The sequence below is a fragment of the Hwangdonia seohaensis genome (assembly GCF_031932625.1).
In the GTDB taxonomy this organism is placed as follows: domain Bacteria; phylum Bacteroidota; class Bacteroidia; order Flavobacteriales; family Flavobacteriaceae; genus Hwangdonia; species Hwangdonia seohaensis.
This window is the reverse complement of the sequence record NZ_JAVSCK010000001.1, coordinates 115,343-173,013: the sequence shown is the minus strand read 5'-3', so window position 1 is coordinate 173,013 and position 57,671 is coordinate 115,343. Positions and strand designations below refer to the sequence as shown.

Below are 57,671 nucleotides of genomic sequence, written 5' to 3'. Positions count from 1 at the left end.
GAAAAAATGTTTTGATTATGGCAACATTTTGTAAGTACGACCAAGCATTAAAAAATGAATACGAATACGGAAAAACAGAGTACAATGCATTAAGAGCCAATATTCATGAAAATAAAAGAGCGCAATATGTCCAGCTCGTTAAGGAGTTCAATACTTTAAAAAAACACATATACCAAATTTTAATAAAATACCATCGTAAATAATATAAAACTGATGAAAAATTTTAGATTTTATTTCCTTTTAGGAGTCCTTACAACCACGGTTATGGTTGTATTGTTAACAATATTAAGTTCGCTTTAAAAAAACACTGGTTGGTTATTAGTGTTTAAGTTTTACATGTTAGTAAATAAGAAACCTTAGTAAAACTTAATATTTTGATGATTGTTGCAGGTTTCTTATATTTTAAGTAGTAAAGGCTCCACGTTTTCGTGGAGCCTTTTTAATTAAGAAAAACACAAAATATAAGCCTTTTGTTTGTAACATTATGGGTGTTAGCAAGTCTACTGAATAACGACTAACACAATAATTTTGTAAATTTGTTTTATAACAACTGCCATATCATGGATATTAATAAGAATGTTGAGTCGCCCTTTGAACTAAAAATTAGTTTTAATAAGCTGCTGCAGCATTACGAGGAATTAGCTGAAAATACAAATGCAAATTGTACAGCTAGAGCTAAACACGTTTTAAAAATAGCCAACGCGTTTCCCGAGTTAAAGGAAGGGTTTAGCGACGCTACGATATTAAAAAAAAGAGAGAAGGAAATTAGCGAAATCCTGCAAGATTCATTCAGCCCCATTTTAACTAAAAATGAAATAAAAACAGCTACCATACCATTTCATAATTTAATATTTAATGCTTCAGAGCGGTTTAAGGATATTATTAAAACAGCAGGCGAAGATTTTGAATTGGAAATTAAAAATATGCCCAAGGATGATACTTATATTGTTGCTTGTGCCATTATTTTAGATTTTTACTATGGCTATAATTTAAACTTTAAGCGTCCGTTTTATTACGAAATTCCAGATGCCAATGGCATTACGCGGTATTATAAAATTCTGTACAATGCCGATTTTACCGAAATAAAACCCAAAGAAAACGCGCCGAAAATCACCCAAAAAGATTACGACGAATTACTGGATAATTTTGAAAACATTGCCCTTTGGAAAGAGAAATTTCCACCAAACAGCTACACTTTTAAAGGTTTTATAATCTCAAATATTTTTGATGTTACCGACGATCAATCCATATCTAATGTCAAATCCAGTCTGATAGCCGATGATAAGAGAAAAGATGTCAATTTCATGGGAGGTTTCCAAGAAATTTTTAGATCCCTTTTCGGAATTAACGACATTAAAGTCGGGTTTTCGTTATACAACAAAGAAGACGGTGTTTTTCAGCGTGTTTACGGCGCGGGACTGAAAAGCTATCTGCTCGGAAATTACGAAAAGGAAAAATGTACCGATGCCTTGTGCAAGTGGTCTTATAATAGATTGCTCAATGAAAATAAATATTTTTCGGTATCCGATGTTGATAAAATGTTTAAAAAAGCCAAAGGGCGTGCACCGCACATTACAAGTTTGCACGAGCAGGGCATAAAAAGTGCTGTTTTTGCACCCATTGCTAACGATGATGGCTTAATGGGCATATTGGAAATTGTGTCAAACAAGCCGCAAACGCTTAACAGCATAAACGCCAATAAACTTGTTGATGTAATGCCATATATTGTAACGGCGGTTGAGCGTTCAAAGAATGATGAAGAAAACTTAATTGAGGCCATTATTCAAAAAGAATGTACCTCAATTCACCCAAGTGTACATTGGCGTTTTGCAAGCGAAGCTAGAGATTTCATAAAAGCCGAATTGAAGGGTGAGCAAGCTACTTTTAAAAAAATAGCATTCGAAAATATTTATCCGCTTTACGGGCAAATTGATATTAAAGGCTCATCTAACGCCAGAAACGAAGCCACAAAAGAAGATTTGACCATGCAGCTAAAAGCCGTAAAAAACATTTTCTTAAAAGCTTCAAAAATTGAAACATTGCCAATTTACGAGCAATATATATATCAAATAAATGATTATTTAAAAGAGTTGGGACATGATTTTAAGGTAGACAGTGAGCGGCAGATTTCAGATTTTTTCAACCAAGAAATCGATTCAGTTTTAAAACATCTGTTTTCCATTGAAGAATTAAAAGAACTAATTGAATCTTATTTTGATAGTATTGATGATAAGGTAAATGCTCTGTACAGCCATAGAAAAGGTTATGATGATTCCATTGCATTAATCAACAAGGAAATGGCATCGCTTTTAGATAAAAAACAGGAGGAAGCCCAAGCCATGTATCCGCATTATTTCGAGCGTTTTAAAACCGATGGTGTAGAGCATAACATGTATATTGGAGAGTCTATTACAAAAGAAAAAAACTTCAATCCTATTTATTTGTACAACTTGCGCCTATGGCAATTGCAGGTGATGTGCGAATTGGAAAATGCGTATTATCAAATGAAGCCCAGCCTACCAATAAGCTTAGATGTGGCATCCATGATTTTGGTGTTCAATCAACCGTTGTCTATTAGTTTTAGAATGGACGAAAAACAGTTTGATGTTGATGGCACTTATAATGCCCGCTACGAAATTGTAAAAAAACGCGTGGATAAAGCTTATATTAAAGGCACAACAGAAAGAATTACCCAAAAAGGAAAAATAAGTATTGTGTATTCGCATAAACAAGACGAAAATGAATACTTAAGATACGTTAAGTTTTTACAATCTAAAAACTATTTAGATACCGACGTGGAAATAGTTGAATTGGAAGATTTACAGGCCGTAACTGGTTTGAAAGCCATTAGGGTAAGTGTTTTGTACCATAAAAATGAAGAAGACAAATCGTTTTATACCTATGGCGATTTAATGAAAACCATTAAAGCTTAAACAATATAATCTGTTTCAAGTAAAGGCTTTGTGATGTTTTCTTGCTGTGTTTCAAAACCAATAATATCTTTTAATTTTTCTTTGGGTTTGTGGATTTTAAATGAAACAATAAAAGCGATTACCGATATAACCATTCCGAGCATAAAAATGGTATAGGTGGTTCTTAATATTCTGTATTTTCTGTCCAGCACTTTTCCAAGAAAATAAAGGTCTTTTGTTAACGAGCTGTAAACGTAGTCTTTATCTTTTAGCAATTCAGTTATGGCCCATTGGAATTCCTCTAATTTCATTTTATGAAAATTACCAAAAAACGTTAAGTTTACTCGTTTTTGCTCAACATCTTCTTTTGTAAACTCGCCACTTGTTACGTTGGGTCGGGTGGCGATTATAGATAAAATCATTGAAATAACACTCGATACAACAAAAATTAAGGTAGGATATATTAGGTAACTATTTGATGGGCTATCTAATTTTGAAATTAAATTGGAGAGTACCAATGAAATTATTATTGCGTTAACCGATAGTAAAATGTTAGCCTTGGTATCGGCAATATCACTTAACTTAATATGGTTTCTCAATGCTACCCTATAAAATGTTTGAATACCTCGTTCGGGGCTTTCGTTTTTATACTGCGCTTTGTATTTGGCTTTTAATTCTTCGGTATTTAGCTTTCTTTTTCTTTTCTTTTTGGTTTTAATAAGCTTAGAAAGATTTTTTTCCTTTCTGGGCTGCCAGTTTTTTAAGGCGTAATCGGTATAAAACTCGTGTTTTTTTGTAAGTACTTTTATGTTTTCGTTAACCCATTCGCTTGGAGAATAGGTAGCTATACCTTGAATTTCCAGTTCTTTTCTTAAAAACTCGCTAGCTTCATTAAAATATTTTTTACCAAAATGCGACGAATCGGCATCTCGCATTATTTTGCCAAGTTCGGTTTTAGGCGAATCCTTAAATTTTGTGGCCATAATACAGGCGGTAACGGCTTCAATAGTTTTATCGTCCGCACCTTGGTCTTTTAAAAAAGCAGTGGCTATTTTAACACTTTCTTCTTCGTGTCCTTCCCTGGCTTTTGTGTAACCGGTGTCGTGCAATAAAGCTGCCAATTCAAGTGTTTCGGCATCTTTTTTAGAGACGTCGGTGTTTTTAATAATCTCTCTGGTGCTTCGTAAAACACGTTCGGTATGGGTATAATTATGATAAATAAAAGACTGATCTAACTCGTTTTTAAACAAGTTAAATACAAAGTCTTCAGCATTTTTAATCAATTTAGACATAGATAGGTTTTAATAAAAACCAAAGTACTAAAAAAATAATTAAACAAGATATATGCGGTTTCTTTTTAGATGTAATTTAATGCCAAAAAAAACGACTATATTTAGATTGAAAAAGCACATTGTAGTAATAAAAAGAAATTAAAAAACAAAAGGAAACCTTATGATGATAACTTGGAAAGACGTTATTAACTTTTCCGTAAACGGGAACCCAACTCCAGATAAACGTGTTGAAAAAACAGAGGCCGAATGGCAAGCGCAATTAACCCCAGAGCAATTTAGGATTACAAGACAAAAAGGCACCGAGCGCCCGCATAGTGGAGCACTTTGTAGCATTCACGATGCTGGCAAATACAGTTGTGTGTGCTGCAATACGCCTTTGTTCGATTCTACAATTAAGTTTAGTTCGGGCACGGGTTGGCCCAGTTTTACACAACCCATTAAAGAAAATGCTATTAAGTACGAAAAAGATACGGCTTTTGGTATGGTGCGGGTAGAGGTAATGTGTAACACCTGCGATGCCCATTTAGGACACGTTTTCCCTGATGGTCCAGAACCTAGTGGGTTACGCTACTGTATCAATTCAGAATCGATGCAATTAGAAAAGGAGGCGATAAATGAATAATAAAAATTTACAAATAGCCACGGTTGGTGGTGGATGTTTTTGGTGTACCGAAGCTGTTTTCCAAGAAATAAAAGGTGTGGAAAATGTGGTGTCGGGTTATTCGGGTGGTAACGTTCCAGGGCATCCCACATACCGCGAAATTTGTTCGGGTTTAACGGGGCATGCCGAAGTGGTGCAAATTACCTTTGATGCCAATATAATTTCCTATAAAGATATATTGATAATTTTTATGACCACGCACGATCCCACCACATTAAACAGGCAAGGTGCAGATAGAGGTACGCAATATCGCTCCGTGATTTTTTATCATAATGAACAACAAAAAGAAGTTGCCGAAACGGTTGTTAAAGAGGTTGCCGTGTATTACGAAAACCCCATATTTACTGAAGTTTCACCCTTAGATTTGTTTTATGAAGCCGAGGCAGTACATCAATATTATTACCGAAATAACCAAACACAAGGCTATTGCAGTTTTGTAATTACTCCCAAATTGACAAAGCTTAGAAAGCTACATGCCGATAAATTGAAATAATTTCAACAACGTAGAAAGGATTACAACATGTCAAATAAACCAGAGCAGGCAAAAGTATTTAAAGCTCCCGAATTTCAAGTTGATAACTGGGTTGATGCCAACGGAAATAAAACCGAACCTATAAAACTTTCAGATTTTAAGGGCAAGTTTAAAATCGTATATTGTTTTCAACATTGGTGCCCCGGTTGCCATAGCAAAGGTTTACCGGATTTAAAAAAAATGGTTGAAGCCTTAAAGGAAAACAAGCATATTGTCTTTTTAGCCATTCAAACCGTTTTTGAAGGTCACGAAGCGAATACTTATCAAAAAATGCTTGAAACCCAAAAGCAATACAGCCTTAAAATCCCGTTTGGGCACGATGCCGGAGACGATGGTAAGTCGTACTCGAATATGATGAAAAACTATAAAACAGGAGGGACGCCTTGGTTTGTTTTTATTGACAAACACGATAATGTTGTGTATTCTGAGTTTCATTTAAACCCAGACGCAGCCATTCAATTTTTAAAGGAATTGAAATGATATGGCTTTAGAAATTAAACTTTACGGAGCTGATAGATGCCATAAAACACAGCATTATAAATCTTTTTTGGAATCGCGTGGTTTAGATTATAAATTTCTGGACGTTGAAGAAAACAAAGCCTATGCCGAAGCCTTGCGAAACCTTTATGAAAACAGAAGGCTTAATTTTCCAACAATAACCCTTGATGAAAAGAAATTGAGGAACCCAACGGATGCAGAGCTGGACAAATGGATAGAAAAACTAAAATAGGTTTAGGTGGTGGGTGTCATTGGTGTACCGAAGCTGTGTTTCAATCTTTAAAAGGTGTTGAAAAAGTAGAACAGGGTTATATCGCATCAATTGATGGAAATGACACGTTTTCAGAAGCCGTTATTGTCCATTTCAATCCTAAAGAAATTTCGTTAAAAGTTTTGATTCAAATTCATTTACATACCCATATGAGCACATCAAAACACAGTATGCGTTACAAGTATAGATCGGCAGTTTATACCTTTGTTAAATCGCAAGAAATAGAATCAAATGATATTATTGAAAGTTTTCAGAAGGATTTCGATGGTAAATTGATAACTGAGGTTTTACCATTTTCAAAGTTTAAAGCATCGCGAGAAGCCATTCAAAATTATTATCATAAAAACCCAAACAAGCCTTTTTGCGAAACGTTTATTAATCCAAAGCTGACGTTGTTATTAAAGCAGTTTTCAGCGTATACCAATCCAGATAAATTAAAACATGTAACTCAAAATGAAACGGACAAAGCTCAATATTCAGAATAAAAAGGGTCATAAATTACAAGCGTATTTGGAATTGCCAGCAAACCAAAAACCAAGCTATTACGCCATTTTTGCACACTGTTTTACGTGTAACAGTAATTTTAATGCTGTAAAAAACATAAGTAGAGCGCTAACAAACCATGGGTTTGGCATGGTGCGTTTTGATTTTACGGGCTTAGGAAGAAGTGAGGGTGAGTTTGCCGAAAGTTATTTTTCGGCAAATGTTGACGATTTAATTGCCGTAAGCGATTATTTAAAAGAAAATTTTAAAGCACCGAGCTTGTTGGTGGGCCATTCGCTTGGTGGAGCTGCCGTTATTGTAGCAGCTTCAAAACTTGAAAACGTTAAGGCCGTAGCAACTATTGGTGCACCGGCAACCGTTGGTCATGTTACACATTTATTTTCGCATGGCATTGATGAGGTCGAGGAAAAGGGCGAAGTAGAGGTGAATATCGGCGGCAGGCCATTTAAAATCAATCAGGAATTTGTGGCTGATTTTAGCAAAACAGATCTGCCGGAAATCACTAAAAAATTAAGAAAACCGCTGCTCGTTATGCACGCGCCTTTTGATGGTATTGTGGGAATTGAAAATGCCGAAAAACTATATCACAATGCTCATCATCCAAAAAGCTTTGTGAGTTTGGATCAGGCCGACCATTTGTTGTCTAAAAGTAGGGATAGCGACTATGTTGGAAAGCTTATTGGCTGTTGGGTACAACGCTATTTTGAGCCTAAGGATAATGTGATGTTAGATACTTCAGGAGAACAGTTGGTGGCGCATTTAAATTTGAAAGAAGATAAGTTTACCACCAAAATACAAACCCAAAAACACAGTTTTATAGCTGATGAACCTATTAGTTTTGGAGGCGACGATTTTGGACCTTCACCATACGATTATTTAAGTGCAGGTTTAGCCGCTTGTACCGTAATGACGCTTAAACTTTATGCCGAACGCAAAAAATGGGATTTGCAAGAAGTGTATGCCTATATAACCTATTCGAAAAAACACAGCGATGATTTGATGTTGGATATTGAAAAACCAACTAGGATGGACTTTATAAATAAAAAGCTAAAGCTTGTTGGCAACTTAAATAATGAGCAAAAAGAACGGCTTAAGGAAATAGCATCGAGATGCCCTGTCCATAAAACATTAGCCAACAAAGTGCTATTCGATACCATTATTATTAAAGAAGATTAAGAATTATTATCTTTAAAAATGAATAAAAACAAATAAATGAAGTTTAAATATAAAGTCACCACCATTTTAATACTAACCTTATTTATTAGCGCATGTGCAACTCACAAAGCACAATATGCTAATGAAGAGGTTAATCAAAATCAATTCCCCAACAAAGAAATAGATAGAACCTTTTACTTAATTGGCGATGCCGGTTGGTCGCCTTATGGAGAGCTTTCAAAAGGATTAAAGGCTTATAAAAGTCACATCGAGAACAAAGACACAAAAGGGGATTACACGCTTTTTCTTGGCGATAATATTTATCCGTCTGGTTTGCCTTCAAAAAACCATAAGGGTCGAAAAAAGGCTGAAAACGGTTTAAACGCACAACTAGAAGCTGTTGCTGGTTTTAAGGGCGAAGTGGTCTTTATTCCCGGAAATCACGATTGGTATTCCAACGGATTAAAAGGATTAAAGCGCCAAGAAAAATATATAGAAGATGCCTTAGGAAAAGATACTTTTTTACCAGAAAATGGTTGTCCGCTTGAAAGCATTGATGTTAGCGAAACCATACAGTTAATAATTGTTGATACACAATGGTATTTGGAAAACTGGAACCACAACCCCACAATAAATGATGAATGCGAAATTAAAACCAGAGAGCGATTGTTTGAAGAAGTTGAGGGCGAACTAAAAAAAGCACAGAACAAAACGGTTGTATTCGCTATGCATCACCCCATGTACACCAATGGCATTCACGGTGGGCACTACGCCGCATCAAAGCATATGTATCCAACTCAAAAAAAGATACCACTTCCTGTTATTTCATCTTTATTGGCACAGGTAAGAACACAAGGTGGCGTGTCTATCCAAGACCGCTATAACGAGCGCTACCACAAACTCATGAGCAGATTGGAGACCATGACCTTAGATGCGGATAATGTTGTTTTTGTGTCTGGGCATGAGCATACCATGCAATACATAGAAAACGAAGCGATAAAACAGATCGTTTCCGGCTCTGGCTCAAAAGAGTCGGCTGCAGCTTTGGGTAAAAACGGTTTGTTTTCGTACGGGAAACAAGGTTTTGCCAAATTTGTGGTTTTTAAAGATGGAAGCGGTTGGGTTAGAATTTATGGCGAAGAAAACGGACAAGCAAAATTACTGTTTCAAAAGGAAGCGATACAGGCGAAACAAGGTTTTGATGTGTCCAGCCTTCCAGAAAGCTTTCCGCAAGAAGTTGAAGTGTCTATTTACTCCAAAGAAGAAACCGATAAAACAGGTTTTTTTGAATCGGTATGGGGCGACCATTACAGAGATATTTACAGCACAAAAATTAAAGCTAAAGTGGCGACTTTAGATACGCTTTATGGTGGTTTGGAAGTGGTTAGAAAAGGCGGTGGCCACCAAACACGTTCCCTTCGTTTAAAAACAAAAGATGGCAGAGAGCTTAACATGAGAGCGCTCCGTAAAAGTGCAACACAATATTTGCAAACCGTACTTTTTAAAGATACTTACATTCAAGATGAGTTTGATAAAACCGAAGTTGAAGAGCTTATTTTAGACTTTTACACGGCGGCACATCCGTATGCCTTCGCAGTGGTTCCAGACTTGTCTAATGCGGCTAAAATTTATCATCCCAATCCAAAATTATTTTTTATTCCAAAGCACAAAGCATTGGGTGATTACAACAATGAGTACGGCGGTGAATTATATATGATTGAAGAACGTCCCGAAGATAATTATTCGGGTGAGAGAAACTTTGGTTACGCCGATGATATTGAAAGCACCCACGATATTATAGAAAAAGTACGTAAAGATGAAAAATACAAAATAGACGAAAATGCCTTTGTAAGAGCGCGCCTTTTTGATATGCTCATCGGTGATTGGGACCGGCACCAAGACCAATGGCGTTGGGCACAGTTTGATATGGAAAACGGCGATAAATATTATAGGCCAATTCCTAGAGACAGAGATCAAGTGTTTTCGAATTTTGATGGTGCTTTACTTGATGTGATGAAATTTATTTCGGGATCAACAAAACAGCTTCAAGTGTATGATGAAGAGCTAAAAGACATTGAATGGATGAATAGCGCCGGCATTAAATTGGACCGCGTGCTTATTCAAAAAGCGGATAAAGAAAAATGGCTAGAGCAAGCTAAATTTTTACAAGAACATATAACTGATGAGATTATCGATGTTGCCTTTTCTAAAGTGCCGGAAAGGGTTCAAGATGAAACACTCAATGATATAAAACAAAAGTTAAAAGGAAGGCGAGCTAACTTACAAGACATAGCCACACGCTATTATAACCACTTAAACGGGTTGGTAATTTTAACGGGAACCGATAAGGACGATTATATTGAAGTTACGCGCATAGGTTATAACAAAACCCATGTTAAAATTTCAAGAATTAAAGACGGCGAAAAAGCAGATGTTTTGGTCGATAAAACCTTTGATAGAGCCATTACCAAAGAAATTTGGATTTACGGATTGGATGATAAAGATATTTTTGAAGTTACTGGAAAAGCAAATAACTTAATATACACAAGGCTAATTGGCGGACAGGAAAACGATACCTATATAATAAAAAACGGTCGACGGATTAAAGTTTACGACCATAAATCAAAACCTAATACCGTAGTTGAACAGAAAGGTGGCGAAATTAAATTTACAGATGTATATAATTTGAATCTTTTTGATTTTAATAAAAACATAACCAAATCCAGTGTAATAACACCAGCTATAGGTTTTAATCCAGACGACGGCTTTCAATTGGGTGTATCTTTTGTGAAAACAGTAAAAGGTTTTCAGCGTAATCCGTTTTCGCAACAACATCGTTTTAAAGGTGGTTATTTTTTTGCTACCGAAGGATTTGCCCTGCAATACGATGTCGAGTATGCAAATATTTTTCAGGATTGGAATTTACACGTAGCAGGTAAGTTTACAACAGAAAATTTTACAAATAACTTTTTTGGCTACGGAAACGAAACCACAAATAATAACGACGATTTAGATTTTAACAGGGTTAAAACCAGTATCATCGGCGCTAAAATAGGAATTGTTAAAAAAGGGAGTTTTGGTAGTGATTATGGCTTTAGAGCCCTTTTTGAAGCTATTGAAATTGACGAAACACCAAATCGTTTCATCTCTAATTTTGCTCCAATTATAAATACCGATTTTTATAAAAGACGCTTTTTTGGAGGTTTAGAAGCTGAGTATAAATATAAAAGTTTTGATAATGCCATTAACCCCACGCGAGGCATGACCTTTTTGTTGAACATAGGTGGAAAAACAGAATTTAAAGACACCAAAAACACCTATGGTTATATAAATTCCAATCTTGGGTTTTATAACGCACTTTCAAAAAACAGGAAATTGGTGCTTAAAACAGATGTGAGAACCCAAATTAGAATTGGTGATGAGTTGGTGTTTTATCAAGCTTCAAACATTGGTGGTAATAATGGTTTGAGAGGTTTTAGGACGGAACGTTTTACGGGTAAAAATTCGTTGGTTGGCAATGCCGATTTAAGGTATAGTTTCCCTTCTTTCAAAACCAGTGTTTTGCCTTTGCAAATAGGAGTGTTTGGTGGCGCCGATGTGGGTAGGGTGTGGTTAAAAAACGAAGACTCAGATAAATGGCATAACGATTACGGTGGCGGATTTTGGGTAACCGCGGCAGAAAGCCTATCGGGTACTTTTAACTTTTTTAATAGCAGCGAAGGGTTTAGGTTTTCGTTTGGGTTTGGTTTAAATTTTTAAACATGAAAAACTATTTAAACAATGCCATAAACTATTTCATAAAGCTTGAAAGTAAAATTGCATTTTATCCAACATTAATGAGCCTTGGAGGTTTGTTTTTTGCGTTTATTATGTATTATTTTGAAAGCCTCGGTATTTCATCATATTTGGTTGAGCACGCCCCACTGTTGGTTGTTAATGACACTGATACTGCAAGGAGCCTCTTAACTACGTTTGTTGCGGGTTTAATATCTATAATGGTATTCAGTTTTTCACTGGTTATGATCTTGCTTAACCAAGCCTCAAGTAATTTTTCCCCAAGAGTGCTTCCCGGTTTAATTTCTAACCGAAGACACCAAGTTATATTGGGTATTTATATTTCGTCTTTATTATACAGTATTTTTACATTAGTAGCTATCGAGCCTAACGGAAATGAGTATCAGCTTCCGGGATTTTCGGTTTTGCTGGCCATTGTTTTTATGACGGTTTGTTTGGGGGCTTTCATCTATTTTATTCATTCCATTTCGCAAGCCATTCAAGTTAATAATATTATAGATAAAATTTTTTCAACAGCTATTACGCGTTTAGAGGTATTAATTGATGCTGAAGAAGAATACAAAACGGATTTCCCAGATACATCAAACTGGCATGTTTTAAAATCTTTTAAATCCGGATATTTTCAAGATTTGAGTTCAAATAACTTAATTGATATTGCCAAGGCAAACCATTGTAAAATAGAAGTGATTCCCGTTAAAGGTACCTATATATTAAAAGGTGCCCCAATTGTAAAATACAATGTAGATTTAGATGAAGATTTTGTTAAGCAGATTGAGGCTTCATTTCTTTATTCCAAAAGCGAACTTATAGAAGATAATTATGTACTCGCCTTTAAGCAAATTACCGAAATTGCCTTAAAAGCTATGTCGCCAGGAATTAATGACCCCGGGACAGCTATTAATGCCATCGATTATTTAACGGATTTGTTTCTGCTGAGGATGCATAAAAACGACAGGGGCTGCTATATTGAGGATAGCCAACCCATTATTAAAGTTGGAACAGTAACTTTTAGCGAATTACTGTATAGCGTTATGGCTGCTTTACGTACTTATTGCAAGCATGATATAATTATTGTTGCAAAACTATTTAATATGCTTAAATACTTATTAATAAATAACACAAAATACAGCGAACATTATAAAGAAGCAGTTTTAAAGGAAGTAGAAAACCTTTATCAAGATACTTTAAAAAATCATTCAAACAGCACGGATTTAAATCGAATTGAGTTAATGTACAATGAATTTCTTACCTATAACTCAAATACATAAATATTACCACCTTCAATCCCGGTTCGTTCGTCATTGATCAAAACCGATTTAGAATCGACAAAACAAACACCTTCTTTTTGGGAATCGTGTTTAAATTCTAGCGATTCTAACCTGCCATCAAAAAAATTATCCGAAGTAAAATTGGTTAATTTCCAAAGCTTATCATGGTTTAACAATACTACTGTTTTGCCATCATCACTTATATCTGCTCCTGTAATTTTAGTTTGCTTTCCTTTAAGTTTAAATTCAGTAATTAAGGTTGCAACGTGCGTACCAATTTGGTTAGGGACTTTAATTAAAACGCCTTTGCCTTCGGTTTTACTAAACATGTAAAAATAGTTGTTGTGCAGAAAAAAAGCTTCAAAATCTGCGGAGTCTACTTTTTTGGGCAAGGTGAAATTAATAATGTCTGCGGTACTTTCCTTTTTAAGTTTTTTCGGGTTCGAAATTTTGTAAATAGTAAACGTATCTCTTTTTTTGTTGTTGTTTCCAAAATCTCCAATATAAATATTGCCTTGTTTATCCGAGGTTAAATCTTCCCAATCTTCGTTTTTTGCGTTTGTTATGGTAATACTCCTATCAATATTACCTTCGTTATTCAATCGGTATAAAATATTTGGGTTTCCGGCGTCTTCAATGGTCCATAAAACATTTTCGTTTTTTACTAATTCAAGGGCCGAGGCTTCTTCCAATTGGGCATCTATATTGGCAACAACTTCTATGTTGCCCGTGTTGCAAGAGTAAAGTAAAAAGCCTAAAATTATTAGTTTTATATAAAAAGATGTTGTTGTCATTTAGTAAGTTTTTTTTTAGTCTTTTAAAGGCTTTAGTTCAATGTATTTATAATTAATATGCCCAATATGCTCGTAACTATCTTTGCCGGATTTTAACTCATTCCAAAAGGTTTCTTTTTGAATATCTTGATTTTTATATTGGTCCAACACCGCTTCAGAAATCATTAAATATTCGTCACTTTCAATACTGTTTTTAAGCAATCTATGGGCAATTATAATATCCTCGCCTATTAGTTTTATGTTGCTTCCAACTTGAGTTTTACCAATGTCTAGGCCATAATGCAGTACAATTTTTAAGCCTAATATTTTTGGAATAATATGGCTTTCGAGCTTATGGCTGTTCTCGGCCATGAGTAAATCTATTTGATGGTAAAAATCGGTGTAAAAAAGTTTACATTGTTCAATGAGCGATTTAAAAGACGGCAAATTACCTGTTCGATAAAACAAAACAGCATCACCTTCAATTTCAGATACTTTAAAACCAATCTCGTTAGAATAGATGATTTTATTAAGCAACGAAGGAATTATTTTACTGCTCATCTCAAAATCAACCTCACTCATAAACTGCGTAAAACCACTAATATCGGGAATACAAATAAGTGTGGGTTCTTTTTCCATAGCATCAAAGTTAGCTAAATAATTAAAAAATAATAATTAGAGTAGATAATAATATTAATTTCGCGTTTAAATATGAAACAATTTAACGTTATAATTATTGGCGGTGGCGCTGCGGGTTTTTTTGCCGGTATAAATATTGCTGAACAGAATCCAAATTTAAAAGTTGCTATTTTAGAGCGCGGAAAAGAGGGGTTGCAAAAGGTTAAAATTTCTGGTGGCGGACGTTGTAATGTAACGCATGCTGAATTTATTCCAAATGAATTGGTGCATTATTACCCAAGGGGCGAAAAGGAATTGCTCGGGCCTTTTCATAAATTTATGACAGGCGATACCATGGCATGGTTTGAAAAACGGGGCGTTAATTTAAAAATTGAAGAGGACGGAAGAATATTTCCGGTTACCGATTCGTCGCAAACCATTATTGATTGTTTTTTAAACGAAGCTAAAAAAAATAAGGTTGAGGTGTTGTATAATCATTCCGTTAAGTCAATTAAAAAAACAGAAAACGATTGGCAATTAGACACGAATCAAGGTTCGTTTTTTACTGAAAAATTATTGATAGCCACAGGAAGCAATCCTAAAATCTGGAAATTATTGGAAGGTTTGAATCATACTATTTCCAAACCCGTACCTTCATTATTTACATTTAACATTAAAGATAGTCGCATCAAGGATATCCCCGGTGTGGTAGCCCAAAAAGTAGCAATAAAAGTGCTAGCATCTCGTTTAGAATCCGAAGGGCCACTGCTTATTACCCATGTTGGCATGAGTGCTCCTGCCATTTTAAAGCTATCGGCTTATGGCGCTTTAGAATTGGCAAAATGCGACTATAAATTCTCGATTGAAGTTAATTTTATTAAACGCTCTTTTGAAAATTGTTTGGTAAATTTAAAGGCGTTAAAACAAACATTAAACAAAAAAACCGTGTTTAAGTTTTCACAATTCGATTTGCCAAAACGCTTGTGGAAGCAATTGGTTTTGGCAGCAGATATTTCTGAAACTACAACCTGGGCAGATTTGAATAAAAATCAATTGGAAGCTTTGGCTTTACAGTTAACAAAAGCTATTTTTAAGGTAGACGGAAAAAGTACTTTTAAAGAAGAGTTTGTAACCGCAGGTGGTGTCAATTTAAAGGAAATCAATTTTAAAACCTTTGAAAGCAAGCTTCATAAAAACCTCTATTTTGCTGGCGAGGTTTTAAATATTGATGCTGTAACGGGTGGCTTTAACTTTCAAAATGCGTGGACGGGAGCGTTTATTGCCGCAAAATCTATTTCAAAATAAATGAATACATATATTGCATTATTTAAAGGCATTAATGTTGGCGGGCACAAAAAAGTACCCATGGTAGATTTGCGCCAATTGCTAACCAAATCCGGTTTTAAAAATGTGCAAACCTACATTCAAAGTGGGAACGTAATATTTCAATCTTCAAAAGATAATACAGCTGAAATTGAGGACATCATACAAAATGCAACAACATCTTACTTCGGATTTGAAGTTTCAGTTTTAGTTAAAACCAGAACCCATATAAAACGTATTTTCGATGCTTGTCCGTTTTCAGAAGAAAAAAAGCAAGCAAGCTACTTTGCCATGTTATACGATAAACCAGATGAAGCTTTGGTAACATTGGCATCAGAAAAAATTTATGAAGGCGAAGAATATTATATTTTAAATGATTGTATTTATTTCTTTTGTGAAAAAGGATACGGACAAGCTAAATTCAACCTGAATTATTTCGAACGAAAACTTAAAACCACCGCAACAGCAAGAAACTATAATACAATGGTAAAGTTATTATCTTTGTCAGCAGAAATTTAGAAGATGACAGAACAAATTTTTATTCCAAAAGCATATAAAAACACAATAGAAAAAGGGAGTTACACGTGGTCGTCGCCAAGTAATATCGCTTTGGTAAAATATTGGGGGAAAAAGGAGCATCAGATTCCTGAAAATCCATCGATTAGTTTTACCCTAAATGAATGTAAAACGATTACTAAATTGAGTTTTTCTAAAAAAGAAGATAACACCGGGTTTTCTTTTGAGGTGTTTTTGGATAACGAAAAGAAAGACGATTTTAAACCGAAAATCGAAACGTTTTTTAAGCGCATTGAAAGTTATTTACCTTTTTTAAAAACCTATCATTTTAAAATAGAAACCTCAAACACATTTCCCCATAGCTCGGGTATTGCATCATCGGCATCTGGCATGAGCGCTTTGGCTTTGTGCTTAATGAGTATTGAAAAAGCTTTAAACCCTGACATTACAAATGAAGATTTCATTCAAAAAACATCATTTTTAGCACGTTTGGGTTCGGGTAGCGCTTGCCGTAGTTTGGAAGGCGATTTGGTGGTTTGGGGAAAACATGACGAGATTGATAGAAGTTCCGATTTATTTGGTGTAAAATATCCTTTCGAAGTGCATCAAAATTTCAAAAATTATAACGATACCATTTTGCTTGTCGATAAAGGCGAAAAACAGGTGAGCAGTACCGTTGGGCATAATTTAATGCATAATCATCCGTTTGCTAAAGAGCGATTTAAACAGGCGCACAGCAATCTTTCTACTTTAATAAATGTGTTTAAAACAGGGGATTTAAAAGCGTTTATCGAGATTGTTGAAAGTGAAGCTTTAACACTGCACGCGATGATGATGACCAGTATGCCGCATTTTATTTTGATGAAGCCGAACACCTTGGAAATCATCAATAAAATTTGGAATTTCAGGCACAAAACGGGCTCAAATGTTTGTTTCACGTTGGATGCGGGCGCCAATGTACATGTTTTATATCCTGAGAATGAAACCGAAATTGTATTAGAATTCATTAAGAATGAATTAGTTGCGTTTTGTCAAAAAGGCGAGTATATTAACGATAAAATTGGATTTGGAGCTAAACTGTTGTAATTTTGCTAAACCAAGTCAAAAATTGTTTATGAAAGGACCACTCTTTTACTCAAAAATATTACTCTTCGGAGAGTACGGAATCATTAAGGATTCCAAGGGTTTATCTATTCCATATAATTTTTATAACGGTGCTTTAAAGATGGACGAAAATCCTTCTGATCAAGCAATAAAATCCAATAAAAGCTTAAAGGGTTTTGTTGATTATTTGAGCACTATTGACGCGAAACTGGTAACTTTTGATATTGAGACCTTGAAAAAACATGTTGAAGAAGGCATGTATTTCGATTCTTCAATTCCGCAGGGTTACGGTGTGGGAAGTAGTGGTGCTTTGGTCGCTGCCATTTACGATAAATATGCCCATGATAAAATTACGGTTTTAGAGAATTTAATCAGAGAAAAATTGCTTAAATTAAAATCGATTTTCTCGGCAATGGAATCGTTTTTCCACGGAAAATCTTCTGGTTTAGATCCTTTAAACAGTTATTTAAGTATTCCTATTTTAATCAATTCCAAAGACCATATTGAAGCCACTGGCATTCCATCACAAAAAACCGAAGGTAAAAATGCCGTGTTTTTATTGGATAGCGGTATTATTGGTGAAACGGCCCCAATGGTTAGTATTTTTATGGAAAACATGAAACAAGAAGGCTTCAGGAAAATGATTAAGGACCAGTTTGTTAAGCACACCGATGCTTGTGTTGATGATTTCTTGAAAGGTGATATTAAATCGTTGTTTAACAATACCAAACAATTATCAAAAGTGGTATTAAATCATTTTAAGCCTATGATACCTAAGCAGTTTCATGAGCTTTGGAAAAAAGGTATCGAAACCAACGAGTACTACTTAAAACTTTGTGGCTCTGGCGGCGGTGGTTATATTTTAGGATTTACCGAGAATATTGATGTTGCCAAACAGTCTTTAAAAGATTATAAGTTAGAGGTGGTTTATAACTTCTAAATTCCAATGTTATTATTCTGAATTTGTTTTCAGAATCCCTTCAAATTTTTCCAAATGTTATCCAGAAGACAGAAACATATTTTGCTTAAATTCTTCAGTATGTTTTCTGTAGTCCGCGGTTACAATATTTTGGTCATCGTTATTGCGCAGTACTTGGCGGCCGTTTATATTCTTGCACACGATAAACCACTTAAAACAGTGCTTTTTGATGTTAATTTACTCATGCTGGTTTTTGCTTCGGCAGCTACCATTGCTGGCGGGTATATTATTAATAATTTTTACGACTCGGAAAAGGATTTGATTAATCGTCCGCAAAAATCAAAATTAGACCGATTAATCAGTCAAAACACAAAACTGTCATTCTATTTCGTGTTGAATTTTATGGCAGTTATTATGGCAAGCTACGTGTCGTTTAAACCCGTTATCTTCTTTTCGGTTTACATATTTGGTATCTGGTTTTATTCACATAAACTAAAAAAACTACCGTTTATTGGCAATTTAACATCGGCAGTTTTAACCATTACGCCGTTTTTTGCCATTTTTATGTATTACAAAAATTTTGAAACCGTCATTTTTGTACACGCCATGTTTTTGTTTTTAATCATATCCATGCGAGAACTCACAAAAGACCTGGAAAATATTAAAGGCGATTTACTTTTAAATTACAAAACCATACCCATAGCTTATGGCGAAAAAGCATCAAAAATTATGCTAACGGTTTTAGCCATTTTAACCTTGATTCCTATATATTTATTGGTAAATCACTTTGAAATTGGTTATATGTACATCTACTTTTATTTATGTATTGCACTGCTCTTTGGATTTTTGTTGTTGCTCTGGAAATCTAAAACAAAAACACACTATTTAATACTTCACAATATTTTAAAATTCATCATTTTGGCAGGTGTTTTTAGTATTGTTTTAATTAATGTTGATTTGGTGTTGACCAGAATTTAACAATATTTTTAAACTTAAATCGCCAATCGTAATTTTAGCTATATCTTTGCAGCAAAATTAAAGTGATGAGTAAGCAACAAGGCGGACAAAGAAAAGGAAAAACAAAAGTTGAAGGCACTAAAAAGAACTTCAGAAAAGGTGATGGTAAAGGCCATGCGTTTTTTAAGAAAGCAGAGCCTAAACCTAAAAAACCTTCAAATCCTAATGAGATTCGTTTAAATAAATACGTTGCCAATTCCGGAATGTGTTCACGTCGTGAAGCCGATGTGCATATTGCCACAGGTTTGGTTTCCGTAAATGGAAAAATAATTACCGAAATGGGTTATAAGGTTAAAGTTGGTGACGAAGTGCGTTACGATGGTGCCCGTATAAACCCAGAGAAAAAGGCTTATGTTTTACTAAATAAACCCAAAGGATTTGCGACCACTACCAGCGAAGGCAAAGGGCGCACCGTTATGGATTTGGTTGCCAATGCAACTAGTTCGCGCATTAAGCCCATTGGGCGTTTGGGCAGAAACTCCAAAGGGTTGTTATTGTTTACAAACGACGATGTTATTGTAGATAAATTTACAAACTCCAAAAACGGGGTGGCGCGTTTGTTTCACATTGAATTAGATAAAAACTTGAAATTTGAAGACCTAAAAAAAATTCAGGAAGGTTTTAAGGTTCAAGGAAAACTGATCGCTGTTGAAGAGATTAGCTATATTGATGGTGCATCAAAAAAAGAAATTGGCTTAAAAATTAAAAACACGGGCAACACCATTATCCGTACTATTTTCGATTATTTAAAGTATGATATTATTAGTTTGGATTGTGTCGCCATTGGGCATTTAACTAAAAAAGATATTCCGCGCGGACATTGGAAACACTTAACCGAGCAAGAATTGAATACTTTGAAGATGCTTTAAGCCATTTTAAACGCCCCAACATGCCACAAAACACCCGATGGGTCGTGCACAAAGTATTCCTTTCCCCAATCGTTGTATTGGATTTCTGAAATTCTTACACCATTGTATTTTTCTTCCAGATTTATTTTTTTTAGATTGGATACATGCGCTTCTACGTTTACAATTTCCAAGAAAACCATGGTATTGTCAATCCAATCTTTTACATAGGCATCTTGTAGATAAAATCCAAAATTTTCCGATTTGAAGTTAGACAGCTTTTCTGAGATTTTAATTTCTTCAAACCCAAAATCTTTGTAAAATTGTCTGGAAATATTATAGTTTTTTGCGCCAATAAAAGGCCTGATTGATTTGATATGTGTTTTCATTACGGATAATTTAGCGTTTTTTTAAAATTAAATAAACTGCAATGCTATTGCAAATCTGTCTCTACAACGGTTTTTGCTTCTTTTTTAAACTGCGAGTTAATCTTAAACTGTAGCAGTAAAACCATGCTCACAAAAGCCACAACAATGATTAATAATAAAATCCTTATTTCTGGCATTATAGATGCTAAATCGCCTCCGTAAAAGGCAATTCTTCTGAAACCACTTAAAAATTGCGTAACGGGAATAAATTGTGCCACATTGGTAATTAAATTGGGTATGGCTTCTGTTGGCCATGTAAATCCACTTAAAATAAATGCAGGTGTAGAAATTACCATTAATAACTCTGTGGCTTTTAATTGGTTTGGAATGGCAATAGAAAACAGCATGCCAACAAACATGGAAGCCAACGTTAAAAGAATGGTTAATACCAACATTGGGAAATTAAAAATATCTGCAGTAATATTAAAATAAACAAAAAGCAGGCTGATAAAAAGCCACATAAAAGGAAGCATTAATAAAAACGGGGTCGCTTTTAAAAAAATATGATATAAGGACGACTTGCTTTTTTGAATAAGTTGTGCAAAATAACCGTCTTCAAAATCTCTTGAAAACACTAATGCCATGGCCAAAAATATAACCTGTTGCATAATGGCAGCGAGTATTCCGGGTAACATAAAATTAACATAGTTACCAGAAGAATTATAGAGTTTGTTAAAGTTGATTTTAAAACTTTCGTAAGATGCCATAGCTTGCACAGGGTGAAGTCCTTGTTTTTTCAGTCCTTCTATTTCCATACCAGCGTTTAGCGTCATCAAAACCAAATTGATATTATTACTTGCCGTATTGGCATTTAAAATATTCGCCATATTTAAGTCCACTCGAATTTCAGGATGCTTTTTCTGTAAAATATGCTTTTCAAAATCGGTGGGTATTGTTATAACCGCAGCGTATTGTTCCGTTGGCATTTCAGCGCGTATGTTACCATCAGTTGCTCTAACATCTGCAACAAATAAACCTTCGTTATCTTCAAGCGCATCAATGATTTTGTCGGATGCCGGACTGCGATCTTCATCAATAATGACAATGGGAAGATCTACAACCTTTCCTTGTTGGTACACATAGCCAAATAAAATACCGTAACCTATTGGTGCTCCAAAAAAGATGGCGAGTAAAACGCCATTTGAAAAAATACGCTTAAATTCTACCTGGAGTAAGCTTATAAAATTTTTCATTATTTGATAAGTATTGTAGCGTTGATAAAAAACTTTTGTTTTGATACGTCTGTTGTTGGTACCACTTTTAGCTCATAAATAGATTCTGATAATTGATACAGCGGTGCCGTACTTGTAATATCTGCATATTGCGCCAATTGTTTTATGGCTACAACTTTAGACTTGGTTTCTTCTTCGGTATAAGGGTTGATAAGCGTGAGCTCTTTGCCCACTTCAAAATCATAAATCCTTGATTCCGGAATGGTAAATCTAAAATAAACACTATCGGTTTTATAGCCATTGAACAAGGTAAAACCCGGAGTAAGCAATTCGCCTTCCTCCAAGCTAATGGTTTCAACAGACATGTCTGCCGGCGCCATTAAATACTGTTCTTTGGACGCCGAAAGCACTTCTTCTTTGGCTCCGAGTGCTCGGTCTAATTGCCCTTTGGCCTGTTCTATTTGTTCTGCTCTGGCCCCTTTTTTCACTTCGTCGCGCTTCGCTTCCAAACCATCTACCTGCGCTTTGGCCATCTGGAGTTTCATTTTTACTTCATCAAATTGTTGTTGACTAATTAAGGAATCCTGAAACATGTTTTGCAATCTGTTATAAGATTCTTGGGCAAATTGCAATTGGGCTTTTCCCGCGTTTAATTGGCCTTCAATTTGATTTAATTGTTCGGTTGTAGCACCATTATAAGCCATGTTTAATTGACCTTTAGCTGAAACAATAGCGCCCTCGGCCTGCATCATTTTTGCATGAACTTCGGGAATATCCATGGCCGCAAGGGTATCGCCTTTTTTTACGACTTGGCCTTCTTTTACGTAAATTTTTCCAATCCTTCCAGGAACTTTACCGCTAACCGAAATGGTTTCAAATTTAACTTTTCCTCTGTTGTTGGTTAATTGTTCGTTTTTACAAGAATGCAAAGCGAATAGGGTAATGCAACCTAATATGATGTTTTTATATGTTTTCATTTCGTAATGTGTTTTTTAAGTTAGTAAGTCAGTATGCCTTTGGCATGAAGCAGATTTGCAACTGCACGTCTTTCGTTATAGTAGGATTCCTGTAATTTAAAATTGGCTTTTTCCACGTCGTTTAGGGCATCTAGCAATTCCGTGATTGATGCCAGATTGTTTTTGTATTGCTTATTAACCATATCGTAGGTATCGTTAGCAAGCTCTATTTCTTTTTGAACGATATTGGTGTTTTGTTGAGATGCTTGATAAGCCAACTCCGATTTTATAATGCTCAAGCCAATCATTTCTTGGGCTTCGTTTATTTTTTCTTGGTATTTCAGGCTTTCCAATGCTGTTTTTTTACTTTTCAGCCTAGAAGTATTTCCGTCAAAAACACGCCATTGTACGCCAACTCCAATAAACCACTTAGGGTCTAGCAGCGATAAATCATCTTCAATAAATTCATAATGTCCCTTAACAGCAACCTTAGGGATAAAATTGCTTTTTTCCATTTTGGCTTGATAATGTGTTGCTTTTTCGGCTTCTTCCAAAGCTTTAACCTCGTTGCGTTTTTCGGTATTTGAATTTGAAACAACCGAAAATGATTCCAACTGCGGATTGAGCATTCTTAAGTTTTCTTTGGTTTCGCCAGTAAGTTGATGAAGCACTTCAATTAATAAGATGTTATTATGATCAAATTCCAGTTTTTTTGCTTCTAATTGTTGTTGGGCAAGCTCAATTTTTTTGCGACTTATGGGCGTTGCCAAACCATTTTCAATCGCCTTTTTAACATAAAAAGCTTGTTCGTTCAAGTAGTTTTCGGTGTTGGTAAGTACTTTTTTTGATGCTTTTACCAAGGCGAGTTTGTCATAGGCCTCAATAATTTGCAAAGCCACTTTATCTTTTTCTGCCATGCCTACAAAATTTAAAGAGGTCTCTTTATGTTTGCTCGCTTTTAAGGCATTGCTAGCTTCCAATCCGCTAAATAATACCCAATCCAAATCCACCGATGTTTTCAAGATGTTTTTATCTTGAAGATTAGGTGCGTCTTGCAACGGAATATGGTCTGGAAAAGGGGAGTTAAAAGGCAAACCCACAGCGTCCTTAATAATGAGTTTTTGAGTCTCAATTAATAAGGTTTGTGTGGCATCATCAAAAGTAATATCGTCATTTAATCGAGCATAACTTCCATTAAAGGTAATCTTGGGCAAGAAAACAGACTTAGCCAATTGCTGGTCTACTTTAGCTTGTTCGGAGTCTAATCGATTGGTGTTGATTTGATGGTTTTTTTCAAGTCCTTTATGAATCAAGTCTTTTAATACAGGGTCTAATTCTTGCGCGAAAGTTATAGGCGGAGCTATGGCTAAAAGCGCAATCATCAAGACTTTTATTGCGGTTTTGTTTCTGTTCATTGTAAATAAATTTATAAATACAATGTAAAGATAAGCATGTATGGGTTTTTTTCTTTTGACTTAAATCAAATAGTGTAAGTTGTTGAAATTAAGATGGTTTGATAGGTGACACTAATTAAGTTCCCGAGCCGTTTTTTCTAATTCTGCTTAAAGTTTCTTGGGTCATTCCCAGATAGGAAGCAATATGACCTAGCGGAACACGATAGGCAATATCTGGAAATTCACTAAGCATATAGTCGTAACGTTCTCTGGCGGTTTGAAACTGAATGGCATTGAGTTTATTAACGACCCTAGTTAGCATTTCGGTGCTTGCCATTCTGCCCATTTTTTCCATTTTTGGGTATTTATAGAATAGCGCATCTAAGTCACTTTTAGAAATGCGGTATAAAACAGAATCTTCTAAAACCTCTAAATAATACAAACTCGGACTTTGTTGAAAAAAGCTATCAACACTAGTCATAAATTTACCCACGCCAAAAAACCATTGTGTAATTTCCTTTCCGCCTTCATTAAGGTAGTAGCTTCTGCCCATGCCGTGTTCAACAAAATATAAAGCATTACAAATTTGGCCTTGACGAACAAGAATTTGATTTTTCGAAACAGATTCTTTCTTAAAATGAGCAAGAATGTCCTGCAACTCGGTTTGGGTAAACGGAACCAATGATACTAAAAAGTCGGATATGCTCATAAATATGTTCTGCTCAAAATAAGGTTAAGTACCAAATTTACTGATTTCCTTCGCAATATCAAGCCTTAAAAAACGCTAAAAAGAGAGCGATAAAAATTTCAAAAAAAAAATTTTGTAATTCAAAAAAAAGTATTTCATTTGCATCGCATTTAGCTGAACAAATTGAACCCTGTTTCTATGTTCGGGCTTTTGAAAATTAGGAAGTCATATTCAAAAGCAGCTTATAGGATGAGCGACCGAATTTTAAAGCTAACTTCCGTTTTACCTATCTATGCTAGCCAGCATAACTACGGCTTTGTTCCTACTACTGAGCGAAAAATACAAGTTTGATTTATTCTTAAAAATTTGTTATTACAGCGATAATTGCGCTGTTTCATAAATAATTACTATATTTTTATTAAAATTATGTTATCATTTTCAAGATATGTTTTATCATAGGATAAAATATTTTTCTAGAACGTTGTAACAGACCGTTAAAAACTAAAAAATGAATACTAAATATATTGATTTAATCAATCAAACTTTTGATTTTCCACAAGAAGAATTTACACTAGAAAACAATAAATTAAACTTCCATGATATTAATCTCATGGAATTGGTCGAGCAATACGGTGCACCCTTAAAATTTACCTATTCGCCACAAATATCCAACAATATTCAACGTGCCAAAAAATGGTTTTCAGATGCCATTGAAAAGCACGATTATAAAGGTAATTACAACTATTGCTATTGTACTAAAAGCTCACATTTTAAACATGTGTTAAACGAGGCTTTAAAAAATGATATTCATATTGAAACCTCTTCGGCTTTCGATATTGATATTGTTGAAAACCTTAAAGAAGAAGGCAAAATAACCAATGAAACCTTTATTATTAGTAATGGGTTTAAGCGTGCGCAATACATAACCAATATTGCAAGGTTAATTAACAGCGGACATAAAAATTGCATCCCGATTATTGATAATTACGAAGAAATCAATTTGCTTTCGCAAGAGATAAACGGGAAGTTTAATGTGGGTATCCGTATCGCTTCGGAGGAAGAACCAAAGTTCGAGTTCTACACCTCACGTTTGGGCATTGGCTATAAAAACATTGTGCCTTTTTACAAAAATCAAATTCAGAACAATAAGAAAGTAGAACTTAAAATGCTTCACTTTTTTATTAATACCGGCATTCGCGATAACGCGTATTATTGGAACGAGCTTTTAAAATGTTTAAAGGTTTATACGAGTTTGAAAAAGATTTGCCCAAGTTTGGATAGCTTGAATATTGGCGGTGGGTTTCCTATAAAAAACTCGTTGGCATTCGAATTTGATTACGAGTATTTGGTAGACGAAATCGTTAATCAAATTAAGCTAACCTGTGAAGAAGAAGGCGTAGATGTGCCCAATATTTTTACGGAATTTGGTAGCTTTACCGTGGGTGAAAGTGGCGGAGCGATTTACGAAATACTGTACCAAAAACAACAAAACGATCGTGAAAAATGGAATATGATCAACTCATCGTTCATCACAACGCTTCCTGATACTTGGGCTATTAATAAACGCTTTATTATGTTGCCAATAAACCGTTGGGAGCAAAGTTACGAGCGTGTTTTGTTGGGTGGCTTAACCTGCGATAGCGACGATTATTACAACAGTGAGCAGCACATGAATGCTATTTATTTACCAAAATACAACAAGGAAAAACCCTTGTACATTGGCTTTTTCAATACAGGGGCCTATCAAGAAACCATAGGCGGATTTGGTGGTTTACAGCATTGTTTAATCCCTTCCCCAAAGCATATTTTAATTAACAAAGATGCCGAAGGAAATATAACCACAGAACTATTTTCCGAACAACAAAAAAGTGAAGACTTACTTAAAATTTTGGGTTACGATAAAAAACCTGATACAAACACAACACAAACAATAAAAAATACAGAAGCTGATTTACCATTAGCAGTTAAATAAAACAATGAAAACAAAAACTTACGCTGGAATTCCAGAAGAATTCGCAAAATTAGAAAGCGCAAAAATTGTATTAATCCCTGTGCCTTATGATGGCACAAGTACATGGCAAAAAGGCGCAGACAAAGGGCCCGAGGCTTTTTTAAATGCTTCGGAAAACATGGAGCTTTACGACATTGAAACCGATACCGAAGTGTACAAACAAGGTGTGCACTTGGTTGAGCCTGTAACTGAAAACAGTTCGCCGGAAACTATGGTAGAAGTTGTGCATCAAACGGTGAAAAAGTATATTAAAAAGAACAAGTTTGTAACTATTTTTGGTGGCGAGCACTCCATTTCAATTGGTACCATTCGTGCGTTCAATGAGATGTATCCCAGCTTAACTGTACTCCATATTGATGCGCATGCCGATTTACGCAAATCGTACGACGGCTCTAAATGCAATCATGCTTGTGCCGTTTACGAAGCGAGCCAAAGCACCAACCTCATTCAAGTTGGTATTCGTTCTATGGATGCCATTGAAAAAACAGTGATGGACGAAGATAAAACCTATTTTGCGCACGACATGGCTGTTGATGATTCGTGGATGGATTCTGCAATCGATCAAATGACAGATAACGTTTTCATTACTTTCGATTTAGATGCTTTCGACCCTTCAATACTACCAAGTACGGGAACGCCCGAACCCGGTGGATTGTTGTGGTACGAAACCTTAGAATTTTTAAAGCAAGTTTTCGAAGAAAAAAATGTGGTAGGCTTTGATATAGTTGAACTATGCCCGAATGAAAAAGATAAATCCTCTGATTTCTTAGCAGCAAAATTATACTATAAAATGCTGAGCTATAAGTTTAAAAATGATGAAGCTGAGGATGAGTACGACAATGCATTTGATAGTGACCAAGTAAACAAAAACAATTCAAAATACAACGATAACGATGACTACTAAAGGACCAATTTCTCAATTTATTGAAACCCATTATTTACATTTTAATGCGGCAGCTTTAGTTGATGCAGCAAAAGGCTACGAGGCCCAATTAGATTCTGGCGCCAAAATGCTGGTGTCGTTGGCAGGCGCTATGAGCACCGCAGAGCTTGGTAAAAGTTTTGCAGAAATGATTCGTCAGGATAAAGTGCAAATCATTTCTTGTACAGGCGCAAATCTTGAGGAAGACATCATGAATTTAGTAGCGCACTCGCATTACAAACGCGTGCCTAACTATCGCGATTTAACGCCTCAAGACGAATGGGATTTGCTGGAAAAAGGATTAAATCGGGTAACCGATACATGTATTCCAGAACACGAAGCATTCCGTCGTTTGCAAAAACACATCCATAAAATATGGAAGGATGCCGAAGCCAAAGGCGAACGCTATTTGCCACATGAGTACATGTACAAAATGTTGCTGTCTGGGGTTTTAGAGCAATACTACGAGATTGATGTAAAAGATTCGTGGATGTACGCTGCTGCGGAAAAAAACCTACCAATTGTATGCCCGGGATGGGAAGATAGTACCATGGGGAATATTTTTGCAAGCTACGTACTTAAAGGCGAATTAAAAGCCAGCACCATGAAATCCGGTATTGAATACATGACCTTTTTAGCCGATTGGTACACCGAAAATTCAAAGAATGGCATTGGTTTCTTTCAAATAGGTGGCGGGATTGCAGGCGATTTTCCAATCTGTGTTGTGCCCATGTTATATCAAGATATGGAGCGCCCTGAAACACCGTTCTGGAGTTATTTTTGTCAGATTAGCGATTCAACAACAAGTTATGGTTCGTACTCCGGTGCTGTCCCAAATGAGAAAATCACTTGGGGAAAATTGGATATCGATACGCCTAAATTCATTATTGAAAGCGATGCCACTATAGTTGCGCCATTAATTTTTGCTTATCTTTTAGGACAATAATGGAAACAAATAAAATTGATAATATTGAACTAAAGTACCTTACTGTTGATGATTTTCAAGAGCTAAAGGAAGCTACATTGGAATCTTACGGAGGCATACTTAATTCGTATTGGAAAAGACATCATATTGAAGACTTAACCTCACTGTTTCCCGAAGGTCAGGTCGTTATTAAAATAGATGGCGATATTGCGGGTTGTGCCTTGTCGCTTATTGTAGATTATAACAGTATTGATAACGAGCATACTTATGAGGATATTATCGGCGGAAAATCATTTAAAAACCACGATCCAAATGGCGATGTATTGTATGGAATAGATGTGTTTATAAAGCCACAATATAGAGGTTTACGCTTGGGGCGACGGTTGTACGATTACAGAAAGGAAGTTTGCGAAAACCTGAATTTAAAAGGTATTGTTTTTGGTGGTAGAATGCCTAATTATTACAAACACAAACAGCTTACACCCAAACAATACATTGAAAAAGTTAAGCGTAAGGAAATTCACGACCCCGTTTTAAACTTTCAGATTTCGAACGATTTCCATCCCGTTCGTATTTTAAAAGGCTATTTGGAGGGCGACACCGCATCCAACGAATATGCCGTTTTAATGGAGTGGGACAATATCTACTATACCAAGCCAAATAAAAAGGCGAGTACCGTTAAAACCATTGTTAGGTTAGGGCTTATTCAATGGCAAATGCGACCGTACAAAGGTCTGGACGATTTAATGCAACAGGTTGAGTATTTTATTGATAGCGTTGCTGCCTATAAATCGGATTTTGCCGTGTTTCCGGAGTTTTTCAATGCGCCTTTAATGGCGGAGTTCAATCATATGAAAGAATCGGATGCTATCAGGGAACTGGCAGGATTCACCGAAACGATAATCGATAAATTAAAGCAACTGTCTATTTCGTATAACATCAATATTATTTCTGGCAGCATGCCCGAAGTTGTAGACGATAAATTATATAATGTTGGCTATTTATGCCGAAGAGACGGCAGTACGGAGCGCTACGAAAAAATACATGTAACACCAGACGAAGCTAAGGTTTGGGGCATGCAAAAAGGAAATAAACTGAAAACATTTCAAACAGATGCCGGTAAAATAGGCATATTGATTTGTTACGATTCCGAGTTTCCGGAGTTATCGCGTTTGTTGGCCGATGAAGGTATGGAAATTCTGTTTGTTCCGTTTTTAACCGATACCCAAAATGGCTATTCCCGTGTGCGCTTATGTTCTCAAGCGCGTGCCATTGAAAACGAATGTTATGTGGCCATTTCAGGAAGCGTTGGTAATTTGCCCAACGTAAATAATATGGACATTCAATATGCGCAATCTGCTGTATTTACGCCTTGCGATTTTTCGTTTCCCAGCAGCGGAATTAAAGCTGAAGCCACTACAAATACAGAAATGATTTTGGTCGCCGATGTCGATTTAAGCTTATTGAAAGAACTGCATTCTTTTGGAGCTGTAAAAAATTTAAAAGATAGAAGAAAAGATTTTTACGACGTTATTAGAATTAAATAATCTAGTATCTTTATTTTTATAAAAACACATGATATGAAAAATAGAAATGATAATTTAAAACGGGTAATCGTCGATTTTAAAAAGCTAACACCAGAAATTTTAGCTTTATTGGTTGAAAAGTATCCCGATGGTTACGACGACGACCAAATAGTAACTTTTAGAAATGCTCAAAACGAATTGATTGAAGCGGTTGAGGTAATCACTGCAGATACCAAATATTTAGTAAAAGTAAGCGCTAAATTAGAGGTAACCATGGAGAATTACGACGAAGACGATTACGAAGACTTTGATGATAATGATCCGGAAGCGGTGCAAGACCCAGATTTGGTTGATGAAGATTCTGAGGATTTCGATTAAAAGCCTAATAAACCTATCGTTATATTTTGTAAATTACTCTAAAATAACTAGTTAAAATATAAGCTTATGGAAACGTCATTTCACATGTCATTACCATGTTTAAGTGTAAAAGAAACCAGAAACTTTTACATCAATACCATTGGTGGTTCTTTAGGAAGAATGACAGAAAACTGGGTAGATATTAATTTATTTGGTCATCAACTTACATTTATTAAAGCTGAAAAATTTAACTTCAATAATCCAAATTATGTGTTCGAAGGTAAAATTTTACCGTCTTTTCATTTTGGGGTTATTATAGATGTTGCGTCTTGGGGAAAAATTTATGCGAAATTAAATGAACAAAACTTGGAAGTAGTTACACAAACTACATTTTTAAAAGATAAAATAGGAGAGCATCTATCGTTTTTTATCAAAGATCCTAACGATTATATGTTGGAGTTTAAAAGCTTTAAAAACGCCAAACAAATGTTTGAATCCTAGATGCCATTGTTAACTTATCAGATAACAAAAAGTATTAACACAATTCAAGTAAGCAGTAAAACCGGTACGGATTGTTCATTTAATTTTTTGCTGAAAATGTAGATAAATTTATTTTGAGATTTAATCTGAACCCAAAAATAAAACGTATATAACATATTGACTACTAGTAGTTTTAAGGGTTAAAATTATTATAAGCAATTCGGACTTGTGGTAGGGTGTTTTCCGATAAATTTTTCAATTTAATCTTAAATCTTTACAACAATGAAAACAAATGTTTTATTAAAGTTAATAGGATTTTCACTATCCGTTTTTACGCTTGCAAGCTTTACCGTTTCTCCAAACTCAAATGATAATTCAGCTACATTAACCATTCAAGACGAAATGGTTGTAAATGCGGTTTATGATGGACACGAAGAATACGGCTATAATTTTATAGCAAAAAACAAAGACGGCGAAGAGTACACCATAACCTTTCAAGAGATAAAAGAAGAATTGTTAAGTGAATTCGACCTAAAATCTGAAATATTAATAGGTAAAAGTTTTAGCATCACCTATCAAACGAGAATAGAAGCCACTATAGACGATGATGGTTTTGAAGACGAAGAGGAAATCAATACCATAATCAATCTTAAAAAACTATAATATCTTAATAAAACATGTTGTTTATCGATGTTTATCTAAACAAGGTGTTAATATTTACGCACTTGTAAACCACCAGGTTTATAAGTGCGTATATGCTAGTAAGATTAAATAACATCTTGAGCAAGAGTTATAATTATTAATTTTGGGGCTTAGCCTCTATACCAAATCTATTATAAACATTTAAAACTTTTAATTATGAAAAATTATCTTTTAGTGCTAGTAAGCATTTTTACATTAAGTTTTACCACAGTCATTAATGCACAAGACGAAATAGCTGCAACAGCTGTTTTTAACGGGTTTAATGGTGAAATTTATTCGTTTACTACAATTGCCAAAGAAAATGGAAAAGCCAAAACCATAGAATTTAGCGATGTAAGCGCTGAGATTTTAGAGCAATTTGATTTAAAGTCTGATTCCATAAAAGGAGAACACTTTTTTATTGCCTATGTGGTTGAAACAGAAGCAACTACTAACGAGGATGGTGAAGAAGAAGATGTTGAGTTTTATGTTTTAAAAACAATTAAAGAAGCAGCTTATTAATATAAGTTATCAACTAAAAGGAGGCTTAAAAAAGCCTCCTTTTTTTATTTATAAATACTTCCCAAATAAAAACACCGTAAACTATGGTGTACTCTAAAGCGATAATCCACAAGTTTTCAGATTTATCGGCTTTGTCAACATTTAGATAGGCTAAATAACTGAGAATAATTACAAAACTCCACACCAACGGGAATTTATATTTGGTAAAAACCGAAAGTATCAACAGCGTTGCAATGTACCACGGATGCACCGTTGTGGCCGTAAAATAATAAAACGACAGCACCAATAACATCGCAGTTATCAATTGAATTGTGTTTTTATTCCTTCTAAAAAAAGTGATGGTTAAAACAAAAACTATAACTATAATCGGCGTTATTTTCCCAATAACAGCTATTTCGTTATAACCCCTAAACGTGTACCCAATGGCTCTGGAGATGTAATACAAACTCGCATTAAACTCAAAATTATTAAACCAAAGGGCAACTGTTTTTGCGTAGTTAATTATAAATTCCGAACTGTAAAAAGGAAGGAATAAAACGACTATTGTAATACATACAATGGCATAAAATGAAATTAACTTTGTCACGCTTAGCACAGTCGAAGCGTCTCGTTTTGTAAACCATTGCCAAAATAAAGGCGGAAATATTAAAGGAATCAATTTAACTGAAACCGATAGGCCCAAAACAACGGCTGCCCATTGCCATTTGCCCACGTGCAATAAATATAAACTCCAAATTAAAAAGAAAATCATAACCCCTTCAAAATGAAGATTGCCCGTTAATTCGATAATAATAAACGGATTGAGGATATACCAAAATATATGATAAGTAGGCAAATTTAATTTTTCGAGTAATTTTTTTCCAAAAAACAATGTTCCAAAATCGGCAGCAATTATCAATAGGCGCATTACAATGACCGAACCTAAAATGTTTTTTCCCGAAAAAATCCCAGCAATAGCAAAACAGAGTTGGTTAATGGGCGGATAATTGGTAAAGTGACCCGCGTTTAAAACACCCATGCCATTGTATAATTCTTGGGCTTGTGCCACCGGAAACTCGTTGTTGCCAATAAAAGATTCAACCGTAAATAAATACGGATTAAAACCTTCCAATAGCATTCTGCCGTCCCAAATAAAACGATAAAAATCCTGAGATAAATTGGGAATAGCAAAAATAAAAACGGCTCTAAAACCAAATGCTAACCATGTTAAAAACTTAATATGTGCCTTTAAAAGCTGTACCAATTTGTAAAACAAAAAGAAGAGCGCCACGTAAAGCATCACTAGTTTTATGTAATCGGTACGAACCAAATCGTAAGCAAAAGCCGTATATAATAACAGACTTGAAAACGCAAGAAGTATTGGTGTTTTGTAAAGTTTAAAAAAAGCGGTATTAAAAAACATAGAGTAAATATAGACTATTTGTTTGTCTGTATTAAATCAATTAAACGGCTATTTCAGTTTAAAATATATGAAAACAAAAACGTTATGAACTAAATATAACCTACTTATATTATGAAAACTTCAACTTTTTATTGGGCAGCCTTTTATATGGCTCTAACTTTTCTTTATTCGTGTTCAAATTCTAATGATACCATTGATGATACCAAACCAACAGGTAATATAAGCGACATTGAAAACATTCAAATGTTTCCTTCAAACCATCCTTTAAATAAAGATATTTCAAATAGTCCGGTTGATGTAAATTCAGATTTAATAATCAATAATATTGGAGTCAATAAAGGCATTTATCCGGATTTTGGAAGTGGCGAATACCAGGGTTCACCCATCGGAATTCCCTATGTTAGCGTTAACGGAAACCAGCCCAAAGTGCCAATCACATTTAGAGGTAATAGCTACGATGGGAATTATGGCGATGAGAGCGACCAAGGGCCTTTTCCCATACCACTAAACGCACCCATTGAAGGCAATGGTGTGGGCGATAGCCATGTCATTTCTGTTGATGTGGAGAACGGCATGCTATACGAGTTGTACAACGCCACCCAAGCTGGCAGCGGTTTTGAAGCTTCTTCTGCAGCCGTTTTTAATTTGAATACCGTAACATTTAGACCCGACGGATGGACCTCTGCCGATGCAGCTGGTTTACCTATTCTTCCTTTGTTGGTGCGGTATCCAGAGATTGAAAAGGGCGAAATAGACCATCCCATTCGTTTTACAATAAACCGCAGTAAAATTTACGAAGGTTATGTGCATCCCGCAAGGCACCTTGTTTCTGGGAATACGGGCGATGAGTTATTGCTTTTCGGTGGAAGATTACGTTTAAAAGCAGATTACGATATCAGCGGTTTTTCAGAGACCAATAAAATTATCCTTACCGCCATGAAAAAATACGGATTGATGCTTGCCGATGTGGGCTCGGACATGTTTATAACCGGCGCACCACATGAAAAATGGGACAATGATGATTTAAAGGAATTGTTAAAAGTTACATTGGATAACTTTGAGGTTATTGAGCTTGGAACGATTACTTTAGATGATTAAATGGCTTAAGTTCAACATTGGATTTTAAATTGAATATATTGGATCAATTGACTTGATTTTATGAAAGGGTTTGGTTAAATTCGTTCAAATCGAATAGAATCTCAATGTTAATAGTTAAAACTTCGTTATGAAAAACAGAAAATCAATCCTGATTATTTGTTTCGTTTCATTCATTCTTTTTCTTGTCAGTTGTGAAAACCCACAGCCCAAAAAACAACCTAACATACTTCTAATTTGTATTGACGATTTAAGACCGGAATTAAAAAGCTTTGGTGCAGATTACATAATTTCTCCTAATATCGATAAACTGGCAGCGCAAGGTGTTTCTTTTCAAAGGCATTATGTTAATGCCCCAAGTTGTGGGCCATCGCGTTTTACCTTATTAACCGGTTTGTACGGCCCGCCAAACAACAATGCTCTTTTTTTAAGAGCGAAACAAATAGCTGAAGGAAAAACAACTAATCCAAGTATGCCCGAGTGGTTTAAAAAACATGGGTATACAACGGTTTCGGTTGGTAAAGTATCGCATCACCCGGGAGGAAGAGGCGGTGTTAATTGGAATGACAGCTCTATTATTGAGATGCCAAATGCTTGGGATAAACATTTCATGCCCGTTGCAAAGTGGCAGCATCCACGAGGGGCCATGCATGGATTGGCAGATGGCGAAATTCGAGAAAAACCCAGTGAAATGGATGTTTTTCAATCTGCTGAAGGCGATGACAATAGTTACCCTGATGGAGCCATTGCCAATGCTACTTTAAAGGAATTAAAAACCTTGGCATTAGATAATAAAAAGCCGTTTTTTCTAGCCGTTGGTTTTATTAAACCACATTTGCCTTTTGGTGCCCCCAAGAATTATTATGATAAATATGAAAATGTTGATTTTCCTAAAATAAAACATCCTGAAAAACCTGAAGGACGCACCACGTGGCATGATTCAAACGAATTTAAGCAGTATTATAGATGGGGAAAAGACCCCAATGATGATGCAGATTTTGCAAACGAAATCCGTCGCCATTACGCTGCTTGCATTACTTACGCCGATGCTCAAGTTGGAAAGGTGCTCGATGCATTAAAGCAGTCCGGAGCTGATAAAAACACCATAGTTGTGCTTTGGGGCGACCATGGCTGGCATTTAGGCGAACAAGCCATTTGGGGAAAACACAGTTTGTTTGATGAGTCGCTACATGCACCATTAATTATTCACGACCCAAGAGTGAAACAAGCAGGTTTTAAAACCAACGCTATGGTTGAAACTTTGGATGTTTTTCCAACTTTATGCGATTTAGCAGCCATTGAAACACCTGGATTTACTCAAGGTGTTTCGTTAAAAAATATTATAAATAAACAAGATGCTATTGGGCATTATGCTTTGGCTTATAAAGTGGGTGCTACAACTTTAAGAACCGACACGCTTCGTTTAGTATTACACCATGATGGTTTTGTAGAATTGTATGATTATAGAATTGCTGAAAATGAAACTAAAAATGTAGCCGAGGCGTACCCTGAATTGGTAGATAAGTTAAAAATGGAACTTAAAGCTAAATTGGAGTAATGCTTTGCGTTAGGGATTGAAGTGGAAATCCTTTTTGTAAGGCACGAGCAAAAAGATTGTAATGTAAAGCCCGACCCCGCTTCGAGAGCCTCAGCGAACAAGTGTGGTAACGCCCAAATAAAACTAAAAAAGCGCACTGTAAAAATGCGCTTTTAATAATCCCAAAAATTTTATAATGACGACTAACTCAAATAATTAAATAATTGTGGATTGACCTAAATGTATGTTTTTAAAGTTTAAATTGGTTTCTTCTGGGTTGTTTATAAAATCCTCAATAAAATCGCCCACTTTTGTGGTGCTTATGTTATCGTATTTCATATTCAAATCGGGGGTTGTAATATGAAGTTTTAACGATTTGTGAACCGCTTTCCGAACCAAGGCGGCTTCTTTGTCCAAACCAAAATGGTCGAGCAACATGGCCGCAGATAAAATGGAAGCTATGGGATTTGCCACCCCTTTATTGGCAAATTTGCCGTAAGCTCCGTGAATGGGTTCGAACATGGCATGTTTTTCGTTTATTGAAGCCGAGGCCAGTAAACCAATGGTGCCAACGATTACGCTGGCTTCTTCGGATAAAATATCGCCGAACATGTTTTCGGTTAAAATCACATCAAATTGCCTTGGGTTTATAATGAGTTCCATGGCAGCATTATCGATGTACAGGAAATTTAATTTAACATCGGGATATTGGGTTGCCATTTCCTGAACCACTTTACGCCATAAGCGAGAGGTTGCCAATGCATTGGCTTTATCGACCAAAGTGAGTTTGCCTTTTCTGGTTTGTGCCGCTTTAAAGGCCATGTGCGCAATGCGCTCGATTTCAAAACGCGAGTATTCGCAAATATCTGAAGCCGAATCGTTGGTTAGTTTTTTTTCGCCAAAATAAAGGCCACCCGTAAGCTCGCGATATATTAAAATATTGGTATCGCGTATTTGCTTAATTTTTAAGGAGGATTTATTCAGCAAATCTTCGTAGGCAATAACGGGTCTGATATTGGCATATAAATCGAGCGATTTTCTGAGTCCTAAAAGTCCGTGTTCCGGCCTTACTTCGGCATCCGGATCCATATCGTATTTGGCACTACCAATGGCACCAAATAAAATAGCATCTGCTTTTTTGCAAATGCTAACGGTTTCTTCTGGCAGGGCACTGCCGGTTTTCTCAATTGCCGCAGCGCCAACAAGAGCCTTGTTAAATGTGAATATATGGCCAAATTCCATAGCGATAGCCTTTAAAACCTTAACGGCTTGTGCTGTTACTTCTGGTCCTATACCATCGCCCGGTAAAACGGCAATATTTAATTTCATCTAATTTGTTTTAAGCTGAAATAATTTCTCTGTAAACTTTACTTTTTTCAATAATTTGATGAATATCGTTGTCATCAACCTCCTTCTTTTTGTCGGCAAAATCCAAAAAGCTAGTATAAATTTCGTCTAATTGAAGCTTCGTTAATTCGTAGCCAATATTTTTTGCGCGATATGCCAAGGCCGCTCTTCCGCTACGTGCAGTTAACACAATGGCCGATTCGGTTACACCAACATCCTTTGGGTCTATGATTTCGTAGGTTTCACGGTTTTTAATCACACCGTCTTGATGAATCCCCGAGCTATGAGCAAAGGCATTGGCACCAACAATTGCTTTGTTGGGTTGCGTATAAATACCCATACTATCAGACACCAGCTGGCTGATGCCGTAAAGCATTTCGGTTTGGATTCTTGTATCTAAATTTAAATAAGGGTGCTGTTTTAAAATCATAACAACCTCTTCTAAAGCGGTGTTTCCTGCGCGCTCTCCAATACCGTTAATGGTACATTCTATTTGGCGTGCGCCGTTAATAACACCTTCAATGGAATTGGCTGTAGCCAACCCTAAATCGTTATGGCAATGGCACGACAAAATTGCTCTATCGATACCTTTTACATTTTCTTTTAGGTACTTAATTTTTGCACCGTATTCGTGAGGTAAACAGTACCCCGTGGTATCTGGGATATTTAAAACCGTTGCGCCGGCTTTTATTACAGCTTCGCAAACACGGGCCAGATATTCGTTATCGGTTCTACCGGCATCTTCGGCATAAAACTCAACATCTTCAACGAAAGTTTTTGCATAACTAACGGCTTTTACGGCACGTTCGATAATATCTTCTTGAGTCGATTTAAATTTGTGTTTTATATGAGAATCCGAGGTGCCAATACCCGTATGAATTCGTGGTGTTTTCGCGTATTTTAAGGCCTCGGCAGCTACTTTTATATCGTTTTCAACAGATCGCGTCAGTCCACAAACTGTAGCGTGTTTTACAATTTTAGATATTTCTTCAACCGATTTAAAATCGCCTGGACTCGATACCGGAAAACCGGCTTCAATAATATCAACACCTAAATTATCAAGCTGTTCGGCTATAATTAATTTCTGCTCTGTATTTAATTTACAACCAGGGACCTGCTCGCCATCGCGAAGCGTTGTATCAAAAATTTGGACGTTATTATCAGACATTTAGTATAATATATTTTCGTATTGTTATACGAATGTATATTTTGGTTTCTTAAATGGAGAATTCAACCTGTGTTTTTTACGATGTTTAACTTGATTTTATGATTGTTAAAACATTGATAATAAGCTAATTAAGTGTGTTTTGGTAACTATGACAAAAGAGCAAAAAGATAATTTGTTTGTACTGGTAAAGTCGCTGTCTAAATCTGAAAAAAGACAGTTTAAACTTTATGTGGGAAGATTAGGGGTGAATGAGGATTCAAAATTTTTGATGCTATTTAATATTCTAGATAAGCTTTCGGTTTACGATGAAGCCGTTATTTTAAAGAAAGGCATCGTTAAAAAACAGCAGTTGTCAAACTTAAAAGCGCATTTGTATAAACAAATTCTTATTAGCCTAAGGTTGAATCCGTCGCATCAAAATATTAGAATCCAAATCCGTGAACAACTCGATTTTGCAACTATTTTATACCACAAAGGACTTTATAAACAAAGTCTGAAAATTTTAGATAAAGCCAAAACCTTGGCCATAAATAACGAAGAAAAAAATATTGCTTATGAAATTGTTGAACTCGAAAAAATAATTGAATCGCAATACATTACACGAAGCTTAAGCAATAGGGCAGACGAGCTAACGGTGCAAGCCAAGGCGCTTAGTTTGCAAAATGTTTTGGCCAGTAAATTGTCTAATTTATCATTGCAGTTATACGGGTTGTTTTTAAAAACGGGCTATATAAAAAATGATGCCGAACACAAGCGCATAACCAAATATTTTAACGACAGACTGCCAAAATACGACATCAATAAATTAGGATTTAGAGAAAAATTATGGCTCTATAAAGCGTATTTGTGGTACAGTTTCTTAACCTTGGATTTTTTGGCCTGTTATAAATATGCCTCGAAATGGGTGCAACTTTTTTATGAAAATAAAAATATGATCGTACTCAATCCGGTCTTTTTTTTAAGAGGAAATCATTACTTGTTGGAAGCTTTATTTTATTTGAGGCATTATGAAAAATTTAAAACAACCTTACTTAAGTTAGAGGAAATCACTAAGGAAAAATGGTTTCCATTGGATGATAATAACGAGAGTTTAGCCTTTCTGTACATTTATAACAACAGGTTTAATTTGCATTTTATTGAAGGCAGTTTTACAGAAGGCTTGCCTTTAATCGACGAGGTTTTAGAGCAGTTGAAAAAGTACAAAAATCGCATAGACGAGCACCACGTTATGGTGTTTTATTATAAAATAGCGAGCATGTATTTTGGTGCCGGCGAAAACAAAAAATGCATCCAGTTTTTAGAGAAAATCATCAGTAATAAATCGTTGCAAATGCGTGAGGATTTACTCTGTTTTTCAAGGATTTTAAATTTGGTAGCCCACTACGAAGCCGGAATGGATTACAATTTAGATGTGTTGATAAGAAGCACCTATAAGTTTTTAATTAAGATGGAAGATTTATACGAAGTGCAAAAAGAATTCATCAAGTTTTTAAGAGGTTTGGGCGATATTTATCCGCAAGATGTGAAAGCCGAATTTATTAAGCTGCACAAAAAATTGAAGCAGTTTGAAGACGACCCCTATCAAAGTAGGGCATTTTTATATTTGGATATCATTTCGTGGCTGGAATCGAAAATTGAAAACAAACCGGTTGGTTTGATAATCAGTAATAAATTTGAAGCTCAAATTTTAAAAAATCAATAATTTTCAAAAAAAAAGAGCAAAAAATTTGGTTTATAACTTTTTCTAACTGAATATTTGTGTTCACAAAGTTCAATAACTTATTGAAATGTTATCAAGAAAGGCGGAGGGATTAGACCCGATGAAGCCTTAGCAACCCTTTATATTTAAAGAAGGTGCTAAATTCTACCCCTGTTCTGAACGCGTTTCAGGATCTTAAGGATAGATAACCAAAAAATTACGTCCAGTAATTTTAATAATTTCTTTTTAACATTTTTCTATTAAGTATACCATTTATGGTGCATTTTGACTTTTGATTTAATCAATTTATTAACTCAAAAAAACTAGAAAAATGAGTACTCAAAAATTAGCAACAAACGCCTTACATGCCGGACACGATGTAACTACAAATGCAGGAACCAGAGCGGTGCCCATTTATCAAACCACATCGTATGTTTTTAATAGTTCAGACCATGCGGCAAATCTGTTTTCGTTAAAAGAATTAGGGTTTATTTACACCCGTTTAAACAACCCTACAAATCAAATATTGCAAGAGCGTTTAGCGGCTGTTGAAGGTGGCGTTGGTGCCGTAGTGTTTGCATCGGGAGCGTCGGCCATTTCAACAGGTTTGTTAACCTTGTTAAAAGCTGGCGACCATATTGTAGCCTCTAATAGTTTATACGGCGGTACCTATAATTTGTTAAATGTAACACTGCCTCGATTGGGTATTACCACAACTTTTGTAGACCCTTCAAACCCTGAAAATTTTGCAAATGCAGTTAAAGAAAACACCAGAGCCTTTTTTGCGGAATCTTTAGGAAACCCGAAATTGGATGTGTTGGATTTAGAAGCTATTTCGGTACACTCAAAAGCAGCTGGCGTACCTTTTATTGTAGATAACACAGTGGCAACACCGGTATTGTTAAACCCGTTAAAACACGGTGCGGATATTGTAATTCACTCATTAACAAAATATATTGGCGGCCAAGGAACCTCAATCGGGGGTGCCATTATTGATGGCGGAACCTTTAATTGGGCAAACGGAAAATTTCCTGAATTTACAGAGCCTTCTGCTGGTTACCACGGCTTAAAATATTACGAAACTTTGGGTGCAGCATCTTATGTTTTTAAATTAATTTTAGAAGGTTTAAGGGATTTTGGTGGCGCTTTAAGTCCTACAAATGCCTTTAACATCATTCAAGGTTTAGAAACTTTGCCGGTTCGAATTAAACAACACAGCGAAAATGCGCTAGAATTGGCAAAATGGTTAGAGGCACAAGACGAAGTGGCATGGGTAAATTACCCAGGATTAGCCTCTAGTAAATATAAAAAACTGGCCGATAAATATTTACCAAAAGGCCAAAGCAGTATTGTAACCTTTGGGCATAAAGGTGGTTTTGATGCCGCTAAAAAAATAGCCGATAATACCAAGTTATTTTCCATTGTCGCTAATATTGGCGATACCAAATCACTAATTATTCACCCTGCAAGCACAACGCATCAACAATTGGATGAGGCTGAACAAGCATCAGCAGGTGTATCGGCAGATTTAATTAGGTTGTCGGTTGGTATTGAGGATATCGACGATTTAAAAAATGATTTAAAAGCGGCCTTTAAAACCATTTAATTAAAACAAATTCAGACTGTCAAGTTTCAAAAACCTGACAGTCTTGATAAGGAAAACACAAGTATTGAAACATCCATTACAACATATCACCATTAAAAATTTTATTACTGAAAGCAAGGCGATAAACCCTGAAATAAAGTTAAGTTATCAAGTATTCGGTAAGCCTTTAGGTTCGGCACCGGTGGTTTTGGTTAATCATGCTTTAACTGGAAACAGTAATGTGGCAGGACCTGATGGCTGGTGGGTAGATTTAATTGGCGATGATAAAGTTATCGACACCAAACTTTATACTATTTTGGCCTTTAATATTCCAGGTAACGGTTTTGATGGATTTGTTATTGAAAACTACAAGGATTTTGTAGCCAGGGATATTGCTAACTTATTTTTATTGGGACTGGAAACCTTAAAAGTTGATAAGTTATTTGCCGTAATTGGTGGTTCTTTAGGTGGTGGCATTGCATGGGAAATGGCGGCCATAAAACCAGACGTAACACAGCATTTAATTCCCGTGGCAACCGACTGGAAATCTACCGATTGGTTAATCGCTAATTGCCAAATTCAGGAGCAGTTTTTGTTAAATTCTAAAAACCCGGTACACGATGCCCGAATGCATGCCATGTTGTGTTATCGCACACCGGAGTCTTTTAAAGAACGGTTTCAACGCTCAAAAAATGACGATTTAGAGATTTTTAACGTGGAAAGTTGGTTGCTGCATCACGGTAATAAATTGCAGGAACGCTTTCAGCTTTCAGCTTATAAATTAATGAATCAGCTGCTAAAAACCATCGATGTTACAAAAAACAGAAAAAACGATTTTAATGTTTTAGAAAATATTAAGGGCAATATTCATATTATCGGCGTCGATTCCGATTTGTTTTTTACCGCTGAAGAAAACAGGCAAACCCATAAGCAGTTGGCGGTTACAAACCCCAATGTTACCTACAGCGAAATTAACTCGGTACATGGGCACGATGCGTTTTTAATAGAATACGAGCAGTTGGAAAAAATAATAGAAGGCATTTTTGTGCCAAATTCTAAAAAGAAAAAAATGAAAGTATTAAAGTTTGGAGGAAAATCTTTAGCAAACGGAGACGGGTTACAAAAGGTGCTTTCCATTATTGAAAATAAAGTAAATGATGGCGAGAAAATAGCCGTTGTGGTTTCGGCAAGAGGCAATGCCACGGATGATTTGGAAGCTATTTTAAATAAAACCTCGAAAGGTGAAGATTATAAGGAATTGTTACAAACCTTTAAAGCGTACCAAAAAGAGCCTTTAAAAACCATTGATTTTTCTGAAGAATTTTCAATCCTCGACAAGTTATTTGAAGGTGTAGGTTTATTGCGCGATTACAGCCAAAAAACCAAAGACGAGATTTTGGCCCAGGGTGAATTGTTATCGGCAAAACTGGTGTCGGCTTTATTAATTGAAAGAGGTATTAAAGCCAATGCAACAGACTCCAGAACACTGATAAAAACCGATGAAAATTTCGGGAATGCCCAACCCATTTCGCAGCAAACAAAAGATAATGTTCGAAATTATTTTAAGCAAAATAATGGAGAAACCGTAAATATTATAACGGGTTTTATTGCTTCAAATTCAAAAGGCGAAACCACAACGTTGGGTAGAAACGGCAGTAATTATTCGGCCGCATTATTGGCCAATCATTTAGATGCCGAAGAACTTCAAAACTACACACACGTTAACGGAATTTACACGGCAAATCCGGATTTGGTGGCCGATGCCCAAAAAATCAGGGAGCTATCTTTTAGCGAAGCTAACGAATTGGCCAATTTCGGGACCACCGTTTTACACGCCAAAACCATCATTCCGTTAGTCGAAAAAAACATCAGTCTTCGTATTTTAAACACCTTTAATCCGGATGACGAAGGCACACTAATTTCAGCGAAACCAAGCTCTAAGGAAGTAACCTCGCTATCGGTTTTAGATAACGTAGCGTTGTTGAATTTAGAAGGCCGCGGATTATTGGGGAAAATTGGTGTCGATGCCAGAATTTTTAGAGCCTTGAGCGATCACGGTATAAGTGTGAGCATTATTTCCCAAGGTTCATCCGAACGCGGTATCGGGTTAATTATCGATGCTGAAAAGGCCACCCAAGCCGTTATTGCTTTGGAGCGCGAATTCGAAAACGATTTTTACTCGCAAGACGTTAATAAAATTGAAGTGATTGACGATGTGTCGGTTATTTCCATTATTGGTATTGAGTTGAGTTCGTTCCACAAGCCGTTCAATGCCTTAATAAAAAACCAAATCACACCCTTACTGTTCAACAATACGGTTACCGGCAGAAACGTGAGTTTGGTAGTTAAAAAAGAGCAATTGCACAAAGCGGTTAATGTGATTCATGGTGAGGTTTTTGGGATTTCAAAAAAGATAAACATTGCCATTTTTGGACACGGCGGTGTTGGCGGTGCATTGATAAATCAGATTTTAAAATCGAAAGATGAGATTGAAAAGCGAAAAGGCATCAGCCTAAATGTGTTTGCCATTGCCAATTCCCGAAAACTGCTATTGAATAAAAATGGGGTTGATGCAAACTGGCAAGATGATTTAAAATCGACGTTACAAGAAAGCGCGATTGAACCTATAATAGCATTCGCAAAATCGCATCATTTAGAGAATTTAATTGCGGTTGACAATACGGCAAGTTCAGATTTTTATCAAAATTATATCCCGTTGGTTGAAGCCGGTTTCGATTTGGTATCGTCAAACAAAATAGCCAATACCATTTCGCACGATTTTTATACCAATTTAAGAGTTCAATTAAAAGAGCACAATAAAGAATATCTGTACGAAACCACTGTTGGTGCTGGTTTACCTTTAATTGATACTATTAAATTACTGCACGAATCTGGGGAGAATATTACCAGAATTAGAGGTGTGTTTTCGGGGACTTTAAGTTATCTGTTCAATAATTTTTCGGTGGAAGACAAGCCGTTTAGCGAAATTATTCAAGAAACCATCGACAAAGGATTTACCGAACCCGACCCGAGAGAGGATTTTTCAGGAAATGATGTTGCAAGAAAATTGTTGATTTTGGCCAGAGAGCTGGATTTGCAAAATGAATTTGAAGATGTTGAGGTGTTAAATCTTATACCCGAGGCGTATCAGCATATTTCGGTTGAAGAATTTTTATCGCAATTACATGTGTTGGATGAGCAATACCAAAAGATAAAAGAGGAACAAAAAGCAGGACATGTTTTAAGATATGTTGGTGATTTATCGGGCGATTTGTCGCAAGACAAAGGGAACCTTGAAGTAAAATTGGTATCCATTCCAGAAGATAGTACATTGGGGCACGTAAAAGGAAGTGATGCTATTTTTGAGATTTTCACGGAAAGTTACGGCGAGCAACCAATTGTAATCCAAGGTGCCGGAGCGGGTGCTGAGGTAACGGCACGAGGTGTTTTTGGAGACATTTTAAGGTTATCGAAACATATAAATTAAACCGTAACAGTTTCCCTCCTTGGAGGGGTTAGGGATGGGTTTTTAAAACTTAAACATGCAAACGCACTAAAATTAAGGATTAACAAAAACCGCCACAGATAGGTGCATTAGGGATTGTAGTGGAAAGCCCACAGCCCGACGAAGGAGGTGCGAGGACTTGCAACGGAAAGCCCGACCCAAAGGGGAATGCTAAAATAAAAATTTAAAAAAATAAAAGTGAGCAAAAAACAATTTGAAACCGAGGCTATTCGTACGCAAATAAACCGCACGGAGTTTTTGGAGCATTCGAGTCCGTTATACCTAACTTCGAGCTTTGTGTTTGAAGATGCTGAAGACATGCGCGCCTCGTTTAGCGAAGAAAAGGAGCGCAATATTTACAGCCGTTTTACAAACCCAAACACCTCGGAGTTTGTCGATAAAATTTGTAAAATGGAAGGTGCTGAAAGCGGTTATGCCTTTGCCACGGGAATGGCGGCGGTGTTTTCAACCTTTGCCGCCTTGTTAAATAGTGGCGACCATATTGTTTCGGCGCGCTCTATTTTTGGTTCAACCCATACGCTTTTTACCAAGTTTTTACCAAAATGGAACATTGAAACCAGTTATTTTAATATCAACAAACCGGAGACCATTGAAAGCTTAATTACACCGAATACCAAAATTTTATTTGCCGAATCGCCCACCAATCCCGCGGTGGATATAATCGATTTGGAGTTGTTGGGCGATATTGCGAAAAAGCACAATTTAATTTTAATAATCGATAATTGTTTTGCTACACCGTACTTGCAACAACCTATTAAATTTGGTGCGCATTTGGTTATTCATTCCGCAACCAAATTAATCGATGGTCAAGGTCGTGTTTTGGGCGGTGTAACCGTTGGCGACGCCGATTTAATGCGAGAGATTTATTTGTTTTCCCGAAATACGGGGCCCGCTTTATCGCCATTTAATGCGTGGACACTGTCTAAAAGTTTGGAAACCCTAGCGGTAAGAGTCGATAAACATTGCGAAAATGCTTTAAACGTTGCTGAGTTTTTAGAAGCACACGAAAAAGTGAATTGGGTAAAATATCCGTTTTTAAAATCGCATCCGCAGTACGAAGTTGCTAAAAAACAAATGAAACTTGGCGGTAATATCGTTGCTTTTGAAGTTAAAGGAGGTATTGAAGCCGGTCGTAAATTTTTGAATGCCATTAAAATGTGCTCGCTTTCGGCCAATTTAGGCGATACCCGAACCATTGTAACCCATCCGGCGAGCACCACACATAGTAAACTTTCTGAAGCCGATAGGTTGGAGGCTAGTATTACCGATGGTTTGGTTCGTGTTTCGGTGGGTTTAGAGCATGCCGATGATATTATTGCGGATTTGGAGCAGGCTTTAAATTAAACAGTTAATTTTTATAGGCATCTCTTTTTACGGAAACATCTCCGCTCCAGACCTTTACCATAGTCCAAGGCTCTGGTTTTGAAGTCCAAAACGAATGATTTTCAGGCAAGCCTAAACTTAAAAAACCCAAGGCCGTTAAGTATAAACTTCCGGTGCAGATGTAAGGCTCAGCCATTTTGGGTTGGTGTCCCGCAATCCCGATTTGCAACCAGCCTTGTTTGTTAAATGTGCCTTCGGGTTGATGCAGTCTCAAAAGCACTTTTGTTAATGCAGATCTAACTTGGCCTTCAGAGAGTTCTTTGGGCAATTCCTCCATAAGCGCTAATTGGGATAGAACCTGAAAAGTTCCAAATCTATAAATGGAAGATCTCCCAACAACGGGATAGGTTCCTTCCGGAGATATTTGGCGTTCTAAAATCTCAGCATAGCGTTGGGCGCGTTCCAAAATTTTCCCTTTTAAATGTTTTAATGGATGATTGGTTTCTTGTAAAACCTTCACAATATCTATCAGCATAGGGTGAATAACAAAGGAGTTGTAATAATCCCAGTGGTAGTATTTTCCATCGGCATACAAACCGTCTCCAACATACCATTCCATGTGCTTGTTTAGGGCATATTCAATACGTAAAAAATCAGCTTCTTCTTCAAATTTCACAAAAAAAGCTTCCACGGTTGCAGCAAATAAAAGCCAATTGTTATAAGGCACATTATTTATGGTTCTTGCCTTTTTAAAAGCATTGACAACCATTTTTTTGGTTTCGTTTGGCAAGGGTTCCCACAGTTGATTCGGTGCCCTTAAAAATGCCTGTGCCAAAAATGCGGCATCAACAAGCGGTTGGCTACCTTGGTTAAAATTCAGGTAGTCTTTGGCGTTTGGATTTACTGCGTTGCTTATGGCTTTATGTGCAAGTTTTATATATTCTTTACGTAATTTTCCTTCTGTACTTTGGCTCGCTCCTAACTCTAACCAAGGTGCTATTCCTGCCATTAAACGCCCAAAAGCCTCTAAACCGGCAAAAGGGCTTCTATCGCCATATTCAAAACTACTTTGCTCAATAGGCATGGTTTCCTTTAACGCATCATTTGCTAAGGCTGTTAAAACGGGTTTGGCCATTTTTGTGAGTTCGTCAACCCAAATGGTTCGGTCATTTTGAGCAAATAAATTCAAAGGGATAATGCATATAAGACAAAGGATGGTTAATTGTTTCATTATTGGTTTATGTTTTTATGTCTGTACAACGCTTCTAAAAAATAATAATCGGCATAATTTAATGGGACATCAATTTCCACACCGTGCGGGATACTTCCAACCGAGTGTTTCAGCAAAAAATTAGCGTTAGTTGCTTTATCTGCAAAATAGTTTGGGCTGCTTAAGCTTAGCATGATTTTATCTGCAAAATTCTCATATTTTTCACCTTCAACACCCATAAAAGAACTCAATTCATATAAAGCAGAAGCTGTAATTGCCGCTGCCGAGGCATCTCTGGGTGTTTCGTTGGTTGCGGACGCATTATAATCCCAATACGGAATTTTATCGTTGGGTAAATTGGGATGGTTTTTAATATAGTCGGCAATTTTTATGGCTTGCTTTAAGTAATTAGGTTTTTTTGTTTCCCTGTAGCACACAGTAAAACCGTATAGACCCCAAGCTTGTCCTCTTGCCCAGGCAGAATCATCAGCAAGTCCTTGATGCGTATTTCTATTTAATATGTCGCCAGTTTCAACATCGTAATTCAGTACGTGATAAGAGCTGTTATCGGGTCTAAAATGATTTTCTAATGTTTTATCGGCATGAGAAACCGCAATATCGTAATATGTTGAGTCACCACTTATTTTTGTGGCATGGAAAAGCAATTCAAGATTCATCATGTTATCAATAATTACAGGGCAATTCCATTTTTTACTGGCATTCCAAGATTGAATAATTCCGGCTTTTGGGTGAAAACGGGTTGCCAATGATTTGGCGGTTTGCACGATAACACTATCAAACGCTTTTGAGACTGTTTTTTTCAAGGCGTTTCCGTATGAACACTCTATAATAAAACCCACATCATGATTCCCGCCCCAATATTGTATCGAATCCAGTTTTTTGGTGTATTCTAAAGCTGGTTTTTCCCATTTTGAATCAGCAGTTAAAAAGTTTAAATACCAAAGCGATCCAGCATAAAACCCGCTGGTCCAATCATAAATACCAACTAAAGTGGGTTGACCTTTATCGTTTATGGTTCTTGGAATAAATTTTTTATTGTTTATTTCAGGATATATGGTTTGGTGCATCTTAGCATACTGCTTTGCACTTTTTTGAACGATGTCGTCGTAAGGTAGGGTTTCACTATGGTTTTCTTTACACGCTTGATTTAAAATGACAATGAATAATAAGGAGGAAAATTTAATTAGTGTTTTCATGTATTTCAAGCTAGGTAGTTTAAGTAAAAATAGTAATTTAGAACAAATTAACTCAAAACAAATTCCTTTATATATGTTTCAAATACCGAAATGCGTGCGTAAATTTTCTAGTTTTTTCAGTTTGTTTTAAAGAGAATAAGTAATTAACTATATTAGCACCATGCTATCTAAAAAAACTAAATACGGCTTAAAAGCACTCACTTATATTGCCAGAAAAGAAGGCGATGAGCCCGTTCGTGTTTCTGAGGTTGCTAAAAGCGAAAATATACCTCCCAAGTTTTTAGAAAGCATTTTACTTACCCTTAGAAAATCTGGTATACTAGGCTCTAAAAAAGGCAAGCACGGCGGTTATTATTTAAGGCAAGAGCCAACCGAGGTTAAAATGACCGATGTGATGCGCGTTCTTGAAGGCCCCATTGCCATGGTGCCGTGCGTGAGCTTAAATTTTTACGAAAAGTGCGATGATTGTCCGGATGAAGAAAAATGCAGCGTTAATAAGCTCATGATTCAGGTGCGCGATAACACCCTTGAAGTATTCAGAAACACCACATTAGCAGATTTATCGGGAAAATAGTGTTGAGAATTTCTTAAAATTCAAACTATTTTTTGGATAATTATAATCCATTCTACTTAAATCATTTTCATATCCATAAAAGTTGTTAAATATCTTTCATAAGAAAAAATATATTTTACTTTTGTATTTCCTAGTAAATCGATAGGATTAATATAAAATTTAAAAACATATGATTATTGATGCGGTTTTAAATAGAAATAATAAGGATGTGAAAGTGATAGATATTAACAATCCGAAAGGAGAAAAGGTATCTGAAAATGGTAAACAATCCGAAGAAAAAATAAAACGCAGTCTAGCAAAAACAATAAGTTGGAGAATTATCGGGACGCTTGATACGCTTGTTTTGTCTTGGCTTATTACGGGCGAAGCGACCATGGCATTTACCATAGCGTCTGTTGAGTTTGCATCAAAAATGATATTGTATTTCTTCCACGAACGCGCTTGGAATAATATAAAATGGGGAAAGTAATGATAGACCAAAACCAAATAGAAAGGCTTAACGAAACTTTTAAGGAAGCATCGCCTTCCAGCATTATTAAAAAAGCTTTCGAACTGAATAAAAAAGCAGTTGTAACTACCAATTTCAGACCTTACGAAGCTGCTATCTTGCATGCCGTAAGTCAAGTAAAATCAGACATTCCGGTAGTGTGGTGCGACACGGGTTACAATACACCGCAAACCTATAAACACGCAGAACAGGTTATCGCAGATTTAGGCTTAAATGTGTTTTTATATGTGCCAAAACAAACGTCGGCACACCGCGATGTGGTTTTGGGAATACCGAGTGTCGATGCCCCTGAACATGCTTTGTTTACAGAGCAGGTAAAACTCGAACCGTTTAAACGCGCTATGGACGAGCATAAACCAAACGTATGGTTTACCAACTTGCGACAAGGGCAAACCGCTTTTAGAAACAGTATCGGTATTTTTAGTTTAAGTAAAGACGGCGTTTTAAAAGTGAGTCCGTTTTACTATTGGTCTGATGAAAAACTGGACGCTTATTTAAGCGAGCATAAGTTACCAAACGAGTTTAAGTATTTCGACCCAACAAAAGCATTAGAAAACAGAGAGTGTGGTTTACACGCTTAAAAATATAAAAAATGAACAAAGACACATCACATATAAATTCGTTAGAAAACGAAGCCATTTATATTATGAGAGAAGTGGCAGCACAATTTGATAACCCCGTGCTGTTATTTTCAGGAGGCAAAGATTCAATCACTTTAGTAAGGTTGGCTGTTAAGGCGTTTTACCCTGCTAAAATTCCGTTTCCTTTAATGCATATCGATACGGGGCATAATTTTCCCGAAACCATTGAGTTTAGAGATCGATTGGTTAAAGAACTGGGGTTGGAACTCATCGTAAGAAACGTTCAAGATTCTATTGATGAGGGTAAGGTAAAAGAAGAATCGGGACGATACGCCAGCCGAAACATGCTGCAAACCACAACACTTTTAGATGCTATTGAAGAATTTAAATTCGATGCTTGTATTGGCGGTGCCCGTCGTGACGAAGAAAAGGCACGGGCCAAAGAGCGTATTTTTTCGGTACGTGATGATTTTGGTCAATGGGACGAAAAAAATCAGCGTCCGGAGTTATTCGATATGCTGAATGGTGACATTGAACACGGACAAAATGTACGTGTGTTTCCTATTTCAAATTGGACAGAATTGGATGTTTGGTCTTACATAGAAAGAGAAAACATTGAAATCCCATCCATTTATTTCGCACACACCAGAGCCACTTTTTTACGAGATGGCTTAATCTGGTCGGCAGATGACGAGGTGGTTTTTAGAGATGAAAATGAAGAAGTTTTAGAACGTACGGTACGATTTAGAACCGTGGGCGATATGAGTTGTACGGCAGCGGTACTATCTGATGCTGCCGATATAAAAACCGTGGTTCAGGAAATTAGGGAAAGCACCATTTCAGAACGTGGCGCACGAATAGACGATAAACGCTCTGAAGCCGCCATGGAAAAACGTAAACAACAAGGGTATTTCTAGAAAAGCCCCCTAGCCCCCAAAAGGGGGGATTAGTAAGTTTGCGGAAACTAAATCCTGCAAAGTTTTAAAAACCTTGTAGGTATAAAAAAACAAAAGAATAAAAACGAATTTTAAAATATAACCCGAACAAACTCCCTCTCCTTTGGAGAGGGTTGGGGAGAGGCTATGGAAGTATTAAAAATTGCAACAGCAGGAAGTGTAGACGATGGAAAAAGCACCTTAATTGGGCGCATCCTTTACGATACAAAATCATTAACCACAGATAAATTAGAGGCTATTAAAAAAACCAGTAAACAACGTGGTTACGATTATTTGGATTTTTCGTTGGCAACCGATGGTTTGGTGGCCGAAAGAGAACAAGGTATCACCATTGATGTAGCGCATATTTATTTTTCAACAGCCAAAAAAAGTTACATTATTGCCGATACGCCCGGACACGTGGAGTATACCCGAAACATGGTTACTGGTGCATCGACATCGCAAGCATCCATCATTTTAATCGATGCCAGAAAAGGGGTGATCGAGCAAACCAATCGCCATTTTTTCATCAATAACTTACTCCGCATTAAAGATGTGGTGGTTGCCATTAATAAAATGGATTTGGTTGATTATTCTGAAGACGTTTATAATAAAATTAAAGCTGATTTTTCTGAATTGATGAGCAAACGCGATTATCAAGATCAGAAAATAACCTTCATTCCCGTGAGCGCTTTAAAAGGCGATAATGTAGTTAATAGATCTGAAAACATGCCTTGGTACAAAGGCGAAGCGCTGTTGGAACATTTAGAGCAATTAGACAAAAAAGATATTTTTAACATCGGTACGCCACGATTCCCGGTGCAATATGTAATTCGCCCTAAAACCGAAGAATTCCATGATTTTAGAGGCTACGCCGGAAAAGTTTACGGCGGTAATTTAAGTGTGGGAGACGATATTGTGGTGCTGCCATCGCAAACAAAATCGAAGATAAAAGACATTTATTTTTACGACGAAAAATATGAAACAGCTTCAAGACGCTCATCGGTTACCATCACTTTAGAAGACGAGATTAATGTAAGCCGTGGTGATATGATTGTTAAAGAAAACGATTTGCCAGCCATAGAAAAACAGTTTACCGCCAATGTATGTTGGATGGATTCAACCCAATTAACGGCTGGAAAAAAATACGTGGTTCAGCATGGAATCAATAAGGTTTTGGCGAAAGTAGATAGGATTCATCATAAAATAAACCCGGATTATTCGGGAATTGAAGAAAATGTAAACGGTTTAGGGATGAACGATATTGCTTCAGTGACCTTTAAGCTTAACAAGCCTATTTTTTACGATGAATTTAAAAACCACAGAACAAACGGATCGTTTATAATCATCGATTCCCAATCCAATAATACAGTTGGCGCAGGTTTTATTCAGTAGAAGCCCCCTAACCCCCATAAGGGGGAACTAGCAAGTTTATGAAAATAAAAGAAGTTTTTTACTAGGGTTTTGGACCCTTGTAGATCTAAAAAATAAATTAATAAAAATAGTTGCTCTCTTCCGAGTAATAACTCCTCCCTTTTGGGGAGGTTGGGAGGGGCTTTTAATAACAATATTCTTACTTCGCCCGAGTGAGAATCCCTCCCTATTGGGGAGGTTAGGAGGGGCTTTTTTATGCAAAGTTTTAGAACAGAAATAGAAAATCCAATAGTTGAAAGAGACATTATTGAGTTAGCCGATAAAATAGAGCTTTTCAATAATGGGAAAATTGACGAAGAAAAATTTAGAAGCCTACGTTTAGCACGTGGTATTTACGGACAGCGACAAGAAGGCGTGCAAATGATTCGTATTAAATTACCTTACGGGAAACTGTTAAGTAATCAATTACGAACCATTTCTGATGTTTCAGATGAGTATTCCAGAGGAAGATTGCACATCACGACGCGTCAAGATATTCAAATTCACTATGTAGATATCAACAGAACGCCCGAACTTTGGGCACAATTGGATAAGGACGATGTAACCATAAGGGAAGCTTGTGGAAACACGGTTAGAAATGTAACGGCCTCCGAAACCGCTGGTATTGACGTTAATGAACCGTTTGATGTGTCGCCCTATGCCGATGCCTTGTTTCGTTTCTTTTTACGGAATCCGATTTGTCAGGAAATGGGACGTAAATTTAAAGTATCGTTCTCGTCTTCAGATGAAGATACCGGACTATCGTACATTCACGATTTGGGGTTTATCGCTAAAATTAAAAACGGCGTTCGCGGTTTTAAAGTGATGCTTGGTGGCGGACTGGGTTCGCAACCTAGACATGCCGATGAGTTATACGACTTTTTGGAAAGCGATAAAATCATTCCGCTTATGGAAGGTGTTTTAAGGGTGTTCGATCGCTACGGCGAACGTAAAAGTCGTGCCAAGGCTCGTATGAAATTCTTAATAAAAGACATTGGTTTAGAGGCTTTTAAAAATTTAGTTGAAGAGGAGCAAAATGCCATAGAGTTCAAATCGGTGGTTATTGATGCCGAAGGGTATCCGTACTCAAAACCTGTTGAAATCACAAAGATTCCACAGGTTGAAATAAAAGACCAAAACGCTTTTGAAACCTGGAAATCAACAAACCTTATTCCTCAAAAACAGGACGGTTTTGTGGCTATTGGCATTAAGGTTCTTTTAGGTGATTTTTATACCGATAAAGCCAGATTACTGGCAGATTTAGTCGAGAAATATGCCGCAGGGGAGTTGCGGTTAACGCTTCGTCAAAACATAGTTATTCCATTTGTAAAACGCGAATTGGTACCGTTTTTCTACCAAGAATTGGAAAAATTGGGCTTTGTTGAAGCCGGCTATAATAAAACTGTAGATATTACGGCATGCCCGGGAACCGATACCTGTAACTTAGGAATAGCGAGCAGTACCGGAATTGCCGATGAGTTGGAACGCGTTATAAAAGCAGAATATCCGCAGTATTTAAAAAACGAAGATTTAGTGATTAAAATTAGCGGTTGTATGAATGCTTGCGGACAGCACAATATGGCAAACATTGGTTTTCAAGGGATGTCTGTTCGTACGCCAGATAAATTGGTGGCGCCCGCTTTACAAGTGCTATTGGGTGGCGGAAACTTAGGCGATGGTCATGCGACTTTTGCCGATAAAGTCGTGAAAATTCCAAGTAAAAGAGGTCCCGAAGCATTGCGCAGAATTTTAAATGATTTTGAAGCGCACGCCAACGGAAAACCATTTGTTGCATATTATAAAGAAAAAGGCGAAAAATATTTTTATGACCTTTTAACCGATCTTTCGGATGTTTCAAACTTAACCCAAGACGATTTTATCGATTGGGGAAACACCGCAAAATACGTAAAGGAAATTGGTATTGGCGAATGTGCCGGCGTAGTCATCGATTTAATTGCAACCTTGTTTTTAGAGAGTGAAGAGAAAATTGAAAACGCCCAAGAATCATTTGATAACAAAGTGTATTCAAGTGCCATTTACCATGCTTACAGCTCTTTGGTTAATTCCGCGAAAGCGTTGTTATTGGCCGAAAATAAAAAGACAAACACACAAGCAGGAATCATCAGTCAGTTTGATGAATTATTCGTTGAAAGCGGAAGAATTGATTTGGGCGTATCATTTTCAGAGTTGATTTATCAAATTAAAAAGCACACCCCAACAAGAGAGTTCGCAACAAAATATATAGAAAGCGCAAATCAGTTTTTAGATAAAGTGAGAACTTTCAGAGAAGCTGAAAAAGAATTAAATGCACTTCAAAAGAAAGCAGTTTAAAGATAAGATGGGTATTAATAAAGAAAAGCATATAAGCAAAGAAAATCCTTTTCCACCTTCGGGGGCTAGGGGACTTTTAACCGTTGTAGGCGCAGGTCCGGGAGATGCAGATTTAATCACCATTAAGGCCATTAAAGCCATAAAATCTGCCGATGTTATTTTGTACGATGCGCTGATAAATGAAACGTTGTTGGAGTATGCATCAGCCAAAGCCGAACTCATTTATGTGGGTAAACGCAAGGGATGTTATGCGTATCAACAAGAACAAATTAATGAGCTTATTGTAAGCAGGGCAAAGTCTCATGGGCACGTTGTACGTTTAAAAGGTGGCGACCCATTTATCTTTGGTCGTGGTGCCGAAGAGATAGATTATGCCCAACGGTTTGGGGTTGAAACTTATGTTGTTCCGGGGATATCGTCGGCTATTGCTGTGCCCGCATATCAGGGTATTCCGTTAACAAAACGAGGTGTTTCAGAAAGTTTTTGGGTCATTACAGGTACAACCAAGGCGCATAAATTATCAAATGATGTGGCCTTGGCCGCAAAATCAACAGCAACGGTTGTTATTTTGATGGGCATGAGCAAACTCAATGACATTGTAAACGTCTTTTCAGCAGAAAACAAGCAGGATACGGCCATAGCAATCATTCAAAACGGCACGACTGAAAATGAAAAATTTGGCGTCGGCACTATTCGTACTATTGAATCTGTTGTGGCGGAAAAACAACTGTCTTCGCCGGCCATAATTGTTATTGGCGATGTGGTGAAAGAGCGCGTCGTTTTAAATTCTATTTATAAAGAATTTGCAACAGCTTAGGGCATGGAAAGAAATAATTTATATCCCATTTTTTTAAAAGCGAAAAACCTTAACGTGCTCATTGTTGGCGGCGGTGGTGTAGCTGAAGAAAAATTGAGGTTCCTTTTAAAATCCAGTCCAGATGCTTGTGTAACAATGGTATCACCAATGTTTAGAGAAGAAACTTTATCTTTGTCTAATAAAGGAGATGTTACGCTTATAAAAGACACGTATAATAAGCGTTATCTAAAAGGAAAGCATATTGTTGTTGCAACGACTAACGTAACTAAAGTTAACGTAAAAGTTTACAAACAGTGTAGAAAAAGAAGTATTTTAGTAAATGTTGCCGATAACCCTCCGTATTGCGATTTTTATATGGGCGGCATCGTAACAAAAGGCCATGTAAAAGTGGCGATTTCAACAAACGGAAAATCGCCAACAACAGCTAAACGACTACGTCAATTTTTTGAGGATGTCCTCCCAGAAAATGTAGACGATTTAGTTAAAAATTTAAATGAATACAGAAAAACAATAAAAGGGGATTTCGAGCAAAAAGTAGAAACGCTAAACGAATTCACCAAAGGATTAATTGCAAAAAAAGAAGTATAAAATGATTAAAACAGATATACTCATTATTGGCGCTGGACCAACAGGGTTGTTCACGGTTTTTGAAGCTGGATTATTAAAACTTAAATGCCATTTAATAGATGCATTGCCGCAACCTGGTGGACAGTGCTCAGAGATATACCCCAAAAAACCCATTTACGATATTCCTGGTTTCCCAGAAATATTGGCGGGCGACTTAACTAAAAACCTATTGGAACAAGGTAAGCAATTCGAACCTGGTTTTACCTTGGGTGAGCGTGCAGAAACCATCGAAAAACAAGACGATGGTACGTTTATTGTAACCACAAATAAAGGCACAAAACACCAAGCACCGGTGGTGGCTATTGCTGGCGGATTGGGTTCTTTCGAACCACGTAAACCAGCCATAGAAGGCATAACCGATTACGAAGATAAAGGCGTAGAATATTTTATTAAAGATCCTGAAGTTTACAGAAACAAAAAAGTGGTTATTTCCGGTGGTGGCGACTCTGCTTTGGATTGGAGTATATTTTTAGCCGATGTAGCTTCGGAAGTTACTTTGATCCACAGAAGAAACGAGTTTAGAGGCGCATTGGATTCTGTTGAAAAAGTAGGCGAATTGAAGCTTTTAGGAAAAATCAATTTAATCACACCTGCCGAAGTAACGGGAATTCATGGCGATGGTAAAGTTGAAAGTGTAACCGTTGTAAAAGACGGTGAGGCGCAAATCTTAGAAACCGATCATTTTATTCCGTTATTCGGATTGTCTCCAAA

52 protein-coding genes and 1 riboswitch (2 of these 53 running past the window's edge) are annotated in these 57,671 nt (G+C 36.4%); of the genes, 39 read left to right on the top strand and 13 right to left on the bottom strand.

Annotated features, from left to right (window positions below; genetic code table 11):
* Window positions 1-203, top strand: the 3' portion of a protein-coding gene (locus RNZ47_RS00750) for a hypothetical protein (protein WP_311935135.1). The gene continues 127 nt to the left of window position 1, outside the view; 203 of the gene's 330 nt are visible here — the last part of the coding sequence; the start codon falls outside the window, past its left edge; the stop codon is at window positions 201-203.
* A 357-nt stretch (window positions 204-560) separates the two neighbouring features.
* The gene (locus tag RNZ47_RS00745; RefSeq protein WP_311935133.1) at window positions 561-2,933 is read left to right on the top strand and encodes a GAF domain-containing protein; all 2,373 of its coding nucleotides are present in this window, start codon (window positions 561-563) and stop codon (window positions 2,931-2,933) included.
* On the opposite strand, the gene RNZ47_RS00740 is transcribed toward RNZ47_RS00745, so the two are convergent.
* Entirely contained in the window at window positions 2,930-4,204 is a 1,275-nt protein-coding gene (locus RNZ47_RS00740; RefSeq protein WP_311935131.1) for a Pycsar system effector family protein, read from the bottom strand. The two genes, RNZ47_RS00745 and RNZ47_RS00740, sit on opposite strands and share 4 nt — an antisense overlap.
* A gap of 163 nt (window positions 4,205-4,367) precedes the next feature.
* Here RNZ47_RS00740 and msrB point away from each other — a divergent pair, with 163 nt between their 5' ends.
* Genes msrB through RNZ47_RS00700 form a run of 8 tightly spaced genes read left to right on the top strand, consistent with a single transcriptional unit; the run spans window position 4,368 to window position 12,888 of the window.
* Window positions 4,368-4,826, top strand: coding sequence for a peptide-methionine (R)-S-oxide reductase MsrB (gene msrB, locus RNZ47_RS00735; RefSeq protein ID WP_311937459.1), 459 nt, complete (start codon window positions 4,368-4,370; stop codon window positions 4,824-4,826).
* Entirely contained in the window at window positions 4,819-5,358 is a 540-nt protein-coding gene (gene msrA, locus RNZ47_RS00730) for a peptide-methionine (S)-S-oxide reductase MsrA (RefSeq protein WP_311935129.1), read from the top strand. The genes msrB and msrA overlap by 8 nt, the downstream gene beginning before the upstream one ends.
* A gap of 27 nt (window positions 5,359-5,385) precedes the next feature.
* Window positions 5,386-5,877 (top strand): peroxiredoxin family protein, encoded by a 492-nt coding sequence (locus tag RNZ47_RS00725; RefSeq protein WP_311935127.1) that lies wholly within the window; start codon window positions 5,386-5,388, stop codon window positions 5,875-5,877.
* A 1-nt stretch (window position 5,878) separates the two neighbouring features.
* On the top strand, window positions 5,879-6,127 hold the full coding sequence (locus RNZ47_RS00720; RefSeq protein ID WP_311935125.1) for a glutaredoxin family protein: 249 nt from the start codon (window positions 5,879-5,881) through the stop codon (window positions 6,125-6,127).
* Complete coding sequence (locus tag RNZ47_RS00715; protein ID WP_311935123.1) at window positions 6,106-6,651, top strand: peptide-methionine (S)-S-oxide reductase; 546 nt, start codon at window positions 6,106-6,108, stop codon at window positions 6,649-6,651. The genes RNZ47_RS00720 and RNZ47_RS00715 overlap by 22 nt, the downstream gene beginning before the upstream one ends.
* A complete protein-coding gene (locus RNZ47_RS00710; RefSeq protein ID WP_311935121.1) occupies window positions 6,620-7,846 on the top strand; it encodes a bifunctional alpha/beta hydrolase/OsmC family protein in 1,227 nt (408 codons plus the stop codon). The genes RNZ47_RS00715 and RNZ47_RS00710 overlap by 32 nt, the downstream gene beginning before the upstream one ends.
* Before the next feature lie 36 nt (window positions 7,847-7,882).
* Entirely contained in the window at window positions 7,883-11,584 is a 3,702-nt protein-coding gene (locus RNZ47_RS00705; RefSeq protein WP_311935119.1) for a metallophosphoesterase, read from the top strand.
* Window positions 11,585-11,586: 2 nt separating this feature from the next.
* The gene (locus RNZ47_RS00700; protein WP_311935117.1) at window positions 11,587-12,888 is read left to right on the top strand and encodes a DUF2254 domain-containing protein; all 1,302 of its coding nucleotides are present in this window, start codon (window positions 11,587-11,589) and stop codon (window positions 12,886-12,888) included.
* Here RNZ47_RS00700 and RNZ47_RS00695 read toward each other — a convergent pair.
* Together RNZ47_RS00695 and RNZ47_RS00690 are read right to left on the bottom strand one after the other, a co-directional pair.
* The gene (locus tag RNZ47_RS00695; protein WP_311935116.1) at window positions 12,870-13,682 is read right to left on the bottom strand and encodes a YjiK family protein; all 813 of its coding nucleotides are present in this window, start codon (window positions 13,680-13,682) and stop codon (window positions 12,870-12,872) included. The genes RNZ47_RS00700 and RNZ47_RS00695 overlap by 19 nt on opposite strands.
* Before the next feature lie 15 nt (window positions 13,683-13,697).
* Window positions 13,698-14,300, bottom strand: a complete 603-nt coding sequence (locus tag RNZ47_RS00690) for a DUF2652 domain-containing protein (RefSeq protein ID WP_311935115.1) — start codon at window positions 14,298-14,300, stop codon at window positions 13,698-13,700.
* Between the two features lie 72 nt (window positions 14,301-14,372).
* Here RNZ47_RS00690 and RNZ47_RS00685 point away from each other — a divergent pair, with 72 nt between their 5' ends.
* From RNZ47_RS00685 to RNZ47_RS00660, 6 genes are all read left to right on the top strand, one after another.
* Window positions 14,373-15,584 (top strand): BaiN/RdsA family NAD(P)/FAD-dependent oxidoreductase, encoded by a 1,212-nt coding sequence (locus RNZ47_RS00685; protein ID WP_311935113.1) that lies wholly within the window; start codon window positions 14,373-14,375, stop codon window positions 15,582-15,584.
* Entirely contained in the window at window positions 15,585-16,121 is a 537-nt protein-coding gene (locus RNZ47_RS00680; RefSeq protein ID WP_311935110.1) for a DUF1697 domain-containing protein, read from the top strand.
* Window positions 16,122-16,124: 3 nt separating this feature from the next.
* Window positions 16,125-17,204, top strand: coding sequence for a diphosphomevalonate decarboxylase (locus tag RNZ47_RS00675; RefSeq protein WP_311935108.1), 1,080 nt, complete (start codon window positions 16,125-16,127; stop codon window positions 17,202-17,204).
* 28 nt (window positions 17,205-17,232) lie between these two features.
* A complete protein-coding gene (locus tag RNZ47_RS00670) occupies window positions 17,233-18,162 on the top strand; it encodes a mevalonate kinase family protein (RefSeq protein WP_311935106.1) in 930 nt (309 codons plus the stop codon).
* A gap of 54 nt (window positions 18,163-18,216) precedes the next feature.
* A complete protein-coding gene (locus RNZ47_RS00665; RefSeq protein ID WP_311935104.1) occupies window positions 18,217-19,119 on the top strand; it encodes a geranylgeranylglycerol-phosphate geranylgeranyltransferase in 903 nt (300 codons plus the stop codon).
* A gap of 65 nt (window positions 19,120-19,184) precedes the next feature.
* On the top strand, window positions 19,185-20,027 hold the full coding sequence (locus tag RNZ47_RS00660; protein WP_311935102.1) for a pseudouridine synthase: 843 nt from the start codon (window positions 19,185-19,187) through the stop codon (window positions 20,025-20,027).
* Here the strand turns inward: RNZ47_RS00660 and RNZ47_RS00655 are convergent.
* The 5 genes from RNZ47_RS00655 to RNZ47_RS00635 form a co-directional block, all read right to left on the bottom strand.
* Window positions 20,024-20,392, bottom strand: a complete 369-nt coding sequence (locus RNZ47_RS00655; RefSeq protein WP_311935100.1) for a VOC family protein — start codon at window positions 20,390-20,392, stop codon at window positions 20,024-20,026. The genes RNZ47_RS00660 and RNZ47_RS00655 overlap by 4 nt on opposite strands.
* Before the next feature lie 44 nt (window positions 20,393-20,436).
* Window positions 20,437-21,624, bottom strand: a complete 1,188-nt coding sequence (locus RNZ47_RS00650; RefSeq protein ID WP_311935097.1) for an ABC transporter permease — start codon at window positions 21,622-21,624, stop codon at window positions 20,437-20,439.
* Complete coding sequence (locus RNZ47_RS00645) at window positions 21,624-22,580, bottom strand: HlyD family secretion protein (protein WP_311935095.1); 957 nt, start codon at window positions 22,578-22,580, stop codon at window positions 21,624-21,626. Before RNZ47_RS00645 ends, RNZ47_RS00650 begins: the two co-directional genes overlap by 1 nt.
* Before the next feature lie 20 nt (window positions 22,581-22,600).
* Window positions 22,601-23,974 (bottom strand): TolC family protein, encoded by a 1,374-nt coding sequence (locus RNZ47_RS00640; protein WP_311935093.1) that lies wholly within the window; start codon window positions 23,972-23,974, stop codon window positions 22,601-22,603.
* A gap of 115 nt (window positions 23,975-24,089) precedes the next feature.
* Window positions 24,090-24,662, bottom strand: coding sequence for a Crp/Fnr family transcriptional regulator (locus RNZ47_RS00635; protein WP_311935090.1), 573 nt, complete (start codon window positions 24,660-24,662; stop codon window positions 24,090-24,092).
* Between the two features lie 487 nt (window positions 24,663-25,149).
* Here RNZ47_RS00635 and RNZ47_RS00630 point away from each other — a divergent pair, with 487 nt between their 5' ends.
* The 8 genes from RNZ47_RS00630 to RNZ47_RS00595 all read left to right on the top strand — a co-directional run bounded on the left by RNZ47_RS00630 (window position 25,150) and on the right by RNZ47_RS00595 (window position 32,065).
* Window positions 25,150-26,613 (top strand): arginine decarboxylase, encoded by a 1,464-nt coding sequence (locus RNZ47_RS00630; RefSeq protein ID WP_311935088.1) that lies wholly within the window; start codon window positions 25,150-25,152, stop codon window positions 26,611-26,613.
* Between the two features lie 4 nt (window positions 26,614-26,617).
* Window positions 26,618-27,556, top strand: coding sequence for an agmatinase (speB, locus tag RNZ47_RS00625; protein ID WP_311935086.1), 939 nt, complete (start codon window positions 26,618-26,620; stop codon window positions 27,554-27,556).
* A complete protein-coding gene (locus RNZ47_RS00620; protein ID WP_311935084.1) occupies window positions 27,546-28,520 on the top strand; it encodes a deoxyhypusine synthase family protein in 975 nt (324 codons plus the stop codon). Before speB ends, RNZ47_RS00620 begins: the two co-directional genes overlap by 11 nt.
* Complete coding sequence (locus RNZ47_RS00615; RefSeq protein ID WP_311935083.1) at window positions 28,520-30,046, top strand: bifunctional GNAT family N-acetyltransferase/carbon-nitrogen hydrolase family protein; 1,527 nt, start codon at window positions 28,520-28,522, stop codon at window positions 30,044-30,046. The genes RNZ47_RS00620 and RNZ47_RS00615 overlap by 1 nt, the downstream gene beginning before the upstream one ends.
* A gap of 33 nt (window positions 30,047-30,079) precedes the next feature.
* Entirely contained in the window at window positions 30,080-30,403 is a 324-nt protein-coding gene (locus tag RNZ47_RS00610) for a hypothetical protein (protein WP_311935082.1), read from the top strand.
* Window positions 30,404-30,469: 66 nt separating this feature from the next.
* Entirely contained in the window at window positions 30,470-30,883 is a 414-nt protein-coding gene (locus RNZ47_RS00605; protein WP_311935080.1) for a VOC family protein, read from the top strand.
* Window positions 30,884-31,144: 261 nt separating this feature from the next.
* Window positions 31,145-31,525: a hypothetical protein gene (locus RNZ47_RS00600; protein ID WP_311935078.1), complete on the top strand. Its 381-nt coding sequence runs from the start codon at window positions 31,145-31,147 to the stop codon at window positions 31,523-31,525.
* A 195-nt stretch (window positions 31,526-31,720) separates the two neighbouring features.
* A complete protein-coding gene (locus RNZ47_RS00595) occupies window positions 31,721-32,065 on the top strand; it encodes a hypothetical protein (RefSeq protein WP_311935075.1) in 345 nt (114 codons plus the stop codon).
* Window positions 32,066-32,090: 25 nt separating this feature from the next.
* Here the strand turns inward: RNZ47_RS00595 and RNZ47_RS00590 are convergent, their stop codons facing one another.
* On the bottom strand, window positions 32,091-33,467 hold the full coding sequence (locus tag RNZ47_RS00590) for an MptA/MptB family glycosyltransferase (protein WP_311935073.1): 1,377 nt from the start codon (window positions 33,465-33,467) through the stop codon (window positions 32,091-32,093).
* 111 nt (window positions 33,468-33,578) lie between these two features.
* On the opposite strand from RNZ47_RS00590, the gene RNZ47_RS00585 reads away from it, so the two are divergent.
* Window positions 33,579-34,565 carry a hypothetical protein gene (locus RNZ47_RS00585; protein ID WP_311935072.1) on the top strand — a complete coding sequence of 329 codons (987 nt, stop codon included), beginning with the start codon at window positions 33,579-33,581 and terminating at the stop codon, window positions 34,563-34,565.
* Window positions 34,566-34,692: 127 nt separating this feature from the next.
* Window positions 34,693-36,120, top strand: a complete 1,428-nt coding sequence (locus RNZ47_RS00580) for a sulfatase (RefSeq protein WP_311935070.1) — start codon at window positions 34,693-34,695, stop codon at window positions 36,118-36,120.
* 195 nt (window positions 36,121-36,315) lie between these two features.
* Here RNZ47_RS00580 and leuB read toward each other — a convergent pair whose 3' ends face one another.
* Together leuB and RNZ47_RS00570 are read right to left on the bottom strand one after the other, a co-directional pair.
* A complete protein-coding gene (leuB, locus tag RNZ47_RS00575) occupies window positions 36,316-37,428 on the bottom strand; it encodes a 3-isopropylmalate dehydrogenase (RefSeq protein WP_311935069.1) in 1,113 nt (370 codons plus the stop codon).
* A 10-nt stretch (window positions 37,429-37,438) separates the two neighbouring features.
* Window positions 37,439-38,614, bottom strand: a complete 1,176-nt coding sequence (locus tag RNZ47_RS00570; protein WP_311935067.1) for a 2-isopropylmalate synthase — start codon at window positions 38,612-38,614, stop codon at window positions 37,439-37,441.
* A gap of 148 nt (window positions 38,615-38,762) precedes the next feature.
* Between RNZ47_RS00570 and RNZ47_RS00565 the strand changes: the two genes are divergently transcribed.
* The 4 genes from RNZ47_RS00565 to RNZ47_RS00550 all read left to right on the top strand — a co-directional run bounded on the left by RNZ47_RS00565 (window position 38,763) and on the right by RNZ47_RS00550 (window position 46,768).
* Complete coding sequence (locus RNZ47_RS00565; protein WP_311935065.1) at window positions 38,763-40,316, top strand: hypothetical protein; 1,554 nt, start codon at window positions 38,763-38,765, stop codon at window positions 40,314-40,316.
* 85 nt (window positions 40,317-40,401) lie between these two features.
* Window positions 40,402-40,525, top strand: a riboswitch (SAM riboswitch).
* Window positions 40,526-40,644: 119 nt separating this feature from the next.
* Window positions 40,645-41,919: an O-acetylhomoserine aminocarboxypropyltransferase/cysteine synthase family protein gene (locus RNZ47_RS00560; RefSeq protein ID WP_311935063.1), complete on the top strand. Its 1,275-nt coding sequence runs from the start codon at window positions 40,645-40,647 to the stop codon at window positions 41,917-41,919.
* A gap of 64 nt (window positions 41,920-41,983) precedes the next feature.
* Window positions 41,984-45,385 (top strand): bifunctional aspartate kinase/homoserine dehydrogenase I, encoded by a 3,402-nt coding sequence (thrA, locus tag RNZ47_RS00555; protein ID WP_311935061.1) that lies wholly within the window; start codon window positions 41,984-41,986, stop codon window positions 45,383-45,385.
* A 216-nt stretch (window positions 45,386-45,601) separates the two neighbouring features.
* A complete protein-coding gene (locus RNZ47_RS00550) occupies window positions 45,602-46,768 on the top strand; it encodes a trans-sulfuration enzyme family protein (RefSeq protein ID WP_311935059.1) in 1,167 nt (388 codons plus the stop codon).
* 4 nt (window positions 46,769-46,772) lie between these two features.
* Here RNZ47_RS00550 and RNZ47_RS00545 read toward each other — a convergent pair whose 3' ends face one another.
* Together RNZ47_RS00545 and RNZ47_RS00540 are read right to left on the bottom strand one after the other, a co-directional pair.
* Window positions 46,773-47,978: a DUF2264 domain-containing protein gene (locus RNZ47_RS00545; protein ID WP_311935057.1), complete on the bottom strand. Its 1,206-nt coding sequence runs from the start codon at window positions 47,976-47,978 to the stop codon at window positions 46,773-46,775.
* Entirely contained in the window at window positions 47,978-49,174 is a 1,197-nt protein-coding gene (locus RNZ47_RS00540) for a glycoside hydrolase family 88 protein (protein ID WP_311935055.1), read from the bottom strand. Before RNZ47_RS00540 ends, RNZ47_RS00545 begins: the two co-directional genes overlap by 1 nt.
* 160 nt (window positions 49,175-49,334) lie before the next feature.
* Between RNZ47_RS00540 and RNZ47_RS00535 the strand changes: the two genes are divergently transcribed.
* The 9 genes from RNZ47_RS00535 to RNZ47_RS00495 form a co-directional block, all read left to right on the top strand.
* Window positions 49,335-49,748: an RrF2 family transcriptional regulator gene (locus tag RNZ47_RS00535; protein ID WP_311935054.1), complete on the top strand. Its 414-nt coding sequence runs from the start codon at window positions 49,335-49,337 to the stop codon at window positions 49,746-49,748.
* Window positions 49,749-49,917: 169 nt separating this feature from the next.
* On the top strand, window positions 49,918-50,217 hold the full coding sequence (locus RNZ47_RS00530) for a DUF2061 domain-containing protein (RefSeq protein ID WP_311935052.1): 300 nt from the start codon (window positions 49,918-49,920) through the stop codon (window positions 50,215-50,217).
* Complete coding sequence (locus RNZ47_RS00525; protein WP_311935050.1) at window positions 50,217-50,837, top strand: phosphoadenosine phosphosulfate reductase domain-containing protein; 621 nt, start codon at window positions 50,217-50,219, stop codon at window positions 50,835-50,837. Before RNZ47_RS00530 ends, RNZ47_RS00525 begins: the two co-directional genes overlap by 1 nt.
* Before the next feature lie 11 nt (window positions 50,838-50,848).
* Window positions 50,849-51,754 carry a sulfate adenylyltransferase subunit CysD gene (cysD, locus tag RNZ47_RS00520; protein WP_311935048.1) on the top strand — a complete coding sequence of 302 codons (906 nt, stop codon included), beginning with the start codon at window positions 50,849-50,851 and terminating at the stop codon, window positions 51,752-51,754.
* A 165-nt stretch (window positions 51,755-51,919) separates the two neighbouring features.
* Window positions 51,920-53,167 (top strand): sulfate adenylyltransferase subunit 1, encoded by a 1,248-nt coding sequence (locus RNZ47_RS00515; protein ID WP_311935046.1) that lies wholly within the window; start codon window positions 51,920-51,922, stop codon window positions 53,165-53,167.
* Between the two features lie 234 nt (window positions 53,168-53,401).
* Window positions 53,402-55,516 carry a ferredoxin-like domain-containing protein gene (locus tag RNZ47_RS00510; protein ID WP_311935044.1) on the top strand — a complete coding sequence of 705 codons (2,115 nt, stop codon included), beginning with the start codon at window positions 53,402-53,404 and terminating at the stop codon, window positions 55,514-55,516.
* On the top strand, window positions 55,491-56,333 hold the full coding sequence (cobA, locus tag RNZ47_RS00505) for a uroporphyrinogen-III C-methyltransferase (protein ID WP_311935042.1): 843 nt from the start codon (window positions 55,491-55,493) through the stop codon (window positions 56,331-56,333). The genes RNZ47_RS00510 and cobA overlap by 26 nt, the downstream gene beginning before the upstream one ends.
* A 3-nt stretch (window positions 56,334-56,336) precedes the next feature.
* Window positions 56,337-56,921 carry a precorrin-2 dehydrogenase/sirohydrochlorin ferrochelatase family protein gene (locus RNZ47_RS00500; RefSeq protein ID WP_311935041.1) on the top strand — a complete coding sequence of 195 codons (585 nt, stop codon included), beginning with the start codon at window positions 56,337-56,339 and terminating at the stop codon, window positions 56,919-56,921.
* A gap of 1 nt (window position 56,922) precedes the next feature.
* A protein-coding gene (locus RNZ47_RS00495; protein WP_311935040.1) for an NAD(P)/FAD-dependent oxidoreductase crosses the window boundary here: on the top strand, window positions 56,923-57,671 show its 5' portion. The gene runs 307 nt beyond the window's last position; the window shows 749 of its 1,056 coding nt (coding positions 1-749); it begins with the start codon at window positions 56,923-56,925; its stop codon lies off the right edge, out of view.

Coding starts and splice junctions, on each gene's coding strand:
- RNZ47_RS00595 (WP_311935075.1), top strand. CDS start 31,721: ATGAAAAATTATCTTTTAGTGCTAGTAAGCATTTTTACATTAAGTTTT.
- cobA (WP_311935042.1), top strand. CDS start 55,491: ATGCACTTCAAAAGAAAGCAGTTTAAAGATAAGATGGGTATTAATAAA.
- RNZ47_RS00545 (WP_311935057.1), bottom strand. CDS start 47,978: ATGAAACAATTAACCATCCTTTGTCTTATATGCATTATCCCTTTGAAT.
- RNZ47_RS00695 (WP_311935116.1), bottom strand. CDS start 13,682: ATGACAACAACATCTTTTTATATAAAACTAATAATTTTAGGCTTTTTA.
- RNZ47_RS00525 (WP_311935050.1), top strand. CDS start 50,217: ATGATAGACCAAAACCAAATAGAAAGGCTTAACGAAACTTTTAAGGAA.
- RNZ47_RS00560 (WP_311935063.1), top strand. CDS start 40,645: ATGAGTACTCAAAAATTAGCAACAAACGCCTTACATGCCGGACACGAT.
- RNZ47_RS00655 (WP_311935100.1), bottom strand. CDS start 20,392: ATGAAAACACATATCAAATCAATCAGGCCTTTTATTGGCGCAAAAAAC.
- RNZ47_RS00600 (WP_311935078.1), top strand. CDS start 31,145: ATGAAAACAAATGTTTTATTAAAGTTAATAGGATTTTCACTATCCGTT.
- RNZ47_RS00640 (WP_311935093.1), bottom strand. CDS start 23,974: ATGAACAGAAACAAAACCGCAATAAAAGTCTTGATGATTGCGCTTTTA.
- cysD (WP_311935048.1), top strand. CDS start 50,849: ATGAACAAAGACACATCACATATAAATTCGTTAGAAAACGAAGCCATT.
- RNZ47_RS00680 (WP_311935110.1), top strand. CDS start 15,585: ATGAATACATATATTGCATTATTTAAAGGCATTAATGTTGGCGGGCAC.
- RNZ47_RS00660 (WP_311935102.1), top strand. CDS start 19,185: ATGAGTAAGCAACAAGGCGGACAAAGAAAAGGAAAAACAAAAGTTGAA.
- RNZ47_RS00535 (WP_311935054.1), top strand. CDS start 49,335: ATGCTATCTAAAAAAACTAAATACGGCTTAAAAGCACTCACTTATATT.
- RNZ47_RS00725 (WP_311935127.1), top strand. CDS start 5,386: ATGTCAAATAAACCAGAGCAGGCAAAAGTATTTAAAGCTCCCGAATTT.
- RNZ47_RS00500 (WP_311935041.1), top strand. CDS start 56,337: ATGGAAAGAAATAATTTATATCCCATTTTTTTAAAAGCGAAAAACCTT.
- RNZ47_RS00610 (WP_311935082.1), top strand. CDS start 30,080: ATGAAAAATAGAAATGATAATTTAAAACGGGTAATCGTCGATTTTAAA.
- RNZ47_RS00685 (WP_311935113.1), top strand. CDS start 14,373: ATGAAACAATTTAACGTTATAATTATTGGCGGTGGCGCTGCGGGTTTT.
- RNZ47_RS00740 (WP_311935131.1), bottom strand. CDS start 4,204: ATGTCTAAATTGATTAAAAATGCTGAAGACTTTGTATTTAACTTGTTT.
- RNZ47_RS00510 (WP_311935044.1), top strand. CDS start 53,402: ATGCAAAGTTTTAGAACAGAAATAGAAAATCCAATAGTTGAAAGAGAC.
- RNZ47_RS00705 (WP_311935119.1), top strand. CDS start 7,883: ATGAAGTTTAAATATAAAGTCACCACCATTTTAATACTAACCTTATTT.
- RNZ47_RS00675 (WP_311935108.1), top strand. CDS start 16,125: ATGACAGAACAAATTTTTATTCCAAAAGCATATAAAAACACAATAGAA.
- msrB (WP_311937459.1), top strand. CDS start 4,368: ATGATAACTTGGAAAGACGTTATTAACTTTTCCGTAAACGGGAACCCA.
- RNZ47_RS00540 (WP_311935055.1), bottom strand. CDS start 49,174: ATGAAAACACTAATTAAATTTTCCTCCTTATTATTCATTGTCATTTTA.
- RNZ47_RS00715 (WP_311935123.1), top strand. CDS start 6,106: ATGGATAGAAAAACTAAAATAGGTTTAGGTGGTGGGTGTCATTGGTGT.
- RNZ47_RS00605 (WP_311935080.1), top strand. CDS start 30,470: ATGGAAACGTCATTTCACATGTCATTACCATGTTTAAGTGTAAAAGAA.
- RNZ47_RS00665 (WP_311935104.1), top strand. CDS start 18,217: ATGTTATCCAGAAGACAGAAACATATTTTGCTTAAATTCTTCAGTATG.
- RNZ47_RS00630 (WP_311935088.1), top strand. CDS start 25,150: ATGAATACTAAATATATTGATTTAATCAATCAAACTTTTGATTTTCCA.
- RNZ47_RS00720 (WP_311935125.1), top strand. CDS start 5,879: ATGGCTTTAGAAATTAAACTTTACGGAGCTGATAGATGCCATAAAACA.
- RNZ47_RS00670 (WP_311935106.1), top strand. CDS start 17,233: ATGAAAGGACCACTCTTTTACTCAAAAATATTACTCTTCGGAGAGTAC.
- msrA (WP_311935129.1), top strand. CDS start 4,819: ATGAATAATAAAAATTTACAAATAGCCACGGTTGGTGGTGGATGTTTT.
- RNZ47_RS00635 (WP_311935090.1), bottom strand. CDS start 24,662: ATGAGCATATCCGACTTTTTAGTATCATTGGTTCCGTTTACCCAAACC.
- RNZ47_RS00570 (WP_311935067.1), bottom strand. CDS start 38,614: ATGTCTGATAATAACGTCCAAATTTTTGATACAACGCTTCGCGATGGC.
- RNZ47_RS00620 (WP_311935084.1), top strand. CDS start 27,546: ATGACTACTAAAGGACCAATTTCTCAATTTATTGAAACCCATTATTTA.
- RNZ47_RS00690 (WP_311935115.1), bottom strand. CDS start 14,300: ATGGAAAAAGAACCCACACTTATTTGTATTCCCGATATTAGTGGTTTT.
- RNZ47_RS00650 (WP_311935097.1), bottom strand. CDS start 21,624: ATGAAAAATTTTATAAGCTTACTCCAGGTAGAATTTAAGCGTATTTTT.
- RNZ47_RS00700 (WP_311935117.1), top strand. CDS start 11,587: ATGAAAAACTATTTAAACAATGCCATAAACTATTTCATAAAGCTTGAA.
- RNZ47_RS00745 (WP_311935133.1), top strand. CDS start 561: ATGGATATTAATAAGAATGTTGAGTCGCCCTTTGAACTAAAAATTAGT.
- RNZ47_RS00515 (WP_311935046.1), top strand. CDS start 51,920: ATGGAAGTATTAAAAATTGCAACAGCAGGAAGTGTAGACGATGGAAAA.
- RNZ47_RS00580 (WP_311935070.1), top strand. CDS start 34,693: ATGAAAAACAGAAAATCAATCCTGATTATTTGTTTCGTTTCATTCATT.
- RNZ47_RS00590 (WP_311935073.1), bottom strand. CDS start 33,467: ATGTTTTTTAATACCGCTTTTTTTAAACTTTACAAAACACCAATACTT.
- leuB (WP_311935069.1), bottom strand. CDS start 37,428: ATGAAATTAAATATTGCCGTTTTACCGGGCGATGGTATAGGACCAGAA.
- RNZ47_RS00565 (WP_311935065.1), top strand. CDS start 38,763: ATGACAAAAGAGCAAAAAGATAATTTGTTTGTACTGGTAAAGTCGCTG.
- RNZ47_RS00530 (WP_311935052.1), top strand. CDS start 49,918: ATGATTATTGATGCGGTTTTAAATAGAAATAATAAGGATGTGAAAGTG.
- RNZ47_RS00585 (WP_311935072.1), top strand. CDS start 33,579: ATGAAAACTTCAACTTTTTATTGGGCAGCCTTTTATATGGCTCTAACT.
- speB (WP_311935086.1), top strand. CDS start 26,618: ATGAAAACAAAAACTTACGCTGGAATTCCAGAAGAATTCGCAAAATTA.
- RNZ47_RS00615 (WP_311935083.1), top strand. CDS start 28,520: ATGGAAACAAATAAAATTGATAATATTGAACTAAAGTACCTTACTGTT.
- RNZ47_RS00710 (WP_311935121.1), top strand. CDS start 6,620: ATGAAACGGACAAAGCTCAATATTCAGAATAAAAAGGGTCATAAATTA.
- RNZ47_RS00645 (WP_311935095.1), bottom strand. CDS start 22,580: ATGAAAACATATAAAAACATCATATTAGGTTGCATTACCCTATTCGCT.